General features: G+C 48.3%; 55 protein-coding genes, 1 tRNA gene, 1 pseudogene and 1 riboswitch (2 of these 58 running past the window's edge). Of the genes and pseudogenes, 23 read left to right on the top strand and 34 right to left on the bottom strand.

Annotated elements, in window-relative coordinates:
- Positions 1-122, top strand: the end of a protein-coding gene (locus ACNI29_RS03195; RefSeq protein WP_419780745.1) for a cation:proton antiporter. 1087 nt of this gene lie to the left of the window's left edge; 122 of the gene's 1209 nt are visible here — the last part of the coding sequence; the start codon falls outside the window, past its left edge; it ends in the stop codon at positions 120-122.
- Positions 123-209: 87 nt separating this feature from the next.
- Positions 210-566, top strand: coding sequence for a PilZ domain-containing protein (locus ACNI29_RS03190; protein WP_419780744.1), 357 nt, complete (start codon positions 210-212; stop codon positions 564-566).
- Here the strand turns inward: ACNI29_RS03190 and ACNI29_RS03185 are convergent.
- Positions 541-726: a hypothetical protein gene (locus ACNI29_RS03185; protein WP_419780743.1), complete on the bottom strand. Its 186-nt coding sequence runs from the start codon at positions 724-726 to the stop codon at positions 541-543. The two genes, ACNI29_RS03190 and ACNI29_RS03185, sit on opposite strands and share 26 nt — an antisense overlap.
- A 102-nt stretch (positions 727-828) precedes the next feature.
- Complete coding sequence (locus ACNI29_RS03180; protein ID WP_419780742.1) at positions 829-2004, bottom strand: MFS transporter; 1176 nt, start codon at positions 2002-2004, stop codon at positions 829-831.
- A 142-nt stretch (positions 2005-2146) separates the two neighbouring features.
- Here ACNI29_RS03180 and ACNI29_RS03175 point away from each other — a divergent pair, with 142 nt between their 5' ends.
- Positions 2147-2896, top strand: a complete 750-nt coding sequence (locus ACNI29_RS03175) for a potassium channel family protein (protein ID WP_419780741.1) — start codon at positions 2147-2149, stop codon at positions 2894-2896.
- Between the two features lie 96 nt (positions 2897-2992).
- Here ACNI29_RS03175 and ACNI29_RS03170 read toward each other — a convergent pair whose 3' ends face one another.
- The 14 genes from ACNI29_RS03170 to ACNI29_RS03105 all read right to left on the bottom strand — a co-directional run bounded on the left by ACNI29_RS03170 (position 2993) and on the right by ACNI29_RS03105 (position 14305).
- Positions 2993-3400: a hypothetical protein gene (locus tag ACNI29_RS03170; RefSeq protein ID WP_419780740.1), complete on the bottom strand. Its 408-nt coding sequence runs from the start codon at positions 3398-3400 to the stop codon at positions 2993-2995.
- 50 nt (positions 3401-3450) lie between these two features.
- The gene (locus tag ACNI29_RS03165; protein WP_419780739.1) at positions 3451-3612 is read right to left on the bottom strand and encodes a hypothetical protein; all 162 of its coding nucleotides are present in this window, start codon (positions 3610-3612) and stop codon (positions 3451-3453) included.
- A gap of 214 nt (positions 3613-3826) precedes the next feature.
- Positions 3827-4969, bottom strand: a complete 1143-nt coding sequence (proB, locus tag ACNI29_RS03160) for a glutamate 5-kinase (RefSeq protein WP_419780738.1) — start codon at positions 4967-4969, stop codon at positions 3827-3829.
- On the bottom strand, positions 4935-5993 hold the full coding sequence (obgE, locus tag ACNI29_RS03155) for a GTPase ObgE (protein WP_419780737.1): 1059 nt from the start codon (positions 5991-5993) through the stop codon (positions 4935-4937). The genes proB and obgE overlap by 35 nt, the downstream gene beginning before the upstream one ends.
- A gap of 330 nt (positions 5994-6323) precedes the next feature.
- Complete coding sequence (rpmA, locus tag ACNI29_RS03150; RefSeq protein WP_419780736.1) at positions 6324-6593, bottom strand: 50S ribosomal protein L27; 270 nt, start codon at positions 6591-6593, stop codon at positions 6324-6326.
- Positions 6594-6626: 33 nt separating this feature from the next.
- A complete protein-coding gene (rplU, locus tag ACNI29_RS03145) occupies positions 6627-6938 on the bottom strand; it encodes a 50S ribosomal protein L21 (RefSeq protein WP_419780735.1) in 312 nt (103 codons plus the stop codon).
- A gap of 69 nt (positions 6939-7007) precedes the next feature.
- A complete protein-coding gene (locus tag ACNI29_RS03140; protein WP_419780734.1) occupies positions 7008-10097 on the bottom strand; it encodes a DUF5714 domain-containing protein in 3090 nt (1029 codons plus the stop codon).
- Between the two features lie 74 nt (positions 10098-10171).
- Complete coding sequence (locus tag ACNI29_RS03135; RefSeq protein WP_419780733.1) at positions 10172-10906, bottom strand: ComF family protein; 735 nt, start codon at positions 10904-10906, stop codon at positions 10172-10174.
- Positions 10907-10917: 11 nt separating this feature from the next.
- Complete coding sequence (locus tag ACNI29_RS03130) at positions 10918-11292, bottom strand: response regulator (RefSeq protein WP_419780732.1); 375 nt, start codon at positions 11290-11292, stop codon at positions 10918-10920.
- Positions 11282-11890: a flavodoxin family protein gene (locus tag ACNI29_RS03125; protein WP_419780731.1), complete on the bottom strand. Its 609-nt coding sequence runs from the start codon at positions 11888-11890 to the stop codon at positions 11282-11284. The genes ACNI29_RS03130 and ACNI29_RS03125 overlap by 11 nt, the downstream gene beginning before the upstream one ends.
- Before the next feature lie 257 nt (positions 11891-12147).
- Positions 12148-12774, bottom strand: coding sequence for an MBL fold metallo-hydrolase (locus ACNI29_RS03120; RefSeq protein WP_419780730.1), 627 nt, complete (start codon positions 12772-12774; stop codon positions 12148-12150).
- On the bottom strand, positions 12774-13292 hold the full coding sequence (locus ACNI29_RS03115) for a nitroreductase family protein (protein ID WP_419780729.1): 519 nt from the start codon (positions 13290-13292) through the stop codon (positions 12774-12776). The genes ACNI29_RS03120 and ACNI29_RS03115 overlap by 1 nt, the downstream gene beginning before the upstream one ends.
- An 18-nt stretch (positions 13293-13310) precedes the next feature.
- On the bottom strand, positions 13311-13901 hold the full coding sequence (locus ACNI29_RS03110; protein WP_419780728.1) for an EF-hand domain-containing protein: 591 nt from the start codon (positions 13899-13901) through the stop codon (positions 13311-13313).
- A 131-nt stretch (positions 13902-14032) separates the two neighbouring features.
- On the bottom strand, positions 14033-14305 hold the full coding sequence (locus tag ACNI29_RS03105) for a hypothetical protein (RefSeq protein ID WP_419780727.1): 273 nt from the start codon (positions 14303-14305) through the stop codon (positions 14033-14035).
- 286 nt (positions 14306-14591) lie between these two features.
- Positions 14592-14692, bottom strand: a riboswitch (SAM riboswitch).
- Between the two features lie 358 nt (positions 14693-15050).
- Between ACNI29_RS03105 and ACNI29_RS03100 the strand changes: the two genes are divergently transcribed.
- On the top strand, positions 15051-16148 hold the full coding sequence (locus ACNI29_RS03100; RefSeq protein WP_419780726.1) for a glycosyltransferase family 2 protein: 1098 nt from the start codon (positions 15051-15053) through the stop codon (positions 16146-16148).
- Between the two features lie 28 nt (positions 16149-16176).
- On the opposite strand, the gene ACNI29_RS03095 is transcribed toward ACNI29_RS03100, so the two are convergent.
- From ACNI29_RS03095 to ACNI29_RS03085, 3 genes are read right to left on the bottom strand one after another with little or no spacing between them, the layout of a single operon-like run.
- Positions 16177-17736 (bottom strand): DNA repair protein RecN, encoded by a 1560-nt coding sequence (locus tag ACNI29_RS03095; RefSeq protein ID WP_419780725.1) that lies wholly within the window; start codon positions 17734-17736, stop codon positions 16177-16179.
- A 14-nt stretch (positions 17737-17750) separates the two neighbouring features.
- Entirely contained in the window at positions 17751-18596 is an 846-nt protein-coding gene (locus ACNI29_RS03090) for an ABC transporter permease (protein WP_419780724.1), read from the bottom strand.
- Complete coding sequence (locus ACNI29_RS03085; RefSeq protein WP_419780723.1) at positions 18596-19588, bottom strand: ABC transporter permease; 993 nt, start codon at positions 19586-19588, stop codon at positions 18596-18598. Before ACNI29_RS03085 ends, ACNI29_RS03090 begins: the two co-directional genes overlap by 1 nt.
- 248 nt (positions 19589-19836) lie before the next feature.
- Between ACNI29_RS03085 and ACNI29_RS03080 the strand changes: the two genes are divergently transcribed.
- Positions 19837-19912 (top strand) — tRNA-Ala (locus tag ACNI29_RS03080).
- 76 nt (positions 19913-19988) lie between these two features.
- On the opposite strand, the gene ACNI29_RS03075 is transcribed toward ACNI29_RS03080, so the two are convergent.
- Positions 19989-20651: a YaaA family protein gene (locus ACNI29_RS03075; protein ID WP_419780722.1), complete on the bottom strand. Its 663-nt coding sequence runs from the start codon at positions 20649-20651 to the stop codon at positions 19989-19991.
- 285 nt (positions 20652-20936) lie between these two features.
- Positions 20937-21146, bottom strand: coding sequence for a rubredoxin (locus ACNI29_RS03070; protein WP_419780721.1), 210 nt, complete (start codon positions 21144-21146; stop codon positions 20937-20939).
- A 277-nt stretch (positions 21147-21423) separates the two neighbouring features.
- On the opposite strand from ACNI29_RS03070, the gene ACNI29_RS03065 reads away from it, so the two are divergent.
- Together ACNI29_RS03065 and ACNI29_RS03060 are read left to right on the top strand one after the other, a co-directional pair.
- Positions 21424-23514 (top strand): methyl-accepting chemotaxis protein, encoded by a 2091-nt coding sequence (locus tag ACNI29_RS03065; RefSeq protein WP_419780720.1) that lies wholly within the window; start codon positions 21424-21426, stop codon positions 23512-23514.
- A gap of 257 nt (positions 23515-23771) precedes the next feature.
- On the top strand, positions 23772-24008 hold the full coding sequence (locus tag ACNI29_RS03060; protein WP_419780719.1) for a hypothetical protein: 237 nt from the start codon (positions 23772-23774) through the stop codon (positions 24006-24008).
- Between the two features lie 19 nt (positions 24009-24027).
- Here the strand turns inward: ACNI29_RS03060 and ACNI29_RS03055 are convergent, their stop codons facing one another.
- Positions 24028-25254 (bottom strand): EAL and HDOD domain-containing protein, encoded by a 1227-nt coding sequence (locus tag ACNI29_RS03055; RefSeq protein WP_419780718.1) that lies wholly within the window; start codon positions 25252-25254, stop codon positions 24028-24030.
- A gap of 525 nt (positions 25255-25779) precedes the next feature.
- Between ACNI29_RS03055 and ACNI29_RS03050 the strand changes: the two genes are divergently transcribed.
- The 8 genes and pseudogenes from ACNI29_RS03050 to ACNI29_RS03015 all read left to right on the top strand — a co-directional run bounded on the left by ACNI29_RS03050 (position 25780) and on the right by ACNI29_RS03015 (position 33300).
- On the top strand, positions 25780-26400 hold the full coding sequence (locus ACNI29_RS03050; RefSeq protein WP_419780717.1) for a flavodoxin family protein: 621 nt from the start codon (positions 25780-25782) through the stop codon (positions 26398-26400).
- A gap of 217 nt (positions 26401-26617) precedes the next feature.
- Positions 26618-28633, top strand: a complete 2016-nt coding sequence (locus ACNI29_RS03045) for a methyl-accepting chemotaxis protein (RefSeq protein WP_419780716.1) — start codon at positions 26618-26620, stop codon at positions 28631-28633.
- Between the two features lie 205 nt (positions 28634-28838).
- Positions 28839-29147 (top strand): annotated as a pseudogene (locus ACNI29_RS03040) (Spx/MgsR family RNA polymerase-binding regulatory protein); the annotation flags it as partial.
- Positions 29148-29297: 150 nt separating this feature from the next.
- The gene (locus ACNI29_RS03035; RefSeq protein WP_419780715.1) at positions 29298-29771 is read left to right on the top strand and encodes a methylglyoxal synthase; all 474 of its coding nucleotides are present in this window, start codon (positions 29298-29300) and stop codon (positions 29769-29771) included.
- 67 nt (positions 29772-29838) lie between these two features.
- Positions 29839-30114: a hypothetical protein gene (locus tag ACNI29_RS03030; protein WP_419780714.1), complete on the top strand. Its 276-nt coding sequence runs from the start codon at positions 29839-29841 to the stop codon at positions 30112-30114.
- Positions 30115-30278: 164 nt separating this feature from the next.
- Positions 30279-31001, top strand: coding sequence for a thioredoxin-dependent peroxiredoxin (gene prxU, locus ACNI29_RS03025; protein WP_419780713.1), 723 nt, complete (start codon positions 30279-30281; stop codon positions 30999-31001).
- A 160-nt stretch (positions 31002-31161) separates the two neighbouring features.
- Positions 31162-32379: a putative sulfate/molybdate transporter gene (locus ACNI29_RS03020; protein WP_419780712.1), complete on the top strand. Its 1218-nt coding sequence runs from the start codon at positions 31162-31164 to the stop codon at positions 32377-32379.
- 72 nt (positions 32380-32451) lie between these two features.
- The gene (locus ACNI29_RS03015) at positions 32452-33300 is read left to right on the top strand and encodes an amino acid kinase family protein (RefSeq protein WP_419780711.1); all 849 of its coding nucleotides are present in this window, start codon (positions 32452-32454) and stop codon (positions 33298-33300) included.
- Between the two features lie 45 nt (positions 33301-33345).
- Here the strand turns inward: ACNI29_RS03015 and ACNI29_RS03010 are convergent, their stop codons facing one another.
- The gene (locus ACNI29_RS03010; protein WP_419780710.1) at positions 33346-33552 is read right to left on the bottom strand and encodes a hypothetical protein; all 207 of its coding nucleotides are present in this window, start codon (positions 33550-33552) and stop codon (positions 33346-33348) included.
- A 95-nt stretch (positions 33553-33647) separates the two neighbouring features.
- Here ACNI29_RS03010 and ACNI29_RS03005 point away from each other — a divergent pair, with 95 nt between their 5' ends.
- Positions 33648-33995 carry a PadR family transcriptional regulator gene (locus ACNI29_RS03005; RefSeq protein ID WP_419780709.1) on the top strand — a complete coding sequence of 116 codons (348 nt, stop codon included), beginning with the start codon at positions 33648-33650 and terminating at the stop codon, positions 33993-33995.
- Here the strand turns inward: ACNI29_RS03005 and ACNI29_RS03000 are convergent.
- The 5 genes from ACNI29_RS03000 to ACNI29_RS02980 form a co-directional block, all read right to left on the bottom strand.
- Positions 33967-34740, bottom strand: coding sequence for a hypothetical protein (locus ACNI29_RS03000; protein WP_419780708.1), 774 nt, complete (start codon positions 34738-34740; stop codon positions 33967-33969). The two genes, ACNI29_RS03005 and ACNI29_RS03000, sit on opposite strands and share 29 nt — an antisense overlap.
- 90 nt (positions 34741-34830) lie before the next feature.
- Positions 34831-35595 (bottom strand): substrate-binding periplasmic protein, encoded by a 765-nt coding sequence (locus ACNI29_RS02995; protein WP_419780707.1) that lies wholly within the window; start codon positions 35593-35595, stop codon positions 34831-34833.
- Between the two features lie 70 nt (positions 35596-35665).
- Positions 35666-37024: a TolC family protein gene (locus ACNI29_RS02990; protein ID WP_419780706.1), complete on the bottom strand. Its 1359-nt coding sequence runs from the start codon at positions 37022-37024 to the stop codon at positions 35666-35668.
- A gap of 12 nt (positions 37025-37036) precedes the next feature.
- Positions 37037-37990 carry an HlyD family secretion protein gene (locus tag ACNI29_RS02985; protein WP_419780705.1) on the bottom strand — a complete coding sequence of 318 codons (954 nt, stop codon included), beginning with the start codon at positions 37988-37990 and terminating at the stop codon, positions 37037-37039.
- Positions 37991-37992: 2 nt separating this feature from the next.
- Positions 37993-38325, bottom strand: coding sequence for a DUF3302 domain-containing protein (locus tag ACNI29_RS02980; protein WP_419780704.1), 333 nt, complete (start codon positions 38323-38325; stop codon positions 37993-37995).
- A gap of 214 nt (positions 38326-38539) precedes the next feature.
- On the opposite strand from ACNI29_RS02980, the gene ACNI29_RS02975 reads away from it, so the two are divergent.
- Positions 38540-39196, top strand: coding sequence for a ferredoxin-like domain-containing protein (locus ACNI29_RS02975; RefSeq protein ID WP_419780703.1), 657 nt, complete (start codon positions 38540-38542; stop codon positions 39194-39196).
- Positions 39197-39263: 67 nt separating this feature from the next.
- Here ACNI29_RS02975 and ACNI29_RS02970 read toward each other — a convergent pair whose 3' ends face one another.
- Positions 39264-39617, bottom strand: coding sequence for a winged helix-turn-helix transcriptional regulator (locus tag ACNI29_RS02970; protein ID WP_419780702.1), 354 nt, complete (start codon positions 39615-39617; stop codon positions 39264-39266).
- 422 nt (positions 39618-40039) lie between these two features.
- Between ACNI29_RS02970 and ACNI29_RS02965 the strand changes: the two genes are divergently transcribed.
- Positions 40040-41194 (top strand): iron-containing alcohol dehydrogenase, encoded by a 1155-nt coding sequence (locus ACNI29_RS02965; RefSeq protein WP_419780701.1) that lies wholly within the window; start codon positions 40040-40042, stop codon positions 41192-41194.
- Between the two features lie 193 nt (positions 41195-41387).
- Positions 41388-42611 (top strand): NAD(P)-dependent oxidoreductase, encoded by a 1224-nt coding sequence (locus ACNI29_RS02960; RefSeq protein ID WP_419780700.1) that lies wholly within the window; start codon positions 41388-41390, stop codon positions 42609-42611.
- 222 nt (positions 42612-42833) lie between these two features.
- Here the strand turns inward: ACNI29_RS02960 and ACNI29_RS02955 are convergent, their stop codons facing one another.
- From ACNI29_RS02955 to ACNI29_RS02940, 4 genes are all read right to left on the bottom strand, one after another.
- Complete coding sequence (locus ACNI29_RS02955) at positions 42834-44375, bottom strand: Lcl C-terminal domain-containing protein (RefSeq protein ID WP_419780699.1); 1542 nt, start codon at positions 44373-44375, stop codon at positions 42834-42836.
- 140 nt (positions 44376-44515) lie between these two features.
- On the bottom strand, positions 44516-46948 hold the full coding sequence (locus ACNI29_RS02950; RefSeq protein WP_419780698.1) for a methyl-accepting chemotaxis protein: 2433 nt from the start codon (positions 46946-46948) through the stop codon (positions 44516-44518).
- Positions 46949-47190: 242 nt separating this feature from the next.
- The gene (locus tag ACNI29_RS02945) at positions 47191-47907 is read right to left on the bottom strand and encodes a substrate-binding periplasmic protein (protein ID WP_419780697.1); all 717 of its coding nucleotides are present in this window, start codon (positions 47905-47907) and stop codon (positions 47191-47193) included.
- Between the two features lie 60 nt (positions 47908-47967).
- Positions 47968-49290, bottom strand: a complete 1323-nt coding sequence (locus tag ACNI29_RS02940; RefSeq protein ID WP_419780696.1) for a M48 family metalloprotease — start codon at positions 49288-49290, stop codon at positions 47968-47970.
- Positions 49291-49431: 141 nt separating this feature from the next.
- Here ACNI29_RS02940 and ACNI29_RS02935 point away from each other — a divergent pair, with 141 nt between their 5' ends.
- From ACNI29_RS02935 to ACNI29_RS02920, 4 genes are all read left to right on the top strand, one after another.
- Positions 49432-51729 (top strand): GAF domain-containing protein, encoded by a 2298-nt coding sequence (locus ACNI29_RS02935; RefSeq protein ID WP_419780695.1) that lies wholly within the window; start codon positions 49432-49434, stop codon positions 51727-51729.
- An 88-nt stretch (positions 51730-51817) separates the two neighbouring features.
- Positions 51818-52510, top strand: coding sequence for an ABC transporter ATP-binding protein (locus tag ACNI29_RS02930; RefSeq protein ID WP_419780694.1), 693 nt, complete (start codon positions 51818-51820; stop codon positions 52508-52510).
- Entirely contained in the window at positions 52507-53301 is a 795-nt protein-coding gene (locus ACNI29_RS02925) for an ABC transporter permease (RefSeq protein ID WP_419780693.1), read from the top strand. Before ACNI29_RS02930 ends, ACNI29_RS02925 begins: the two co-directional genes overlap by 4 nt.
- Before the next feature lie 68 nt (positions 53302-53369).
- Positions 53370-55349, top strand: coding sequence for a diguanylate cyclase (locus ACNI29_RS02920; protein ID WP_419780692.1), 1980 nt, complete (start codon positions 53370-53372; stop codon positions 55347-55349).
- A gap of 40 nt (positions 55350-55389) precedes the next feature.
- On the opposite strand, the gene ACNI29_RS02915 is transcribed toward ACNI29_RS02920, so the two are convergent.
- Positions 55390-56202, bottom strand: partial view of a methyl-accepting chemotaxis protein gene (locus tag ACNI29_RS02915; RefSeq protein WP_419780691.1) — the 3' portion only. The gene runs 1215 nt beyond the window's last position; only the last 813 of its 2028 coding nucleotides appear in the window; its start codon lies off the right edge, out of view; the stop codon is at positions 55390-55392.

The raw sequence follows: 56202 nt of genomic DNA, 5'->3' as shown, positions 1-56202 counted from the left end.
CAGCGACTACCGTGTTTTTTGAAGTGCTTGGGCCGATCTGCACCCGTTTTGCACTGCACAGAGTCGGTGACATCACTCCGGGAGAACGGCGTACAATCGACCGTGAAGGGTGTTCCTTTTAAATGGCAAATTCCAGTTGTTATTGAACATGCTAAAATTATTTAGTAAAAGAAAGTTACTAAAGCTGTTTTAAAAGTCAGGGAGTTTCTATGGATCAGAATAAGAGACGCAGAACCCGTGTGAATGCTGGTTTCAGAGTTGTGTTGCATAAAGAGGATTTCGATGCTTTCGTGGATTCGCACAATCTTAGCTTGAAAGGGATTCTTTGTGATCCGGTGCGCGGTTTTTCTGTGGGGGATGAGTGCGAGATTTCTATTCCGCTTTCAGAGGATGCCATCATCAGGGTGAGCGCGAAGATTGTACGCTCTGACGAAACCGGGCTGGCGGCAGATTTTCACCACATGGACGAGATGAGTTTTACCCATTTGCGCCGCCTGATTCAATTCAACTCCGATGATGCCGACACCATCGACAGCGAGCTTACTTCCCCTGCTTTTGATGTCTGATGGCCGGGATGCAGAAAGATGCCGGCTTGAATAGGCAGATTTCATAAGTTCGGGCTACTTTCTTCGCTTTGGAAGAAGGCAGTCCGCAGTCCATGAGTCTGCAATATATGTGGAGCGGATTAAATATATGCTCCAGATAAGCTTTGATTCCTGTTTTCATTTTTCGTCCGGTCAGTCTTTATTTAAGCGGGTAGCTGGGCTGACCGAATGTAAATGGACAATATTTATTTTCAGGTCAATTATTGCAGTCGTCACAACGTCACTAGGCCGCTTCCGCTTCATATCCCCGCAGAAACATGGTCGATACAACGAAAATGGCGGCGGCAACAAAGGCTCCGGCATAAAAAACCGCGTCGAGACTGAATCCGGAATAGAACAAGCCCATCAAGATCGGGGCTATTGTCTGGCCCGCGCGCAACAGCATTCCATTCATGGACATGAAAATTGCCCGCTGTTCCATCGGTGCTATGGCGGTGAGCATGGACATGGAGTTAGGCATATTCAGGCCTTGGCCCAATCCGAACATACAGACCGGGAGAATGCACCAGAGAGCCGAGTCCGCAGCCGGAAGCATGAGCATTGCCGTACCGTAGGCAAAGGCGGAGACGGAGATCATCAGCGGCTGGGAGAAAAAGTGGGCCAGTCTGCCCATCTGTGAAGCGGCTAATGCGGTGATGAAGGAAGCACTGGAGATAACCATACCTATCATCAGCGGCGATGCTTCAAAACGTGAATTGAGCAGCAGGGGCAGGTAGGTGACAATAGGTCCGTAAAGAATAATGAATGTCAGCAGGGAAATGGCAAAAAGGCTTAGAACTTCCTTGCTGCGCATGCCTTCCAAAGCAGCTTTCATATATTTTTTGAAATCCCCATCCGAGGAAGGTTCCGGGTTTTCCAGCTTGAAAGCGACCAGCCAGGCTAGCGGAAGAGCCAGAATGGAAAGCAGAAATGGTGCTTCCCAACTTATCTGGGCAAGAATTCCGCCGATAGCCGGGAAGATCGCCGTGCCCATGCTCAAAACCCCGGCATTAAGCCCCATGGCCTTGATGCGGTCATTTCCGCTGAAAAGATCACCGATGATGGTCAGGTTGATGACCCCGATGGCAGCCGCTCCGATTCCTTGAATAAAACGCAGCAGGAGCAGTGATTCAAAGTCCGGGGCGAAAAAGCAGGCCGTACCGAATATTCCGAAAAGAACCAGTGAGGGAACAAGTATTTTTTTTCTGCCCAGACGGTCGGCAAATATTCCAGCAAGCGGGGCAAAGATAATACCCGGCAGGGTAAAAATGGTGAAGATCAGTCCGATTGTGGAACCGGATATACCGAATTCACGGATCATGTCCGGGAGAGCAGGGATAATGCTTGATACGCCCATGATTGCCATGAGGGTAACAGAAAATACGATCTGCAAATTCTTGTTTTTATATAAAGCTTCCATCAGCGCTTAGTCCTTTGGGGTATTTTTTGAACCACGAAAGCTACTCCCTATTGCTACGCTTAGCAACCTCCGTTTACCTGCAAAATAAGACTGGAACCATAAAAATATGGAATTACGTGTTCTTATAAGTTAATAATGACTCATGTCCGAATCAAATCACGAATATAGATATAATCCGTTTGTGTTTAGGCTTTACCATCTTTTCAAGTACAGCCCGTCCAAATTTACCGTCCTGCTCGGTTTTCTGGTTGTCCAGATTTTCATCAGTCCCATAGCAGGGGATTCCCTGCTTTTGCAGCAGGTGCTTTATTTTTACACTTATCTGGTCCTGCTTTCCGCTGTGGCGGCCATAGTCGTCAATCGCACTAAGCTCTATGCATATTTTATCCTCTACGGAATTTCGCTGGTCAGTTCGATAATGTTTTTCAAAACCCGGTCCCTGCTCTGGCTTGCCGGAAGTGAAGGGGCGGATATGCTTATGTTGATGATTGCGATTTGGGGTATCCAGCACTTTATGTGGCGGCAGAAGAAAGTCACCCGGGATTTGATTTCAGGAGCTATCTGCATCTACATGCTTGCCGGTCTGGTCTGGTCCGACGCATACAGCCTTTGTGAGATATTCAATACTTCTTCTTTCGCGGGGATAGACCCGAATGAGAATGTCTTTGCTGTCCGGGGGGCTTTGACCTATTTCAGCTATGTGACCATGCTTACCGTAGGGTACGGCGATGTGCTGCCTGTATCATTGATGGCCCGTTCGCTGTCTATTTTACAGGGCCTTTTCGGGCAGATGTATCTGGCTGTCTTCATCGCGGGAATTCTGGGGGCATTCCTCTCTCAGCAGAATATGGCTGCCAGTTTGAGCGAAGAGGAATCAGACAAGGAAAGTTAGAAGGCGGTCTTGTCAGATACGCCAGTCTATGGCTGACCTGAGTTTTTCGCCATTTTATTCGCCATATTGCCCGGTTTTGTTCTTGTCGGGGAGCTGCTATGCCGGATCAAGTTTCAGCATGTCATCAATACTTATGGTTTGCATCAGGTTGGGAATATGACTTTTCAGTTGCTGATTTGATGGTTGGATTTCAAGCTTAGCCTGTTCTTCATCAGTAGGCTTTTCTTCAACCACTCTGGGGCTGGCCGAAAGTTTCAGCTTTTCAAAGTGTTCCACAAAAGAATCGGTGCGGGATTCTTCGATTGCCATTTTGGCGAGATCAAAAGTGGTCAGGTCGTCGCGTTTTTTTACGTCGACATGCATGGTCCAGCGTAAACTGTCGTCTTTCAGGAATCCGAGACCGTCTTCAACATTTTTCCAAAAATTATCTTCTGCTGCTTTGGCCAGATTCTGGACTCGGGTGATAATTTTTGAACTGTCATCGCGATAAAACTTGTCTATCAATTGTTCGGCACGGTTAAAATCCTGACCTTGGATGGCTTTGCAAAGTTCATCTATATGTTCTCTGTCTTCTTCTGTGACATTTTCTGCGGGCCCTGTTTTGTAGGGGTAGCTTTGATCTCTTCAGCACCTGAAGGTGTTTCTTTTTTGAATTCTGCAAGCTTGAAGTCACCAACCTGCCCAGCCTGATTTAGTCCGAATGATGATATACGCATGTGATTATCCTGTATGAATGCGATACTTATATTATAGGAATAATGGATGGTCTTGAGAAAAATTTATGTTTACTGACAGTGTTTAGCATGAAAATAATTGATCCGTTAGCCCGGAAAAGACCAAAAAAAGGACAGGCATAAAAGCCTGTCCTTAAATAAATACAGCAGAATTGTGGCACTATAAATCGAAACTCTAATAGGGATTCCAAATTATTTATAACGCAGCATCCAGCAGCAGGTTATCGCGGTGAATTGCTTCCGGGTAATGGCATTTTCCGAGAATTGATTCGATATTGCAGGATTGGCTGCCCATGATCTTAAGCATATCAGAGGAGCTGTAGCAGGTCAGTCCAACAGCGAGGGATTTGCCTGATTTGCTGACCACGCGCACCAGTTCTCCGGCCTTGAATTTACCGTCCACATCAATAACCCCGGCGGGCAGCAGGCTCTTGCCACCTGAAAGTAGAGCTTTTTCAGCCCCGGCATCAACAATCAGATCGCCAGCGGGATCGCAATGATAAGCCAGCCAGTATTTGCGGCGGGAAACGGATTTCTCGTCCGGCACGATCCATGTCCCGCACTCTTCACCGTTAAAGACGCGCTCAATAATCATGCGGTCTTTGCCGGCAAGGATCAGGGTCGGCACACCGAGTTGGGCGGCGCGGTTGGCTGCTCTCATCTTGGAGAACATCCCTCCGGAACCGACTGCGGTCTTGCCGTCGCACATGGCGTCGAGGTCCAGATCATGAATATTCTCAATGCAGGCCAGCGGCTTGGCATTGGGATTTTTGTCCGGGTTTTTATCGAAAACACCGTCAGCGGAAGTAAGGTTGATGAACAGGTCTGCTTCAACAACGTTCAGGATCAGACTGGCGAGGGTGTCATTGTCGCCGAATTCCAGCTCCTGAATAGCCACGGTGTCATTTTCATTGATGATAGGGATAACCCGCCATTCAAGCAGTCTTGAAAGAGTGTTGCGGGCATTTAAAAAGCGGTCCCGGTGCTTGAGATCGTCACGGGTAAGCAGAACCTGTGAGGTAACAAGACCGAAGCGGCGGAAAGTCTCGTCATACTCATGCATGAGTCGTGACTGACCGATAGCGGAAGCAGCCTGGCGTGCAGGCAGGTCGTCCAGTTTAGCTCCGGATGGGATGGAGTTCCTTCCGGCGGCAACAGCACCGGAGGAAACCAGTACTATATCCACCCCGCGTTCATGCAGGGTGGCCAGTTGGTCGGCAAGGCGGCAGATCAGGCCGAGGTTGATACCCTCAGCCGTGGTCAGCACCGCGCTGCCGATTTTTACAACAATGCGTTTAGCTTCCTTAAGAGTCTGAATCCTGTTGTTCATCCTGCTCATTTGCTTCCTCTTGATTCATGGCTTTGAATCTGTCCCACATGTCGTTCAGGAGGTCTTGTACCCCATCACTGTGCAGGGCGGAGATGAAATAGATTTTCTGACCGGCTTCCTCGGCCTTTGATTTGATGGCTTCGAGGTCTTCTTCGGAAAGAAGGTCGATCTTATTGATTACACGCAACTGGGTCTTTTCTGCCATTTCTTCGTCAAAAATGCGCAGTTCTTCATCAAGCATATTGAAGCCGTCCAGCGGATCTTCAAGGCTTAAGTCTTCTGCGCTGAGGATATGGACAAGGAATCTGGTGCGTTCCACGTGTTTGAGGAAACGGTGGCCCAGTCCAAGACCTTCGCTGGCGCCCTCAATAAGCCCTGGAATATCGGCGATGACCAGCTTGCTGCCCATGTCATCATCCACAACTCCAAGGTTGGGTACGAGGGTGGTGAAGGGGTAGGCTGCAATTTTCGGTTTTGCAGCGGAAATTTTGGAAATAAAGGTGGACTTGCCTGCGTTGGGAAGTCCGAGCAGACCTACGTCCGCAATGATCTTAAGTTGCAGGCGGATGCGCTTTTCCTCTCCGGGAAATCCCTCTTCGGCCTGACGCGGGGTCTGGTTGGTGGAGGATTTGAAGTGGATGTTTCCACGTCCACCGTCACCGCCTTTGCAGATGACCATTTCGCGGCCTTCTTCGGTGAGGTCGGCGATGAGCTTTTCGCTGCCGTCTTCGGTGTTCACTTCATAAACAAGTGTACCGAGCGGGAGATCGACGATCATGTCGTCTGCACCCTTACCGTACTTGTCGCGTCCCTGTCCCTGTTCACCGTTCCTGGCTTCGTAGACACGTTTTAGCCTGAAGTCGTAAAGGGTCAAAAGCTTGGAGCTGCCGCGCAGGATGAGGTCTCCACCCTTGCCGCCGTCACCACCGCTGGGACCGCCCTTAGGCATAAAACGCTCACGACGGAAGGCTACACAGCCATTGCCGCCTTTACCGGAACGAACCGTAATTGTTGCTTCATCTATAAATTTCATAATGTAAACTGATGCGCTACGCGCTTTTATAGGTGATTTCGCCTCCGGCGGACAAAGGGACTAAGCCCCTTTGGAATCCCTGATAGCGGGGAGATCTTGTGTGCGTTACAGCGGCGAAGCTCTAATAAAAATTATTGGAAATATTGAATTTGCCCTACGCTGAAAAGCTGTTCTTTGAGCCTTGGCGCTTGGGACAGGGAGTAAGTCCTCTAAAACAGGGGAAATCTCCCGGTTGGTTCCCTCTTAGGGGAGAAAGCAAAATAACACGAAAAGGCAGGGGACGCATAATTTAATGCGACCCCTGCCTGAAAAAGTGCTTTCGCCTGATATCTAGGCTTCTGCAGGAACGATGTTAACTCTGGTTTTTACGCGGTTTTTGCGTACGTACTTTTCGTACTGTACAACACCGTCAACCAGTGCAAACAAGGTCCAGTCTTTACCGGTGCCAACGTTTTTACCTGCGTGGACTTTGCTACCAACCTGGCGAACAAGAATGTTGCCAGCCAGTACTTCCTGACCACCAAAACGTTTTACACCACGTCTTTGGGCATTACTATCGCGACCGTTTTTCGAGCTACCGCCCGCTTTCTTATGAGCCATTATTAGCCTCCTTAGTAGGTTCTGTCGTCAAGCTTAAGCCTGGATGGCTTCTACTTTAATTCTGGTATAGTCCTGACGATGACCCTGTTTGGTCTGAGAGTCTTTCCTGCGTCTTTTTTTGAAAACAACGATCTTTTTATCACGACCGTGTTCTAAGATAGAGCAGGAAACCTTCGCACCTTCAACATAAGGAGCACCGATTTTAACGTCTTCGCCCTGACCAATAAGAAGAATTTTATCCAGATCGACTTTTGTGCCTGCTTCAGCGTCCATTTTCTGGACGTTGAGTTCCAGGCCTTCTTCAACGCGGAACTGCTTGCCGCCAGTCTCAATTATTGCATACATTTTTTACTTACCTCCGTCACGTAAGAGAGGGGAAGATATTCGTATCTAGGTGGAAAAGTCAAGTAGCTTTTAAACTTTTTTTTCAGAATTTGCTATCGACCCCAGAAGTTGCATTACAGGTTGCTGTTTACCCTTGCTGTTTTTGACAACCGGGCAACTGCCTCCCATGCACTCTTTATTAGTTTTCATTTGATCACACAGTATATGCGCATCTGCCTTAAGGCGCAAGCCCAGAACGTCTTCAGATACCTTTGACGCAGCTTTTAGTGCCAGCCAGCAGTCCCGCTGGCAGCAGCGTGCTGCTTCAATATCCGCAATGAGTTCAAGAGCGGCGAGTGTTCCTTTCTGGGCAATGGAGCGCTGTAGCGCTGTTAACGGGGTTGCTTCCAGAATGGCGCTCATGGCTGTGCCTACGCCGATGGCTGCTCCACAGATTCCCATGAACCCGCAGAAGCCTCCGGCGACTTTCGCGCCGCGCGATATTGCCGTATCTATGACCCTGTCGTCAATAGCTCCGCCGGAATTTCTGTAAGCAGTTACGATTACCCCCGGAACAAGTGCATGGTGTTCAGGTCCGTGCATGGGGATCGAAGGGTGGTTCCGTGCCTTAATCATAAGGGTTATCATGTCAGTCTCAGTGCTTGATTTAAGCAGGTGCGGCAGCACTGTCATGCCATCTTCACTGTGACATTTATCACAGACAAAGTGCCCGTTGGTGCAATGGGCATTTGCTTCATTTTTTTCACCGCAGAATGAACAGGCCATTTCGCGGTATTCAGTCAGATATTCCAGTTCCTCCCCGCAGACCATGCAACCTTCCATGTTTTTCAAGGAGATGTTTGCATGTCTGGACGACTTTGCTTCCGGTTCCGTTTTGTCAAAAGCGTCCGGGGTGGGGCAGCAACATGACTCGCCGACGAAAATGTTATCAACCGCACCGTCTTTATTTATAATGAACAGCTGTTCTCCGAGAAGTTCAGCCTCCTGTTTAGGGAGTTCAGCTACTGTTCCGGGAGTCAGAATTTTTCCGCTAGCGGTGATGGCAGTTCCCAAAGGACCTCTGTAGACGGCTTTGACTTTCTCGTCTTCATAGGGTTTGCGGGCAGAGAAGGTCAGCGAAAAGAACTGGTGGCCGCCCACAGTGCGGTAGGGGAACCGTTTCACCATGAGCAGGGATTCGAATCCGGCTTCTTCCAGTAGTCCGCAGAGGTTCTTCTGGGTCTGGGCTCCGGCAATGCATTCCCCGTGCAGGGTGTCATCGTTGCGGATTTCAGGGCCGGGTTCGGTCTCACAAACCACGTCGGAAATAGTCAGTCTTCCTCCGGGCTTGAGTACGCGGAACATTTCGGCAAAAGTGCGTCGCTTATCAGTGGAAAGGTTGAGTACACAGTTTGAAAGCAGCAGGTCGGCAGCGTTTTCATCGAGTGGTAATGTCTCAAGATAGCCCTTGCGGAAATCCATGTTGTCGTAGCCGAGATTTTTTGCCACCGAAGCCTGTCCTTCGCGGGCATGGTCCAGCATGGGATCGAGCATATCAATTCCGGTGACTTTGCCTTCGGTGCCAACCTGCTTTGCAGCGATGAAGCACTCAATGCCGCGTCCGCTGCCAAGATCTACCACATGCTCGCCTTCGACAATACCGGCATCCATTACCGGTGAACCGCACCCGTAACCACGGAAACGGTACTTTTCGGGGATGTGGGCCATTAGAGCGGGATCATAACATGCCGGATTGAGGATATCTTCTTTGGCTGTGTCTGCCGCTTCGGTGTAGAAATCTTTAACTACCGCAAGGCTGTTGTTACCGGCTACTGCCAGCAGACAGTTTGTATGGGTCAGGGCTACTGCACCATGCCCGGAGCAGCGGTCCAGCTTGTCTCCCATTTTTAGGCGCAGCTGCGGCGTTTCATTCGCTTCGGACTCATTCGCTTTCCGGGTGATCAGTTCAAGGGCCAGCTTTTCATATATCGTGCTGTATGGGTCATCTCCAAGGAAGCTTTGCTTGTGCATGTAGCTGTGGTCTGTGTCACCACCTCCAAGGATTAACTTGAAAGGGGTTGCTAGATTTTTACCACTGCTTTTACGCAAGCTCTCCAGTACAGGGCTTTTCTTCCATGCCTGCTTTAAATCACCGTTAATTCCAGTGGCTAACTGGTCGATACCTACTGTCGCAGCAGAAGGGTAGATGTTCCCATCGGGTCCTACAGCCAATGATTCCCACCCGGCGGTAGATCCGTCATGTATTGTGCCGCAGGGGGCGAAGATCATGCTTTTGACAGCTTCGACGTTGTCGATGGTAACTCCGGTTCGTTCGCCTGTCTCCCACGCTTCGAGAAGGTGCGGGTAAATTGATTCAGGCTTTACAAACTGTTGGGATTCGCCCCGTCCACGAACAAAATACCACATGAAATGGACATTTGAGGCTCCGGTGCGGGCTGCGAATTCCACCACTTCTTTCATCTGTGAAACATTATCTTTGGTCACACACATGGAAAGGGTGAACGGAATACCTCTAGCAGAAAGCCAGCCCAGAGATTTTTCAAGGGCTGCGAACATGCCTTTGCCGCGCAGTTTGTCATGCGTATCGCCGATGCCGTCTATACTGATCTGTAAATGCAAGCGGTTGAAATCGTAGCTGTGGGCGGAGAAAAATTTCTTAACAGCCAATCCGTTAGTCAAAACGACAACGTGGCTGAATTCAATCGCCAGCATACGGTTCAAAATTTCAGGCAACCCTTTGTGGACCAGCGGCTCACCCCCGGTAACGGCGAACATTTTACACCCAAGCTGCTCAGCCTGAGCGGTTAGTTTCAATACCCGTTCTGTAGCCATTTCCCGGTTTGCATCGGGAGAGGAGGAGAACAGGCAGTGGGTGCAGGACATGTTGCAGTTGTCCGTGATGTGAAACCAGAGTTCGCGCAGGGTATCCGTGTTAAGCAGTTCGTATCTTCCGGGATAGACAGTCTTGTCAGCATCCGGCAACCGTCTGAGAAACCGCTGCTCTTCTAGAGATAGTTTTGTTGGTTTATCTGCGAACAGGTTACTTAAGATTGTGTCTCCGGCAGGGGTAGGGACAAACCAGTCTGGCGATTCCGGCCTCAGGTATATGGGAATATCGTTATGGATGATTCTGGTCCATTCTGAAATATTGAAGGACAATTCCAGTCTCCTTGGAAGAATATATGTATTAGAAAATCTTTGGGCAAAGAATAAGTTTTACCTATCTATTGGCCTTAGATCAAGGCCCGGGAAAGGGTCAGCACATCTACCCGTATGGCCCCGGCTTCAATGAGGCTTAGAGCACATTCATCGACGGTTGATCCTGTGGTGTACACATCGTCAATAAGCAATATTTTTTTGTCAGCAACATATGAATGGTCTGCTATAAAAGCGCTGAGCAGATTCGTCCGTCTCTCTGAACCGCTTAGTCTGGTCTGTGGAATGGTTTTGCGTACCCTGATCAGGGCCTTCTCCGAGAGGCTTATCCCGGTAGCGGACGATACACCCCGGGCAAGTATTAAAGATTGATTGAAGCCGCGCTCTCGCAGTCGGGAGAAATGCAGGGGGACAGGTATGATCAGGTCGGGGGTATTATCCACTGGTGTCTGTGTGCACAATTCGCCGATGAATTGTTGGAAAAGTGAATTGTATCCGTAATTGTTATTGAATTTCCATCCGATGATCATTTCCCGCAGCAGTCCAGTGTGCATGCCGTAAAAATTAAGGCTGCTTAAATTGCGGGGTGAGGTCTGGCAGGTGATGCAGTCGGCATCGGGGGTGTATAATTCTTTGCCACAGAGACCACAGCTATTTTCAGGCTTCAGGGTGATGGAAGTTTTGCAATTATTGCATAGCCCTTTCCCGGTATGGACTTGCAGGCAGGCCGGGCAGCGGTGTTCCCTGAAACCTGTTCCAAGGCTTTTGAGGGCAGCAACTGGCGAGAAGTATTTGAGGAACCGGGAAAGCATAGCGTAGCGGACTAGCAGTATTCTTCGACCAGTTGGAACAGCTTGTCTTTTTCTATCGGTTTAAGCAGAAAGTTGTTGTAGCCGCAGGCAATGCATTCTTTAAGCCGGGCCGGATTGTCTCCGGTGGTCATGGCAATCACCGGGACAGTGCTTCCGTTTTCTCGTATTTTCGCCACAACTTCCGTACCGTCCATTTCCGGCATATGCACGTCCATGAAGACCAGATCGAATTTCTCATCATTGAATCTCTGTAAAGCTTCTCGACCGTCAACAGCAAATTGTGCTGCAATTCTCAGCTTGCCGAGGTAGGTCTTCATAACCAGCCGCATGGGCGCGGAGTCATCCGCTACCAGCACTTTCAGTTTAGAAATTTTATCAGTATCCATCTTTAAGTGTCCTTTTCCATGCAAGTTCACCGGCCTTGATAATAGTCGCACAACCTTCTTGATTATGCTCCAAATCATGAGGTCCGTCTATGCCCCGGAAAGTAAAGGCCGGTTGCAGCTGCGATTTAAAAAATCTGAGAAAAAACTTGAGCGAAAGCTCCGCGCCTTCGAAAAGCTTTTCACCTTTCGGTCTTCCGGCTACCAGACAGGCGTATGCCGGACGCTCGGCGAGGGCGGACATTAAATCCGACCTGCCTGTTGCCGCTTCGAAAGCCCATTGCCCGCGGTCAATGAAGGCCTTGAGCCTTGAGGGCAGGTGGTAAAAGTATATTGGAGCGGAGAAAAAAGTAAAAGGTGCGTCGATTATTTTCCGGTAAAGCTCCTGTGCATTGTCCTGTTCAGCAAAGATACAGCGGTGCTCCTCGGCAGTACGGCATTTAAGGCAGCCGATACAGTGTTTGAAATCCATGTCGCCGAGGAGAACGGATTCCGCGTCACCTCCGGCAGAACGGATGCCTTTCAGGAACAGATCGGCGGCAAGATCACTGTTGCCTTTACGGTGGTGGCTGCACTTAAATATAACCGGGAGCTGTTCCATTTTAATCCTTGCTTTTGCTTCTGGGTATTTTGCTGTGGAAGACCGCGCGGACGTGGTCTTCCTCTTCAAATAGTTCAAGGTCCCATTCAGGCAAAATCTCTAGTTGATGACGCAACTGATCCTCCGTCCCTTTATCGACAAGGGCGGTGATTATTTCTGTTCGTGCAAAACGGAGATACCAACCTACCTCCAGTCCTACACCTCAGCACTTATTACGCGCATCGACTATTTTTTCTTTGCTCATTTCCTGCTCCGGGCTAAATATGCACGCCGCTGAAGTAAGGGTTATGGTTCATTTCATCCCCAACAGAAGTGGAAGGTCCGTGTCCGGCAAAGAGTTCTGTTTCCGCGGGAAGCGTGAATATTTTTTCCCGGACCGCGCTAAGCAGGTCTTCGGTATTTCCGTAGGGGAAATCAGTCCTGCCGATGGAGCGGCGGAAAATTAAATCGCCGACAAAGGCGGCTTTAAGGGCCGGGAAATGGAAAGTAAGGCTGCCCGGAGTGTGACCGGGGGTGGAGTAGATCTTACATTCGAGGCCGATCAGTTCTGTTTCGCCTTCTCCAATGTGCTCGCTTTCAAATTCAGGCACTTCAGGATAGCCCATCAGACCGCCGCGTCCGACCTGAGTGTCCATGAGCACCAGGTCGTCATTGGAAGCGTAAATCTGTTTTCCGGTAGCATCAGACAGTGCACGGTTACCGAGGATGTGGTCAAAGTGCAGGTGTGTGTTGAGGATGCGCTCCAGCTCTACGCCGGTCTTCTTCAGATAAGAAAGAATCGGGCTGGGATCTCCGCCCGGATCGATAGCGATGGCTTTGTTATCGTTAACAATGATAAAACAGTTGGTCTCAAGGGGGCCGAGGGGAAAAATCTTGATTTCCATTAAAAATCCTCCAGCATATACTCAGAGAGTTCGTTACGTTTTGAGCTGCCCTTCTGGTCCGGGTGGCCGAGGGCAAGGACGACCTGCAGTTCGTAGCGATCCGCAGGGAGTTTTAGTTTTTCCAGTACCTGATCCTGCTGGTTGATGATTTCACCAAGCCATACAGTTCCCAGACCCAGCGAGTGGGCAGCCAGCATCATATTTTGTGTGCAGGCCCCGGCGCCCTGATGGTCTTTCATCTCACTGTACATGGATTGTTTATCCAGAAAAATGCAGATCAGCACCTTTGCTGCTTTTGCGATGTGACCGTATTTGGTGCATTCAGCAAGTGCTTCAACCCGCGCATCGTCATCATAGATAACCAGAAAACGATAAGGCTGGTTATTGAGTCCACTGGGCGCCCAGCGTCCGGCATCAAGAATGGCCTTAAGGTCTTCACGCTCCACAGGATCATCCGTGAACTTTCTGATTGAGCGGCGTTCACGCAGCGCATCAAGTATGGGATTGCTTTTAGTCATATGAATTGCTCCGTATCCCTAAAAGGGTACGCCCCTAAAGATGTTGAGCTTGTTCAGAGCACCGTCAAATTCTTTAGGGTTGAGTTCGTTGTTAAGATCGGTGTCAAAATCTCTGAAATTGCTCTTGAGCTGGATTGCTTCAGCTTCCTGCTCATCAATTTTGCCGTCATTGTTGGTGTCAGCTTCTTCGAAGGAAGGCATGGGCTGCTTGATTTCGTATTTGTCGATAATTTCGCATTTGATGTTTCGGCCATTGGTATCCAGTGTAACATCGATGAAAGTGCCGGGATTAACATAAAGCTTGGTGCAGCTGGCGCCGGAATAAAGCTCTTTGCCGCCGTTGGCTTCAAGAGCGAGTTTGATTTTTGCTTTACCGCCTTTTTTGTCGAAACAATCTTTGTTATACAAGGCGTTGCAGGTGCAATCGGCAATGGTTTTGGGCTTGATACGGCCGAACTTGAAGTCGTTTGATTTGCCCCAGACCCGGATGACGGAATCGGTGTGGTTAATAACAGTGAAGATTTTTTCTTCAGCCGCTGCGGATGTAATTGTCATTGCCAGCAGAGCTGCGGGCAGTATTGTGAATTTTAGAAATTTCTTAAAGAGCATTTAATTTCTCCCGGATTGTGATGTTGAACTTTTTTTAAGCGTTAGCGGAGTTAATTGCAAGGATATAGAAAAAGCCCTCTCGAATGAAATCGGGAGGGCTTTTGGATTTTGATCTGACTTTGGTATTTAAATTAGACCAGCTTGCCGAAAGAAAGGATAATGTTCTTACGGAAGGTACGGTTTTGCCAAACAGATTCAGCTCCGTCTTTTTCAATATCGCGGCTCAGGATTTTACGCATTTCTTCTTTTTGGTTTTTGCCTAGATGAAGTTCGCTGATATCTCCCAGCAGTGCCAGCGGGTCGCTGTAGTCTGCGGGGAAGGGTTCGTTCTCATTGTCTCTGCAGAAGAAACAGATGGTTCCTGAGTGGAAATTGCCGGTAGCTTTTTTTACGATGTCGGTCATTGGGTTGATCTCCGTTTTTGCGTCCTGCTTCCATTGAATGCCCTGAAGCTATGGGACGCCTGGTATTTTGCTTTTGCATTTGTTGTGCCGAGCAAAATTTTCCATATCCGGGCATTTTAGCGGCATCTGTTTTAGGTGGGAGCGCAAGTATCCATAAATCCTCCCACCGGAATTCCCGCTTGAGCTGATGGTTTGATTCAAACGCATTAGCTTTTCCGGGTTTCCAGAAACGAAAAAAGGCATCCCCAATCGGAAATGCCTTTAAGAAATTCAAATTATTAAATCCCTCTCATGGACCCCAGTAGGGCAGGCATTGGCACCTTGCCGAACAGGGCAGGTTGCCGGATGGTCAACGGGCCTAAATCCCTCGCATCCTCTTCATGAGTCTGAAGACTGATAAAGCAGCATCTGCAGAGTTGCTGCGAAAAAAATGAAACCCACGTATCTCTATATACGATTAATTTCAGATTTTCCCTTCTGCCTTACAACGAGAACTTTCCAAGCCCTGTGCAAGATGTGCTGGTATCAATCATTTTTCGATTCAAAGAACTAAATGTAAGATATTCCCGGTCTGGTCGCACGTCAATAGTTTTTTTGACTTATGCGTTGGTTTGGATATGTTTGTATTTCTATTATGCAATATATTTGTATTATAGATAAAAAATATTTAAAGATAATGAGACCTGATCTTTAAGGTCCGTGTTGATGAAATAGTTTATAGTGTTTTTCAAAATAATGGATGTTTATGAAGGTTAGTCTGATTACATATACTTATAACGACAAAGGCAAAACTCTTGAAATCATAAAACACTGCCGCAAATGCGGAGTTGATTTTCATGAGATTGTCGTCGTGGATGATTGTTCATGCACACCGTTTATGACTGACGATGTTGATGTGAAAGTGATAAGGAACAGCACCAATGTTGGTCCAGGGCAGGCTAAGCGTTTTGGGCTATCATCACTTGAGGGAAATGTCTTTTTTTCTTTGGATGCAGATATAAGGCCTTCTCCGAAATGGTTACTCCACAGTTTAAAATATTTATCTGATCCACATGTCGGGATTGTTGGCTCACAAATTATACCAGGCCAAACAGGAACACTGCTTTCAAGGGCACTGCATAGATCTCACCAGCGCAATAGGCAGGACAGTCAGGTCGCATTTTTGCAGGGAGGCATATGGTTGATAAGACGGGAAGCATGGGAGCGCGTAGGTGGGTTGGATGATTACAGCCAGACTACGCACGAAGATATTTATCTGTGCCGTAAAATGCAAAAATCAGGGTTCGGTTTGATTTCTGCCAATGCATATCCGGTCTATGAAAAAAGGAAAATTGATTATCTTACCTATGTAAAGAGAGAGGCCGGCTACGGAGCGCCTGTTTACACATATATTATACAGACATCAGGCCTGGAAAAAGCTGCCCGCAAAATACGGGATAATTCGTCACCGCTTATTGATTATTGTTTAAGCTCAGGTGAATTGGCGGGAATATATTATGATATGTTGAAGACTGCTGTTCTGGTTTTGAATATGGCGAAATATTATGGTGAAATATTAGGCAGTGCCCCTGCTGGCCAACTGATGGGAGAAGTTTTTGCAGCGCTGGATGATCTTCTTGCTGCTGATGAAAATTTGAAGGCCGCTATCTACTCCGATATGGAAACATTGGGTTATCAAAAAACCGCAAATTATTATCAAGCACCGGGCCGGCTTGCGATTTTCTTTGAGCCTTTTTTTGTATTGAAGCAACAAGGTTTTCTTAGCGAACTGGAGAAAAACTGGTTAAATGCTATACTGGCTGAAAATGAAGAAGGTGGGTTCGATTTCCATTACCTCAGTTAAGTGAATGAGATCAAGATGATGCTGGAATTTATTCCTTCCCGGCCATCCGGGCCAATTCAGCCTCAACTTCTATGTCGTTCAACTGACGGCAGGTAGTAAAAGTTTCTTTGTTGACCACTCCCTTGTGGATCAGGAAATGACGTTCGGCAAGTTTGGCAAGCTGAGGCCAGTGGGTGATGACAATAAGCTGCTGGCGGTCGGCGAGATCCTGCATTTTTTCGCCAACACGGTTCAGGGTATGACCGCCGATGCCGGAGTCTACTTCGTCAAAAATCAGGGTCGGTTTCTCGGATTCGCCCTGCAGCCCGGTGATAGCCAGCAGGAAGCGGGAAAGTTCACCGCCGGATGCTATCTTATCAAGAGGCTGTGCGGATTGTCCGGGGTTGGGAATCCACATCAAACGCCCGCGCATCTCGGAGAGTCCCGGATAAAGTTCGTGCGGCTGAAACTCAAATTGAACCTGCACATGCTCAGAGAAACCCAAACCTTTAAGCTCAGCGACAACGCGATTAGTAAGTTTTTTTGCAGCTTTTTCGCGGGCCGTGGTCAGCTTGCCAAGTGCTTTTGTCAGCTGTTCTACCAATTCTTTTTCTTTTTTTTCAATCTGGGCAAGTTCAAGGGCACAGGAGTCGAGGAAGTCTAGGTTTTCCTTAATTTCATTTTGCAGATCTACAATCTGGTCCAGAGTACGGCCGAGTTTGCGTTTTAGCTTGGAAAGGTCATAGAGGCGGGATTCAATATCATCTATGGAGTCCTCGGAATCAAAATCAAGCGGCTGGGCGCGCAGTTTACCGGCCAGTTCATCAAGAAAATGCCTGAACTCAATGACTGTCTCCCGGTCCTGTCCGTATTCCGGGAAAAGTTCGCAGATACGTTCCATTTCTGAAGCCAGTGCGGAAACACCGCCGCAGACATCCAGCGGTCCACGCATGATATCCATGGCATTCTGAATGCATTTTCCTGCATTTTCCTGAGCCTGCAAAGCATTTTTCTTTTCCAATAATTCTTCTTCTTCACCGGGATAAGGTGCGACTTTATCAATCTCGGTGCGCTGGAATTCAAGGAAATCTTTTTTCTCAAGAAGAGATGCCGAACGCTCTCTCAGCTCCTCTTTCTTTGCCAGCAGGGTCCGCAGGGCAGTCAGAATTTTATCTTTCTTTTCAGGAAGCGTGAGATCATCAAGAAAAGTATCCAGCATGCGGCATTGGTAGGCGGGCTGGAGCAGCTTCTGCTGGGCGTGCTGGCTGGTGTGCAGGATCATGGATGCGCCCATATCGCGGATTGTACTCTGGGAACTGAGCTTGTCATTCACATAGACACGGCTGCGCCCGGTAGCAGCAGAAAGCACGCGCCGCACTATGGATTCCGAACCGTCAGGATGAATGAATAAGGCTTCCACAAAAGCCTGTTCTTTGCCGGGGCGAACCATGTCCGGACGCATTTTCTGTCCGGTCAGGAAATCAATGGCCCGCAGGATGAAAGACTTACCGGCTCCGGTTTCACCGGTGAGCACGTTCATGCCTGAGGAAAATTCAATTTCAGCATCTTCAATGAGAGCAAGGTCGCGAATTCTGAGCAGTTCCAGCATTTTTATTTTACCGCTTACTGTTTGAGTCTGGGGTCGAGGATGTCACGCAGTGCTTCACCGAGCAGGTTGTAGCCTAGCACGGTTAACAGAATAGCCATTCCGGGAAAGATTGAAAGCCATGGGGCGATTTCCAAAACCTCTTTGCCATCCATGAGCAGGTTGCCCCATGACGGGTCCGGGGGCTGAACGCCGAGGCCGAGGAAGCTGAGTGATGATTCCACAAGGATGGCTCCGGCCACGCCCAAGGTTGCTGAAACCAGCACCGGGGTGATTGCGTTGGGCAGTATGTGAGTCAGCATGATGCGGACCGGGCCTGCCCCGGCCAGCCGGGATGCCTGAACAAAGTCACGCTTGCGCAGGGAGAGCGTTTCCGCACGGACCAGCCTTGCCACCCCCATCCATGAGGTGAAGCCGATGACAATCATGATGTTAGTCAGCCCCGGTTCAAGAAATGCGATCACCGCAAGGATTAGAAAGAACGAGGGAAAGCAGAGCATTACGTCTACGCCGCGCATGATGATTTCATCCACCAGTCCACCGAAATATCCGGCGGCAAGCCCAAGGGCCAGTCCTATGGTAGTGGAAATTCCCACAGCCACAAATCCGACCCATAGGGATACCCGTCCACCATAAAGCATACGTGCGAATACGTCGCGGCCCAATGCGTCGGTTCCGAAAAGGTGTGCAGAACTCGGGCCCTGCAGCAGGTGATCCACGTTTAAGGCGTTGGGGTCGTAAGGTGTCAGTAGTGGGGCGAAAACTGCCGCCAGCGAAACAGTGCCTACAAGAAAAATACCGAGGTAGAACAGCCCGTATTTCTGTAACTTTGAAGGCGGGGTGAGCGGTTTTTTGTTACCCATTAGTCCTGTCTCCCTGCACGAATACGCGGATCTGCCAGTCCGTAAGCAAGATCGGCCAGCAGGTTCCCGGCCAGAGTCAGCATCGCTCCAAGCACCAGAGAACCCATGATCAGAGAATAGTCACGGGCCATGACTGCTCCGTAAAAGAGCTGCCCCAGTCCGGGCAGGGCGAAAATTGATTCAATGATTACACTCCCGCCGATCAGCCCCGGAATGGAAAGTCCAAGGATGGTGATCACCGGGAGCAAGCCGTTGCGCAGGGCGTGTTTGAAAAGCACCTTGCGCATGGGTAATCCTTTGGCCTTGGCGGTGGTAATGTAATCCTGCCGCAGTACTTCGAGCATGGACGAGCGCATGAAACGGGACATCCCGGCCAGACTGCCGAATGTGTATATAAAGATGGGAAGGGTCAGATGCCGTGCCAGATCTACCATTTTTCCCCAAGGGGAAAGGAGTTCGTAGTCAAGTGAAGTCAACCCGGATATGGGAAAGACGGGGTAGTAGATACCGAGCCAGAGCATGAGCAGCAAGGCCAGCCAGAATCCCGGTACTGCGAATCCAATAAAGACCAGCACCGTCATTCCCCGGTCAAACCAGCCGCCCTGTTTCCATGCCGAATACATGCCGATTGGTACTGCAATCATTAGGGTCAGGAAAAGCGAGGCCAGATTCATTCCGAAAGTCAGCGGCAACCGTTCTTTTATGCGGTCCCAGACAGGACGCCTGTCCCCGGACATGGACATGCCGAAGTCAAATTTTGCAAGTCGTGTGACCCAGTTTATATATTGTTCGTGGAGCGGTTTATCCAATCCGTAGAGCTTTTCCAGTTTCTGGCGGGTCTCAATGGTGGCGGTGGGATTCAGGGTGGTTTCCATGTCGGTGGGGGAGCCGGGGGCGAGGTGAATCACCCAGAAGCTGATTACCGTGATGCCGATGAAGACCACGGAAACCCACGCAAATTTGGAAAGAATTTTTAAGGCAATGTCCAGCATAGTACCTCGTTTAAATATAGCGGTTTAGACTCAGTTAATGAAAAGCAGATTACTGCAATTTGATTTTTGAGGCAATAGTATTTGTTTATGAAAAGTAAACTTATGTTGTGTTTTGTATACGATGCTATCAGGAAATCCAGCTTAACCGAAGCGGCGGGGGAGGGAAATTGATTTATGTTAAAATAATTGAAAAAGAGTGTTGACAGCTGAGGCTGGTTTTTATAAACACTTCTTCACCCAACACGAGTGGGGCTGTAGCTCAGTTGGGAGAGCGCTTGAATGGCATTCAAGAGGCCGTGGGTTCAATTCCCTCCAGCTCCACCAGATATTTCAAGGACTTACAACAAAAGTTGTAAGTCCTTTTTTCGTGCCTTTCTTTGAGGTAGAGCCGGTAGATCCCCTAAACTTCCTTTAAGAACACCTCACCAGTCCACTTGTAGTCTTCTTCCGTAAAATTTATAAAATGCTTTGGATTGGTCACATTGTTTTCAATAAGCCACCTGACAAATCTTCCTTTAATGTACTTTCCTTGGTGACCTGCAGGCATCTTTTTTCCAGTTTTTTTTAGGACAAATTCTACTTCAATTCCATTCTCGTATTTCGCAGCTTTCTTGTGTGCCTGTGGTAATAAATCAATGACAAATTTATTCTTCAAATACTCTGAATTCGAATCTATCCATAGCTTGGCAGCCTTTAATTTATCAATTTTAAGACGATAATTAGGAATCAGGTCCGTAGGGCTGACAAGCCCAAATAGCCCTGATATGATGAGAACTTTTTTATTAAAATCAGATTTGTTTTTCAAAGTTTGATAATCAATAGCGTCGTAAACAACTCCTGTGTACCGGTCAATTGCAGGCATTGTTTTTGAAATTAAAATTTCCTTATTTACAGCAATTGCTTTTTCGAGAGCTTTTTCCTTAAGCCCGTATAATTTTTTGGGGTCAGCTTCTTTAATCGCTTCAATTAAGTCAGCTGTAATTCCTGATACAGAACTTAGGGGCTTATTCTTCCCTCCGTCGGCTTTACCCTCGGAAGGCGGGATTAAAATGATTGTTTTCATAAAAATGTCAATATTTTATATTGTTTAAGGTGTGTCCTTTTTTTACGAAATAAATGGCTGGTCAGTCAAATACAATTTGGTTGCACTAAAATTTAGCTACCAGATACTGGTAAAATAGCGGATAGAATTTTCATTTACTCCAAGCGTTAAAAAAGGTTCTTTAGTACAGCATTTGCGGGGCCGGAATTCAATTTATCTCAGCTTCACAGAAGACTTCAAGAGGTTGCATCGACAGATGCAACCTCTTTTTTTAGTCTCGGTAGGGTTTAAATTGTCGGTTTAAACTTAAGTTCCTTCAGCAAGAGTAGAACCCGGACCAGCCAGTGGCCGGAAAGTTTTTTTAGAAGACCCGCAATGTGGACATTTCCAGTCGGTAGGGAGATCTGCGAAGGTTGTTCCCGGAGCGGTGTCTGTTTTCGGTTCGCCTTTGTCGGGATCGTAAATGTAACCGCAGTTGCTCACCTGACATTGATACATATCTTTGGGTTCAGCCATGTTTTCCTCCTGTAAAGCTCTCTTTTTATGGGTTTTGGTTGTTTGTGGTTTTTTTAAATTAACATAGATCGCACTTAGTGGGTATTTTTTTTCTTTTCATCTACCTCCCTTTTCGAGAGGTAAGAGTCCATTGACTTTCCTCTTCTTACAAAGTAAATAATTTGAAATTTGTGTCGAATGTCGACATTGAACATTTGAGCACAGTTTATCCATTGGATTGTACCAAATAAATAGAGTGTTGAATTAACGCTATCTATAGGACAGAGGAGATCAATATATGACTTTAAGATCAAGAATGATAATAGCCTTTGGGTTTATCTCAATACTGATTGCCGTGCTGGGCATGTTTGCAGCGACAAAGCTTGAATCTGTTGGTGCACTTACTGATTCCTTATACAAGCGGCCTTATGCAGTCAGTACTGCAATGTTGCGCATTGATGTGAATTTGATGCGTATTCAGAATGAAATGTCACAGATTATTACGTCCTATGATAAATTAAGAATCGCCAAGCATAGAGAGAACATCGACAACTTCAACACAGAAATTATGAAGGATTTTGAACTGGTTGCCGAACGTTCTTCTGAAGAAACCGGCAGGCTCTCTGGATTGACCGATGTATACAGCCGCATGAGTTCCCTGCAACAAAATCTGATTGATACCCACGAAAAAGGAGCCTTGCGCAGTGTAATCAGAGCTGAGCGCGATAAAGAGGCTAAGCTGCATCAGGAATTGGAAGCAGGTATGGAGAAATTTATCGTTTCCGCAGAGAGAAGAGCAGCAGCCTTCAACGATAATGCATCCGCCAGTGTTTCGCAGGCAGGTAATATCCTGAAGGGTGCTGTGGGGCTGGTATTTGTTATCTCTATTCTCATTGCGTTTTTGATTTTACGTTCAGTTCATCGCGCTCTGGGTAAGGACCCGGCGGAGCTTAAGCAGGTTGTTTCCAAAGTGGCTAAGGGCCATTTTGAGTTTGAGGCTGCTGACAAGGCTTGTGGGGTTTACCGTGAAGTGATCTCTCTCGTTGAGTCCCTCAAAGGTTTCCAACGTGATACTGATGAGATAATTGTTGCCATTGAAAAAGGTGAACTTGAGCGTAAAGGTGATTCCTCCGGTTACTCCGGCGGTTTTGCAACAATGATTGAGGGAGTGAATACCCTCGTTGGTCTGTACTGCGAGTTGCTGAATTCCCTGCCCGTAGGAGTATTGACCAGAGGGAAGGACCGCAAGATTCTTTTCCTTAACAAAGCCGGATTGGATATTTCAGGCAGCAGTTCATTTGCAGGTAAACATTGCGATCAGGTTCTTGGGACCGAGGCCTGCCGGGAAGGGCGTTGCCTCCCGGAAAAATGCATGGAGAATGGCGGTAAACAGAATTTTGAAACTTCAGCAAAGACTGCATCCGGTGACTATGAAATCAGCAGTTCCGCTTCTGCAATAGTGGATCGTGCAGGTAAGGTGGTCGGCGCGCTTGAGATTCTTATCGATCAGACTGAAATTAAGGCTGTACAGAACCGCATAGTAGAGGTTGCCAGCGCCGCGGATCGTATCTCCACCAGTTTGGCTACTTCTTCAGAAGAACTCGCTGCCCAGATTGAGCAGGTCAGCAGGGGCGCGGATATTCAGCAGCAGCGTGTGGGCGAGACTGCCACTGCAATTGAGGAAATGAACGCGACAGTTCTTGAGGTCGCCCGTAACGCCGCTGATGCCACTTTGCAGTCTGAACAGGCTGCAGGGAAGGCGCAGGATGGTGCCGGACTGGTCGGCGAGGTTGTTACCTCTATCAATCAGGTCAATAATATTGCCGGGGAATTACAAGGAAATATGCTTGAGTTGGGCAAACAGGCGGATTCCATCGGCGGCATTATGACCGTCATCCTTGATATTGCGGACCAGACCAATCTGTTGGCTCTTAACGCTGCTATTGAAGCGGCCCGTGCAGGTGAAGCCGGCCGAGGGTTTGCAGTAGTTGCCGATGAGGTGCGCAAGCTGGCAGAGAAAACCATGACTGCCACCAGTGAAGTCGGAGAGAGTATCAAGGCGATTCAAAAATCATCAGAACGCAATATCAGGCAGGTGGAATCGGCTGTGGATCAAATAGCTGCTGCAACTTCGCAAGCGAATGATTCCGGGGCCGTTCTGACAGATATCGTGACCGTTTCAGGTGAAAGTTCGGCTTTGATCAGCAGTATTGCGGCTGCTGCGGAAGAGCAGTCCGCTACATCAGAGCAGATTAATTCCGCAGTGGAAGAGGTTCACCGGATTGTGAATGAAACTTCTGCAGGAATGACTGAATCTTCGCGGGCAGTGCAGGAGCTTAACGCCCTAGCTCAAGATTTGCGGGGCATGCTTGAAAGATTGAATTCTTAACTGAAAGATATAATTTCTAAATGGGTTAGGGACGGTGTTCATATGATACCGTCCCTTTTTTATTAAGCTACTGGGGCAAACTCTGTTTCTCTAAGGTGCTGCTGTTATGTATTTCCGGTTTGCGGGTCATATTAGCGGAAGAATGGTTTATGTTGATTTAGGCATAATTTATCGTGGATTGTTGGTATGTTTTGGATTATGAATGTGTCAGCAGATAAATCTATTACAGATCAACCGTAAACCGGAGAGGACTTGATATGAATCGCGCACAGGACAAACTCGATCTCATCTACATCGGCTATCACCCCCGAACTCTAGACGGTAGTTCACCTAAATCACGTTCCCTTAGTGAATCCATGGCGTTAATGGAAGACTACAATAAAACTCATGACGAGGAGAGGTTTCGGGCCGAGGTAGTTCAGGTTGCCTATACCGATCTTTGCGCTGTCGCCGTTATGGAAACGAATATGGATAGAGTCTGGCAGTACCTTTAAGGCAGGCTGACTGACACTTTTATTCTGCCGAGAGTGTTTTATGCGCCCAGTGTCCGGCTTCGGTGTAGCCCTGCGCTGCATCGGTTTCAGGAATTGAGTATTGTTCCAGCGCAGTTGCCACTGTATCCCAGTCCGCTGCTTCTACAGCTTTGAGCATGTTCAACAGACCACTGAGGGGTGTTTCTTCTCCGCAGAGGGTCTTTGTCAGTGTGTCGTCCAGTGGAAGGTGTCCGGTGATTTCGTCCATGGGCAGGCCAAGCAGCGCATCAAGGTTTGAGAACAGCCCCAGCAGGAAAAGGGAATCACGGTCAAATTTATTTCCGTCAATGGAATCCGCGATCTTTTCCATAAATTTACCCCTGCACGCAGATTGATAAACCAGTTCCTTGCTACGCTCCTCGCGCGAGGTGTCAGACAACATGGTGATCATCAGCCATTGTTTCAGCGGCCAGAGTCCAAGCAGGGCTACTGCATGGCTGAGAGACCGTATCTTTGCGTAATTCGAAACAGCAGAGACATAGCGGAGCAATCTGTGGCTTAGCCCGACATCATGTGAGATTGTTTTGGCTACATCGTCTACACAATAATCAGGTGAGGAAAGATCCTTCAAAAGCTGGAATCTGGTAAGCACACAGCTGCTTATCTTACGTCCTTCGATCAGTTCCGGTTTGGCAAAATAAAAGCCCTGAAAATAAGAATAGTCCAGGGATACGGCCAGATCGAACATCCCTCTATTCTCGACTTTCTCAGCCAGAAGCTTGCAATTGTATTTTGTAAGTTCTCGGCTGAGTTTTTCGACTGCACTTAGCTTCATGCCCAGAAAGTCGACCTTTACAATATCAGCCAGTCTTAGCAGGGGGGCCATTCCGGGCTGCCCCACGTAATCGTCAAGTGCAATTAAGTAGCCTGATTTTTTGAGTTTTTTTACTGCTGATATTATTTCAGGGGTAATGCCTACATCTTCAAGTATTTCGGGGATGCAGATTTCTGGTGGGAGGACCGTAGCGGATTCCACAAGAAGCATATGCCGGGAAAAATTGATGAGAATTTTCTTGGAGTCAGAGACTGAGTCCAGGGCAAGCGACAGGCCGTCTGAGATAACCCGTGAGGTTGCTGTACTGGGTGAACTGCCGTCCATGCCGATGGTGTTACTTGCCCTGTAGAGCAACTCGTAACCCCAGATGTCCCCCCTGCGGTCAAAGATGGGTTGCCGGGCTACAAAAATGGGGCGGTAGGCGGTTTTCATTGTAATGGACCCATAGTTGTCTTGAAGTTTGCAGAAGAAACCAACCGTTATTCTTAAATGGTTTTCTGGTTCCTTTCTGGATCAGCTGCAATTAGCATATAGATCAATTATGTTCTAGCATATTATTTTAGGGTCTAGCTGGTGGGTGTCTCTTAATGATTTGATTTTATAAACTAAATGTTTGTTTTGTCTCTTTTGGCTTGGGCCTGTATTTGCGTGCCGGATGATTATCCATACATTCCTCTGATTCATTCAAAATAAAATATGGATATTGATGTGTAGTCCACGCAAGCCTCGGAAGGCAAAATTATTTTAAGATAGCGCGATAGTGCATCAAGATAATAAGCTGGGCCGAGGTCGGCATGGGGCATTAGGTCTGGGGTGTTTTTCTAGATGCCGGGAAGATCATCGGTATGTTCTGCTGATGAATAATTTGCACAGTTTTAACTTCCCATATTATAGTGCACGGGATTCCCATTCCTTGGGGATTCCATCGTTTTGAATAAATAAACACGGGAGAGATAAATGTACGTACTTGCTATCAACGGCAGTCCACGTAAGGGTGGCAACACTGAAGTTATGTTGAATAAAGTTCTTGAGCCTCTTGAAAAAGAAGGTTGGGAAACAGAACTCTATCAGCTTGGCGGCAAGAAGATCCGCGGCTGCATAGCCTGTATGAAATGTTTTGAAAACAAGAATGAAAAATGTGCCGTGGACAACGATAAGCTTAATGAAGTTTATGAAAAAATGGTTCGTGCTGACGCTATTGTGATCGGTTCCCCTACATATTTTACTGATGTTACCGCAGAGATAAAAGCTTTGATCGACCGTGCCGGCCTGGTGGCCATTGCCAACGACCGCCAGTTTGCGGGTAAGATCGGTGGCGCAGTCGTGGCTGTTCGCCGTGGCGGTGCAACCCATGTTTTCGATACTATCAACCATCTTTACCAGATCAGCGGCATGATTATCCCCGGTTCCACTTACTGGAATATGGGGTACGGCCTGAATAAAGGTGAAGTCAGTGATGATGGTGAAGGCATGGTCAATATGCAGAACCTCGGTGAATGTATTGCATGGTTAGGCAAGGCCATTAAGCCGCATTTAGAAAGTTTTCCCAAGGTGGATAATCCTTCTGGCGAGGGGTAATTCGCATAAATAATGTCTGAGTGTAAATGGGGTGGCTGATTGTTCAGTCACCTCATTTTTTTATGGTGCAATCTAATTATTGGCAGCTTTGCCGTATTTCTTTCTCTCGATGTTTTTTTTACTTTAAGTAAAGTGCCAGAATAGTGTAAGGTAGAACACCTATGCCATACTCAGCTGTGACTGATGGCTGACGGAAAACTGCTTACCGGGAGATGACATGAAATTATCGGCTAAATTGATGCTCGGCTTCGGTTCTGTGCTCGGCTTATTGCTAGTGCTGGCAGCAATATCTTTTTGGGCACTTGAAAATTCCAGTGAGGGCTTCAGCCAATACCGGGGATTGGCACGAGATACCAACTTGAGCGGAAGGTTGCAGGCTAACATGCTCATGGTGCGGATGAATGTTAAGGATTTCATCATTACTGGAAGTGATCTCGATCTTAAACAATACGACGGTTACTACGCCAAGATGCGCGAATTTATTGATGAAGCTGTTTCTGAAATCAAGAAGCCGGAACGTGCCAGTCTAATCGCGAAAGTGGATAATGAAGTAAAAGAGTATGGTGAGTATTTTGAAAAGGTTAAAAAGTTTCGGGTAGAGCGGAATCATTATGTCAATGATGTTTTAAATGTTGCCGGACCTCAGATGGAGCAGAAACTGACCCGGATTCTGGAAACAGCTGAACGTGATAATGATATGACCGCCGCGGTGAAAGCTGGGCATGCCATGCGCAACCTGTTGTTGGCCCGTTTGTATGTAGTTAAGTTTCTAGATGATAATGCCCAATCGTCTGTTGATAGAGAGGGAGAGGAAATGGCAGCGTTTGATAAGCTGCTTTATGAGCTGGACCGCAACCTGCAAGATCCCGAAAGGCGTAGGCTGCTCGCGGAAATACTAGATTTAAAGGAGAAGTATTCCGCAGCATTCGGCGCACTTACTAAAATTATTTTCAACCGCAATGAGATTATCAGCAAGAACCTGGACGTTATCGGACCGGAAATCGCTAAGAATGTCGAGGATGTTAAGCTCTCAGTAATGGCAGATCAGGATGTGCTCGGACCCAAGCTTCAGGCGGCCAACAGTCAGGCCATTATGCTGGCGGTTGTGATCAGTATTATCGCCATTGCAGTAGGCATCATTACTGCCGCTCTGATCATCAGGACTATCAGCAGGCAGCTTGGAAGCGATCCCGCAGATATTGCGAATGTTGCCCAGAATATTGCGGGCGGTGATCTCGACCTCAAATTTGCTGAACCGGCTATTGGTGTTTATGGAAATATGCGCGACATGGCGACTCAGCTTACGAGGGTTGTCTCGGACGTGCGTGCCGGAGCCAGCAATGTAGCTTCCGGAAGTACCGAACTTTCAGCTTCCGCAGAAGGACTTTCTCAGGGAGCCACCGAGCAGGCTGCTTCTATTGAAGAAGTGTCAGCTTCTATTGAAGAAATGGCCAGTAATATTAAGCAGAATACCCTTAATGCCCAGACCACAGAGGATATTGCACTTAAGTCCGCCGCTGATGCACAGGAAAGCGGTTCCGCTGTTTCGGAAGCAGTGGCGGCTATGAAAAATATAGCGGAAAAAATTTCCATCATTGAAGAAATTGCCCGCCAGACCAACCTGCTGGCTTTGAATGCCGCAATTGAAGCTGCCCGCGCCGGGGAACACGGTAAGGGTTTTGCCGTTGTCGCTGCCGAGGTTCGCAAGTTGGCCGAACGCAGTGGTAACGCCGCCGGGGAAATCAGCGAGCTTTCTTCTTCAACTGTAACAGTTGCTGAGAAGGCCGGGGACATGCTTGAAAACCTCGTCCCCAATATTCAGAAAACCGCCGAGCTGGTTCAGGAAATATCTTCAGCAAGTGCGGAACAGAATTCTGGGGCAGAGCAGATCAGCAAGGCTATTACCCAGCTGGATTCAGTTATTCAGCAAAATGCTTCCGCATCTGAGGAAATGGCTTCGACCAGTGAGGAGCTTTCCTCCCAGAGTGCCATGCTTGAAAATACCATGTCTTTCTTCAGGGTGGGCGGCTATGGAAGTTCCTCCTACTCACAGCCAAGGGCGTTGCCGGTAAGCAGTCCAAGGCAGGAGAAACCTGTTGCTGCAGCTCCAGCCGCCCCTGTGGCCCCGGTTGCAGCATCGCAGCCTGTAGCAAGTGCGGCAAAATCAGACGCCGGTTTTGGTGGTCTTTCTCTGGATATGGAAGCTGATGACAGTGACTTTGAAAAGTTCTAAAAAATAAACTCCCGTTTAAAGATCAGACAGGTCTTCATGAGTGTTCATGAAGACCTGTTTTTCATTCTTCTGTATTTGTCTATAATTGTAGGTGTTATTCATTTGTGTTACCTATAGGGTCGGTAGTAGAAATTGTCCGTAACCTTAAGACGGAGAAAAAATAAGTATGATTTTAGTACATTACCCCAGTTGAACCAGCTCCCGTAAAGCCAAGGCTTGGCTTGAGGAAAAGGGAGTGGATTTCACTATCCGGCACATCGTAAAAGAGACCCCGACCAGAGATGAATTTCTCAGCTGGCAGAAGATTGCCGGGGTGGATAAGAAGAAGTTCGTGAATACAAATGGTAAAAAATATAAGGAAATGGGGCTGAAAGATACTATCGACTCCATGTCTGATGCTGATCTTTTTGAGCTTATTTCCGGTGACGGCATGCTTTGCAAGCGTCCCGTTCTTGTTGCTGATGATTTTGTGCTTATCGGCTTCAAACTTAAGGAGTGGGAAGAACGGTTTTAACGTTCTGCCCATACGATACATCGGGGCTGCTTGATTATGAGCAGCCCTTTTTGTTTTTCACTCTTTTAACACTGTAGAAGTGACATTCATTTTAGCTCATGTCATAGTACTGCCTATTGATTACCTTTTAACTTCAAGAGGATGACTGCCATGAGCATAGTTAAAAATATAGCCGTAGTTGCTCACGATAATTGCAAAAAAGAACTGCTGGATTTTGTGGACTGCAACCACAACATTCTTTCCCGGCATAACCTCGTGGCTACCGGAACCACTGGTGGGCTGGTCGAAAAAATGATCAAGGAAAGGGCCGTACAGAAGAATGATGAAGGGTATGATTTCAAACCAGTGGATAGAATGAAGTCCGGTCCCTTGGGTGGTGACCAGCAGTTAGGGGCCATGATTTCCGAAGGCAAAATCGATGTGCTCATCTTTTTTTGGGACCCTATGCAGCCGCAACCCCATGATGTTGACGTGAAAGCACTGCTGCGTCTGGCCGTACTCTATAATATTCCAACCGCCAGTAACCGTTCCACTGCCGAATTCCTGATCTCTTCCCCGTTTTTCGAAGGGGAGTTCCAGCGCAAGGAAACTGATTTCAGTGACTATACCCAACGGAAGATTTAAGCTGTTGAACACTGTATCCATTTGATTTATGACCAGCTGAATTTAAAGAATCAAGTGAGAGGTGTTTATGAGCAAAACGGTTGTAAAAAAAGTTACTTATAAAAAGCACGACATTCGTTACTATGTGGTCGGCAATGTTGCTTACGTTTGTCCTGAAGATCTGGTGCCTATCATGGCTCTTGATTCCAAAACAATTGATGTCAGCGGAGAGCAGGCGTTGGATAAAGTTGAAGCAGGGCGGAAGATTTTCCCTTTTTTTGAATTTTTTGACTGGTTTTCAGAGCAGTTCGACCAGTATGATTACTCTGATGACGTGATTCTGCCTGACCCGATGCCGTGGTAGACTGAGAAAGCGATATAATTTTAAAAAAGCCACCCTGATCAGGGTGGCTTTTTTGATTTCTGGGGTGGACTCAATTTTTGACTATCAGCTTTTTTGATAAAAAGACTTCCTACTGATAGCGCTGAGTGATATAAGTGTGGTTAATGAAAATGGAGGAAGAAAATATGAGTGATTCAAAACCAGTTGGCTGCTCAAAACCTGTCGGCAAAGCAGTCGAAGAGGTTCAGCAGGACGTCAAAACTGAAACCTCCGAAACCCCCAAAGGAGCAGAAATCATGATTAAAGCTGGACAGAAAGCTCCTGATTTCACTGCAGGTGCTTATCAGGATGGCGCATTTAAGGAAATTACTCTCTCCGATTATCTCGGAAAATGGGTAGTGCTTTGCTTTTATCCCGGTGATTTTACTTTTGTCTGAGCTACGGAAATTTCGGCGGTCGCCGAAAAACATTCTGAGTTTGAAGCCCTTGATGTTCAGGTTCTTTCAATGAGTACCGACAGCATGTTCGTCCACAAAATGTGGGAACAGGATGAACTTTCCAAAATGATTTCCGCAGGCAGGGTTCCATTTCCTATGCTTTCTGACGGTGGCGGAAAAGTAGGGCAGATGTACGGCGTTTACGATGAAGATGGCGGCGTTGATATACGTGGCCGTTTTCTCATTGATCCAGACGGTGTTATCGTGGGTTACGAAGTGCTGACTCCGCCCGTGGGCCGCAATGTAGCTGAGACCCTGCGCCAGATTCAGGCATATCAGCATGTAAGAAAAACCGGTGCTTCCGAGGTTTGCCCCTCCGGCTGGAGACCCGGTAAGAAAGTTCTTAATCCCGGCCCCGATCTGGTGGGTAAGGTTTGGGAAGAATGGGAAGTGACCATGGCTTTTGAATAAGTCCATGATCTGATTTAGTTTGTATTGCTCCCGGTCGGTTAAACCTTCCGGGAGTTTTTATATGTGGGTTAAAATATTTCCGAATATAATTATGTCCGCACTGTCAGCTTTAAAAAACGTTGTGAATTTATAGCATTATGAAGTATTGCTGTAATTACGGATGACAGAAGATGGAGGAGTTGCAGTGCGTATCAGTTTCAATAGGATGGAATGGGCCGGCTCTGTGGGAGATCTCGGAGCCATGTTGCCCCTGGCTTTTGCCATGATCATGGTCAACGGTCTTTCCGCTACAGGCTTATTCCTCACGGTAGGGTTGTTTTATCTCATCGGCGGTATGTACTACCGGGTTCCCATTGCGGTGCAGCCCATGAAAGTTGTTTCCGCGTATGCCATTGCCCAGTCTCTCAGCCCGGGGGTTATCAGTGCTTCCGGGATGATCATTGCCGCATTGATGCTTTTCCTCGGCGCAAGCGGGTTGGTCAGCAAGGCTGCCCGGTTAATCCCGTTGCCTGTGATCCGAGGCGTGCAGGTCTCTACCGGAATACTGCTCCTGCTTAAGGGGGTTCACCTTGCGGCAGGCACCAGCAGTTTGCAGGAGACATTGGGCAAGGTTGAACCCTTCCTGTCCTATCAGGCTCTGGGGCCGATTCCGCTAAGCGTTGTTTTCGGTATTATTTTCGGTATTGTCACCCTGAAACTGATCAACAGTAAGCGTGTGCCCGCCGGATTGGTGGTTGTCGGTTTCGGTGCGATTCTTGGCGGGGTGCTTGGAGCATGGCGCGGGCTGGCTGACCTCAGTTTAGGGTTCCATCTGCCGCAGTTGCTTCCATTCGGTTTTCCCAGTGGGGATGAATTTTCCTTTGCCCTGCTGGCTCTTGTCCTGCCGCAGATTCCCATGACACTCGGGAATGCGGTCATCGCCAACCGTGATTTGAGTTATGAATATTTCGGCGATGAAGGGCGCAGGGTTACTGACCGCGCTTTATGCATAAGCATGGGTATTGCCAATGCTTTCGCTGCTCTGGTGGGTGGTATGCCTGTCTGCCACGGGGCCGGGGGACTTGCGGCGCATTACCGTTTCGGGGCACGCACCTGCGGTTCCAACCTTATTATCGGTGTGATTTTTGTACTGCTGGCGATTGGCTTCGGTGCGCAATCTGTAAAAGTCCTGCAGCTCATTCCTATGGGCGTGCTCGGCGTGCTGCTCGTTTTTGCCGGGGTGCAGTTGATACTTGCTGTGCGTGACCAGACAGCAAGGGCTGCTCAGGCAGTGATTCTCCTCATGCTGGTGATCACATTGGTCAGCAATCTGGCCTGGGCTTTTGGAGCCGGAATTTTGCTGAGCATGCTTTTGGTGAAGTTTAAGGTGTTACAATAGTTGTTAATGGTCTATGATAATGCATCCCCAGCAAATCAACGGGGTTGTCAATCGATAAAAACGGAGGGTCTTATGGGTAAGTTAGTTAAAGAAGATGGTGAAAAGGGCCGTTTGCACATAGAAACCAAGCTGCTGGGTGAGTCTCTTGTAGGTAAAGATTGTCTGCGTAAAACAGAAGCAGATGAGTACTTCCACATGCAGCCGGAAGTAAATGTGTTGAAAATTGGCGGACAGTCCATCATGGACCGTGGTGCAAATGCGCTGCTGCCCATCCTTGATGAACTGGTCAAAGCCAAGGAAGAGCACAAAATCCTGCTCATGACCGGGGGCGGAACCCGTGCCCGTCACGTCTATAATATCGGTGTTGATCTTGGTATGCCCACCGGGGTTCTTTCAAAGTTGGGTGATAAGGTTTCCTGGCAGAATGCGGAAATGCTTTCCGTTCTGTTGGCTAAGCATGGTGGTGTAAAAATCGGGCACGGCGACCACCTTGAGCAGCTGAACATGTACTGCCAGCTCGGCTACCTGCCCATCACCACCGGTATTCCGCCTTACGGATTCTTTGAGCATCCCGCTGAAGTAGGTTCCATCCCGCCGCACCGCACTGATTCCGGTGCATTTCTGCTGGCGGAGAACATCGGCGCGAAGTCCGTTATCTATCTTAAAGATGAAAAGGGGCTTTATGAGGACGATCCTAAAAAGGCCAAGGACCGCGAAACCCTCAAGTTCTATGACCGCATCCACGTTGATGAGTTGATTGAAATGGATCTTGATGACCTGATAGTGGAAAGAGCAGTCTTGACCTTCCTCAAGAATGCCAAGACCCTCAAGCAGTTCCAGATTATTGATGTGCTGCGGGACCCTGAGTCCGTACACGCCGCATTGCGCGGAGAACATGTCGGAACTATCGTCTACAAATAAACATATTAAAAAACGGGGACCTTGCTGAGCATGGTCCCCGTTTTTTTAGTCCTGCTTTCCTTCGCTTCCCTTACCGTCGCGCTCCAGATAAACAATCTCTGCTCCGGTGTGCTCAGCAAGCTGCTTAAGTTCACACTTGCGGATACGCTTAACCTTGAGGGTCAGTCCTTCGCCTTGTACACCTACAACGCGGTAACGGGGACGTTTGGTTCCTTCATCTGCTCTTACTCTTTCTCTTACGAAGATTTTCATAAAGCTCTCCTCTGGTTTGTTGTGTCTTTATGGATATTAGTCTATATTAGATATATATCCTCTAAGAACATATAGTCAAGAAGAACAGGTGGGAAATGTCAAAAAAGGCAGGCGGGGGTAAGCCCCAGCGATATATTCAGCCATCACTTTTGATGGCACTAAAGTCAGGGTCTTCATATGGTTATGAGCTTATTCAGACCATCAGCGGGTATGGTTTTTTGCGTGGAGAAGCCCCTCCGGGCATGATCTACCGTCATTTGCGGCAGATGGACGAGGAGGGATTGGTGGAGTCAAGGTGGGACGCTGAGGGTGACGGCCCGGCAAAGCGGGTCTATTCCATCACCCCTGAAGGGTTGGAAATTCTGGAAGCATGGATAATTCACATGGAACGTCAGCGTGACGCTCTGGAAGGCTTTATTGTCCGCTACAGGGAAAGTGTGTAGTTCGGTTTTTGGAGTCCGGCTGCATCTTGTGCCCTTTTTTGCGCTTGCCGTGGGCGGGTTCCCAGACTCCGTACTCTATCCGTTTGACCTGTAAAACTGGACGACCGCCCCAAAGTGAGGGCCTGATCCATGTTGTATTGCGTATTTCATCACCGGGCAGCGGCACGAGAGGGTCGCGGTCCGTTGAAATTACGTCGATTCCGGCTTCGAAGAGATCCTGCACGTGAAGATCACGGCCCAGTTCCCGCAGCCGTCCATACTCGATGAAACGTCCACACCATCCGTAAACAGTCAGTCCGACTGCTGCGGTTGCACCGATGATGCCGTCGTTTGTTCCGCCCAGGCCGTATAACTCAATATCGCGGGCGGCGTGCATGGCGTCTTTCTGGGTGTGTCTGCGTCCGGTTACGGATTTGGAGAAACCTATAATTTCACTGGACACTTCGTCTTCGCGGGCAAGGCATAAGCCGGGATCGCTGCCGGGGGCGCAGAATTCATTTAGGTGTCCAGTTGCCTGTTCGCGCAGATAGTCAAGGTTACTGCCATCGGGAATTTCAATAATGGCACAGGCCGAGCTGTTATTGGATGTGTATGGGATGTTGTCCAGCCGGGGAAGCTGGTGTCTGACTACGCCGATGACATGGCAGTCATTATTCAGGCCGTATACAAATTCGCGGACCAGCCGACCTGTCCCCATAGGGGCATTCTTGTCATCAGTATCGTCAAATCCCATGTAAATGCGCATGTTATTTCTCCTTGTGAATACATGCATCCATCCCACCCTCAGAGGAACAAGTCAACTGGGATTTCTCTGATGCTGAAACGGCACTACGGATCAGTTCGGTGGATATCTGCCGGTGATGAATCGGTCGATTATTCTTTGTACCTCGCCGGATTCCACCATTTCTTTCAATGCAGCATTTAATTCCGGTACTCTCTCGGCTAATGGTGATTTTTTGGAAACCGCAAAGTAGACGGCGAGTGGTGCAGTGTATTTGTATTCTGCTTTTTTTATAATGTCCTGATATCCTAATTTATTATGTAGATAGTCTCCAACCGTTTCAGTTGTTATGAAGGTGTCAATTCTATTGAACCTTAATTTTGTAAAGTTATTCTGTGCGTCTTTGCCTGTGTCCTTTTTCAACTTGGTGTCATTGTCGAATCTGGGGAAAAATTTTGCCCCGAGAGATATTCCGATTTTGTATTTATACAAGTCTTCGTAGGATGTAATATTTGTGGTACTGTCTTTTAATACGTAGAATGCCTTTGAACTTTTTGTTTTATATGGCGGATCAAGGTAGGTCATAAATTTTTCGCGTTCATGATGTTTGAGCAGCCCGTTCATTATATCTGCTGTTCCTTCTTTCATCATGCGCTGCCCTCTTTTCCACGGGCGGATAATATAGGTGGCTCTCAAACCAACCTTTTGGAGCAGGGTGTCCATCAGCATAATATTGATACCGCCGATTTCTTCGTTACTCTCTACAATTCGCCACGGTGGGTAATGATTGACCGGAACGATAACTTCTTGTGCGAGGCATGAGGTAGTCTTAATTGTCAGGAAAAGTATGATGAGAATGAAATGGGATAAGTGCTTCATTATTTCTTACTACGAAATTTGCTGATAAAAATAAAGCAGGGCCTTTGTTAAGTAAGACCCTGCACTGGATTTACTGTTCGAAGCTGCCCCCAAGGGCAAGGTGCAGGTCAATTCGGTTATCCAAACGCACCCGCCGTATATTCAGCAAGGATATTTCTGAACCGATCCATGCTGTCTGATGGCTGAGCAGTTCAAATAGATCAATTTTGCCGACATTGTACTGGATTTGAGCCAGTTCATAGGTCTTTTTCTTGTCTGTCCTGGCTTGAGTCAGATATTCTTCGCGTTTTTGAAGCAGGTTTTCCCCGGAAAGTCCGTTTTCAACTTCCTTGAATGCATTTAGGGCCACAGAAGCATAATTTGCGACGGTTTCTTTTTGTTTTGCTGTGGCCTGTTCAATTTCGGCCTCAATTTTGCCGCCAGTATAGAGGGGGGCAAAGATTCCTGCGGTCAGTCCGGCAATGGCATCGCCCAGTGCGCTTATTCCTGCTCCGGCTCCGAAAGTGAAGCGCGGAAGGTGCAGCAGTTCTGCTCCTTTTTCAGCATAAAAAGCTGCCGCCACGCGATCTTCTGCCGCGATGAGATCCGGTCTTCTTTCAAGAATTGCCGAAGGCTGTCCTGCCGGTATGGGCGGAAGTTTTACAGGGAGTTGGCCTGTTCCTTTTAATTCATCGGCGGGGTAGCGGCCAATCAAAGCTTCAAGGCTGCGGGAGGCCTGCTGGCGGGCCATCTCAGCCTGACTTACAGCATCCTTTGCCGTAGCCAGTTGGGCATGGACCTGAGAAACTTCAAGCATAGAAACTTTGCCTACCTTTTCTTTACGCTTTTCAATCTCATTCATTTTTCCCAGAATTTCGACAATGGATTTCAAGAATTCCTGCTGCTGTTCAATTTCATTAAGCAGGAACCAGTTGCGGGCCGTGGCTGCAGCCAGTGATTGGCGGGCGAATTCATAGTCGGCCTGAACCGCCTTGGCTGATTCTTCGGATGAGCGTTTACCCTGTTCAAGCCTGCCCCAGACATCAGCTTCCCATGAAATACCCAGTCCGGCTTTTTGCGCTCCGGCTGCTTCGTTAGAGGAAGTGCCGGATAACCTGCCGCCCAATCCGATTGAAGGCTGCAAAGCTGCTCCGGCCTGTTTTGCCAGTGCCGTGGCCTGATCAACTCTCGCAGCAGAAGCCTGCAGGTCCGGATTGTTTTTCATGGCTTCGGTCACCAGCGCATTAAGATTCGTGTCTTTGAATTCATGAATCCACCCGTCTTTGACCATGCCGCTATCTGAATCCGTGGCGGACCATTCAGCGGGTGCAGAATTCTGTGTCTTTTCGGCACTCGAAGCGGCCTCGGAATGGGAATAATTGCGTTTGCAGCCGCAGATGGCGAGCAGCAGGATCAAGATCAGTATTGCCGGTCTGAGTTTATGTGACATATTTATCTCCACTTAAATGGCCTCAAAGCATATGATGTTCCGCCAGCTGACCATGCGCAGCAGGATCTGCCTGATCAGGGCCAGCGGTTCCATGCTTTCACTGTAGACGCTGACAGCGGCAGCACTCCCAAGGGGCAGGTTGTACTGCGACATGTCATCGGTAATATGAATGAAGACCGGAACCCTACCCTCTGGAATATGGGTGGAAACACTGAGCAGGTCGCCGGAAGGCTGGAGCTGCCCTTCAGCCAGTGCTTCCTGAATCTTGGTCACTTTGCCTTTGAAGGCATGTCCCGGAATAGCCGGGAAAATAATTTCAGCATTAAAGTCCGGCTTGATGTTCTGGAGCGGATTCTGCTTGAACGCCGCAACCAGCATGGGGTCTTCGGAGTGAACGAAGGTCATCACCGGGCGCAGGGGCAGCGGAACAGCCATCATTCCCGGGCGAAGCCGGACCATTGTTACCCAGCCGTCCGTGGGTGCAACAACTGTCGTGCTGTTTAAATTGAATTTTGCCTTTTCCAGTTCGGCCTGAAGCTGATTCACTTCTTCCTGATATTGTTCAACATCGTAGCGGCTTCCGGCGGATTGTCTAGCAAGCTCCTGAGATTCCTTGAGCCGCTTGTCGGAGAACTTAAGCTGGGCTTCAATCTCATCCACTCTTGCCTGATAGGGAGTAGGGTCGATGGCAAATAGTTTGTCCCCGGCTTTGAGTTGGGTATTGGGTTTGGCATAGACTTCAATGGTTTTGCCGCGCACCTGCGGAACGATTGGTGTGGTCTGGAAATAGATGCGGGCATTGGGCGTGTAGGGGTGGTAAAATGCCATGCAGAGGAATATTCCACCGACAACGAAGATTCCGCCTACCACAGCAGTAGTTACGGTCCATTTGGTTACCGGGATTTTCAGGACTTTGAAGGCAAAGAAAACAATAGCCGCATAGGTCAATTCAATAAGTATATCCACGGTTAGACCTCACTTGCGTCCGTAACTGTATTCAGGTCATCTGGTTCGTCTGCGGGAGTTATTTCATTCTCATTGCTTACGAAATCCTGATCGCTTTTCAGGTCCGGTTTATGAACCATGGCCCATATCCACAGGAACGGCCATATGGCATGCAGGGTGAAAAGGCTGACCCACCCGGCGGCGTGGATTGCATCCTGATGGGGATGGTTGCGTTTTTTGGCGATGTTGTAAGGAATGTCGTGAATGAAGATAATGCCGTATACCAGCACCAGAAAGACAAATATCAACATCCCGGCACCAATGTAATCAAGTATGCGGGAATCCGTTAGAATCATGGATTTCTCCTTGCTGTCCTGCGTTAGGGAAAATCTGTAAGTAATTAACTGCCCTTATAAGAGGTTTAGGTCTAATTCTATGTACCATAGAAAAAGTGGCCGAACTACAAAAAACTGATTCTTCTGTAGGGGAATTATAGACTGAAATCCCTGTTTGCAGAACATTGCGCTCTGTTGTAAATGAACAATCACTAAACAGAGCAAGGAGTTTTTTATGGATAATATTGTTGCTGAACCAGTTGTTGTGATGCCCGTTGAGCGTAAGAATGACACTTACGCACTGCGCATCTGTCTTTCTCAGGGGGAATTCACTCCCGGCATGATGAAGACCGTCATTGAAACAATGGCGAAATTTGATCTGACTTCCCTGCGCGTGACTACCGGCCAGCGGTTGAATCTGGAGGGTATCCCCAAGGATAAACTGGATGAAGTTGTAGACAGCATCGGTTCCTCAGTTAAGAAGGCACCGCCGACTGTCGGAGTCTGTACCGGCGTTGGCGTTTGTAAGTTCGGTGTTCAGGACAGCCGTGGTATGGGCAAAAAACTGCTCGAAGTTATCAAGCAGAATGCTCCCTATCCCTTCAAGATCAAGAGCGGTGTTTCCGGCTGTAAGATCGGTTGCGGATTCAGTAATGTGCGTGATATCGGTCTCGTAGGAACTCCCAAAGGCTGGGACGTTCTTTTCGGCGGCGGTGCTGTGCGCAACGTGCGCGGCGGTGTAAAAATCGGCTCCAAGCTGGGTGCTGACGAAGCTCTTGCACTGGTTGAAAAGGCACTTGCTTTCTACAAAGAAAACGGCCGTAAGCGTGAACGTACCAGCGGTTTTGTCAACCGCATCGGTGAAGAAGCTCTGCTCGAAGCGCTGAAATAGTTCTGTCGTAAAACACAATTTAAAAGGCGGGTTCCCAATCGGGAATCCGCCTTTTTTCGTGTTTTTTTTATTTATCCTTCCGTTTCTCCAGATATTCCTCGGCCCATCCGTTTACGTTTTCGAAGATGGGGATCAGCTTAAGCCCCATTTCGGTGAGCGAATATTCTACTGCCGGGGGAACTTCCTGATAAACTTTGCGGTTTACCAGCCCGGATTTTTCCAGACTGCGTAATTGCTGGGTCAGCATTTTTTGGGTGACTTTAGGCATCAGTCTGCGCATTTCCCCGAATCTTTTCGGTTCTCCGTCCGCAAGGTGCCAGATGATCAGCGGCACCCATTTGCCGGATAATATTTCAAAAGCCACTTCCAACTCATATGTGAAGCTGTTGCAGCTGACTTTGTGGGTTCTGTCTTCAGGCATTATCTCTCCATTCATTGCGCCGAAATCCGGTCGGCTTCAAAAAAATAAAAAAATTTCAGATAATTTTTAGAGCTTATTTTGTGCTTTCTGAAAATTGCGTTCAATTAAGCGAAGTTTCCAACTTACCAGATTTAAAGCTTTTTGTGTAGTTTTCTACTTAATCTAATAGGTAGTTACCAAATGGGAACTACTAACCAGTTGTAAACTACGATACCGAAAGGTGCGTACTTTACAGGAAAAAAAAATTTGTGTTTATAGCTTCTCACCCAACCTGAGGGAAACGTTTGCGGTTTTTAAAAAGTGATATTTTGGTCTGAATTTAATTTTATGAATTAATATTCAGGCTATGAATGTTTTATTTTAAAGTAAAATAATTTTCCTAAGCTGAAATTTGCTTTGGAATATAAATGGAGAAAATTATAATGGCAAGATTTACTATTCCACGTGAAGTGTATTTTGGTGCAGGCAGCATCGAGGAACTCAAAAACATCAAAGGCACCAAAGCTGTTATTGTTATCAGTGGCGGTTCTGTAAAGAGAAATGGTGCGCTCGATAAAATAGAAGGCTTTCTGAAAGAAGCCGGAATCGAAACCACCCTCTTCGAAGGCGTTGAGGCAGACCCCTCTGTTGCCACTGTTCGCCGTGGCGTTGAGTTGATGAACGATTTTCAGCCGGATTGGATTCTCGGTGTGGGCGGCGGTTCCCCCATTGATGCGGCAAAGGCCATGTGGATTTTTTTCGAAAACCCTGATTTTACCTTTGAAGAAGCTGCAAAGCCCTTCAACCTGCCGGAACTGCGTAAGAAAGCGCATTTCGCAGCTGTTCCCACAACCAGTGGAACCGGAACCGAGGTAACTGCGTTCTCCATCATCACCGACAATGATACTGAGCTGAAGTTCCCCATTGCCGACTTTAACATCACTCCTGATCTGGCAATCGTGGACAGTGATCTGGCCCAGTCCATGCCCGCAAGCCTTGTAGCGCACACCGGTATGGATGCATTGACCCATGCTCTGGAAGCTTATGTTTCCATCATGTCCAATGAGCTTACCGACTGCCTCGCCATGAAATCAATGGAAATGATTCAGGATGAACTGGTCGAATCCTACAAGGGAAACAAGGAAGCGCGTGACAAAATGCATATCTCCCAGTGTCTGGCTGGTATGTCTTTTTCCAACGCAATCCTCGGCATTGTCCACAGCATGGCGCACAAGACCGGACACCTTTTCGGTATTCCCCACGGCTGCGCCAATGCAATCTACCTCCCGGCTGCTATCCGTTTCAACGCTGAGAAAGCCGGCGAAAAGTACGCTGACGCTGCAAAGAGGCTCGGTCTTTCCGGTTCCTCCACTGAAGAGCTGGTCGAATCCCTGATCAACTTTGTGAAGAAGCTCAACGTGGACATGCAGATTCCTGCGACCCTCAAAGAGTTCGGTGTGAATGAAGATGAATTCCTTGCCAACCTCGACAAGATTTCCGAGGGCGCATGCGGAGACCCCTGCACCAGCACCAACCCGCGTGAGATCTCCATTGAGCAGATGAAAGAGCTGTTCAAGGAATCCTACTACGGTAAATAGCCCACTGGCTGTGAATTGTTGAAGCAGCCTGATTACATATTGGCGGGAAAGTCTTCGAGAGGGCTTTCCCGCCAATCAAATTACTGGACCTATCTGAAAACCCCTGCTATTACCCGCTTTCCACGCACTACTTTCCAATCCTCTCTTAAAATAAGGTCCGTATCACTCAAGGACCAAACCACACATCATTCATATGGGAAAACATATCATTGAAGAGGCGACCCGTTGCCTGCAATGCAAAAAACCGCTTTGCAGCAAGGGCTGTCCGCTCGGCACACCTATTAATAAAATGATCGAACTCCTGCTGGACGGTAAAATGCAGGAGGCCGGGGCCATGCTGTTCGAGAACAACCCGCTTTCGGTGGTCTGTTCGCTTATCTGTCCCCATGAAAATTTCTGTGAAGGGCATTGTATTCTGGGCCGCAAGAGTTCCCCGGTGCAGTGCAGCGATATTGAAAACTATATTTCCCGCTACTATCTGGCCCAGTTTCAACCCCAGAAAGCCGAGAAACGCAAAGCCCGTATCGCGGTTGTCGGTTCCGGTCCAGCCGGGATCACCGTCGCTTTCATCCTTGCCCTGAGAGGGTATGAGGTGACCATCTTCGAATCCGAAGACAAGATCGGCGGGGTCCTTCAGTACGGTATCCCCGAATTCCGCCTTCCCAAGGATATCCTTGAAAAGCTGCGTGAAGTGCTCATCCAACTTGGAGTTAAAATCCGTCCTAACATGCTTATCGGTCCGGTTATCTCTCTCGATGATTTGCTGCGTGACGGCTACAAGGCGATCTTTATCGGAACCGGGGTCTGGAATCCGCGTCCGCTTCGACTCAAAGGCGAGACTCTCGGCCATGTGCATTACGCCATCAACTACCTGAAGAATCCTGATGTCTATGAGCTCGGTAAGAAAGTTGCGGTTATCGGAGCCGGGAACGTGGCTATGGATGTGGCCCGTACCGCTCTGCGCAAAGGAGCGCAGGAAGTTACCGTGCTTTACCGCCGGGGTCAGGAAGATATGTCCGCCACCAAGTACGAGTACGATTACGCCAAGCTTGACGGGGTTCGCTTCAAGTTTTTTCATTCTCCGTTGGAGTTGAACGAAGAGGGCGTGGTCTGCGTGCGCACGGAAAAAGAGACCGGGGAAGACGGCAAGGTCAAGCTGGTCACCGTGGAAGGTTCTGAAAAGCTTGAACAGGCTGATTCCATCTTTATCGCCGTAAGTCAGGCCCCGCGCAACAACCTGACCGGGATTGAGATCGGCAGGACCGGACTGGTTATTACCGATGAAGAAGGGCGCACCACCCGTGAAGGCATCTTCGCATCCGGCGATGTTGTCACCGGAGCCAGAACCGTAGCCGAAGCCGTGCGTTGTTCCAAGAATTCCGCACAGGCGATTATGGATTACGTGGAAGGTTTGTAGGAGTTAGTTGAGACGCTTTCGCGTTTTGATGAAAAGAGTTTGCCTCCGGCGGCTTAAACCCTTTTGCAAAAGGGTTTGTTACACTGTCGCTATCTCTAAGACTCGCGGAAGACCGCTCGCCTAAGAGCTAGTGCAAGAATCCCAAAAACTTTTATTGGCCTGCGTCGCTGTGTTTTATAAATAGAAAAAATCCCGGAATGGTTTTGCCATTCCGGGATTATTTTATTGCTGCGGTCTTCTGCCCATTCCACCTTGTCCGTGTCCTTCGGGGACGCAGAAGGTCTGCTCATTGCGGCTCATGCATGTGCCGGAAAGTTTTCCACGCGGAGTCTGTACTGCGCATTCATCCCCTTGTGATTTGCCGTTGCAGGCTGTGAAGGCTTCCGGTGGCGGGCCTTGGCGGTTGCGGCCTTGCCCACGGCCCATTGATTGTCCGGTGGATTGCCCCATCTGCTGTCCCGTGCCATCTTGGTTCATGCCGTAGCCCATGCCTTTGTTTCTTTTACCGCCCTGCCGGTTGCCACCCATGCTGCCCATGCCGAAACCGGTTTTACCCATGTCCAGCGTTTTGATTTTTACGTAGGGCGGGTTGTACGGTTCGGCAGTTCCTCCGGCTACGCAACGCACATAGTTGTAGATGCGGATGTCATCTCCCTGCGGGCCGCGCCCGTTTGGGAAGGCTTCGGGATTACCGGATTTGGGATCACTGCGCTGTGCCCCGGCTCCGTGTACGTCCATCCATTTTTTGGTGTTGCTGCGCGGGGGAGCGAAATAGCCCATGCTGCGCCCGAAGGCTACGTAGGAAGCGTGGTCTGCCCCCTTGGGGCCGTCCATGTGGGTGGTGGAGGACCAGTAGTAGGATTCCTTGTCCGTGACTTTAAAAACCGGATCAATTGCTGCGGTCCCGCTGGTTTTCGGGCTGCGGGTGTAATCCACAATGGATTGCAGTTCCTTGACGCCCGGAAGACGCCAGTCGTTACGTCCTGCATAATTCAGGTTTTCGCAATAGCTCAGGGCTTCCTGCCAGTTGAGTTTCTTTACGCTGTCTTCCTGCTGCCAGACCAATCCGGTGGCTTTGTCTTCAACAATACCGTTTTTCAGGTCTACGAAAATATTTTCACCGTAGTCGGGGTTGCCGCGTACATAACGCATATATTTTTTGCCCCGGTTGCCGTGTCCGCTTTTGCCGTAGCCTTTGATGCGTCCGTCCGCGAAGTTTACCCCGAAGGCTGTGGGATTGCTGCCCATAGTCTTGCTCACATAAGTGGTTGCCGACCAATCCTGACAGTCGATCAAACGTTCGCCCTTTGAACTGTCGCCGAGTTTGAAATCAAAGTAGTTCGTATCAATAAACGGTGTTGAAACTGAATCAGATCCCATTACCCGGCCATTGAAATCAATCAGCGAGTATACTTCCTTGATGCTCGGGGCGCGCCAGTCGTTGTATCCTCCGACACGGCAGTCTTCCGCGCCGTTCATTGCCGTCTGCCATGACTGCTTGTCTCCACGGGCTTTAACCCACATCAATCCGGTAACGAGATCGGAAATTGTGCCGTCGCCGTTATCTTTGTAGCGGGGCTGGTTGCCTTTGTATTGGGCGTCCTGTCCGTAGAACGCATCGTCTTTGGCAGGACATTGAATCTGTTGGGAATTGTCGAAGCAGGCTTCCTGTCCACTGTCCACAATGGGATAGTTACCGGCCCATGCGTGGGTTGCGCAGATGAGGGTTGCCGCGAATATAAACATCAGGGTGATTTTTTTCATATCTGCTCCTGTTTTTGTATATCAGTTAAGCATGAACATGAGTTTTCTTCCAGTGGAAAGGGGGCTTCTTGATTTTAATTAACAAAAAACCCCGTCTGCATATGCAAACGGGGTTTGGATGGTAGAGATATATGTTTTGCTTAGGATTGAAGTTCCTTGATCAGATCGCTCAATTCACTGGACATGGATGCCAGTTCCTGAACAGCTTTTGCTGATTGCTGGATACCTTCTGTTGTTTCCCGGGTGATGTTGTTGATTTCAGTTATGGCGATGTTGATCTGCTCGGAGGCACTGGACTGTTCTTCGGAAGCTGTGGCGATAGCTTCAACCAGTCCCGCGCTATCATCCACGGTACTGACGATTTTTCCTAAAGACTCGCCGGAACGGGAGGCCAGTTCGGTGGTTTTTTCCACCGCTCCAACAGCATTTTCCACCGCACGCATGTTGGTACGCATGGCCTGCTGGATGTTTTCCACGTTGCTTCCGACTTCATGTGTGGCGGACATTGTTTTTTCCGCCAGTTTGCGGACTTCATCGGCAACCACGGCAAATCCGCGTCCCGCTTCCCCGGCCCTTGCAGCCTCAATGGCGGCATTCAGGGCCAGCAGGTTGGTCTGGTCGGCGATGTCGGAAATCACTTCCATGACTGTGCTGATTGATTCTGTCTGTTTGCTCAGGTTTGCCATGTTGGAGCGCAGGTCATTTGCAATATTGCTGACTTCAGTGATCGAGTTCACAGAGTCGGATACAATTTGCGCGCCTTCTTCAGCCTGTTGCCTTGCTTCCATGCTTTTGCCGGAAGCATTGGAGGCACTCCGGGCAACTTCCATGATGGTGCTGTTCATCTGCTCCATTGCGGTGGCGGTTTCAGTTATACGTCCATGCTGGATTTCGGAACCGTTGCTGATCTGTTCCACCTGTGCAGCCAGCTCTTCACTGGCTGATGAAAGCTGTTCGGCAACGGCATGAGTGCGTGACGCCACATCCTGCATTGTGCGTTGTGCTTCGCGGATTTCTGTCTGGTCGAGGATGACTTCCATCGCTCCTACTACTTTTCCATCTTTCTCGATGGGAACGCCGATGTAATCAATATCGATCTTCCCATTGGGAGTTTGGGCTACAGTCGCTCCGTTTTCTGGTTTGCGGGAAATAAAGGACTTGGCGCAGGCGCAGTTTTCAGTTCCGCAGTCCGGTGTGCTGATGGAAGTTGAACATTTGCCTTTCTTCAGTTCTGCAAGGGGTTTATCCAGTAATTTGATTCCTGTTTTGTTCATGAATAGAATTTTCATATCCCGGTCCATAGTCATAATCGGGACCGGAACAGCATCAATAAATGACCTCATAACTTTCATTGCCAGATTTGTGCGGTCAATGAGTTCGGCGTAACTTCCTTTGAAAGAGGAGCTGTCTGCCTGACTGTCGATTCTGCCTACTTCAATTCCGGTAATGGCGTTATCTATTTCAGTCATTGCGTTTTTCAGGGTTTTTTCAACCTGGGCCATGTCTTTACAGATCATTCCCACCTCATCATTCTGGTCGACTTCCATCTTGCAGTTCAGATTGCCGTTGGCCAGTTCCTGAACAAATGTCCGGGCTTTTGCAAGGGGAACAGTTATGCTGCGTGAGATGAAGTATGCGAGGATGATGGCGATTAAGATGGTGATGCCAGAAGTCACGGTCATGTTTTTTGCCGCTGAGGAAATAGCACTCTGCATGCGCGGTCCCAGTTCATCCTGCTGTCTCATGATGGATAATTTGAGATTTTCAATGTGTTCCGCCAGAACAGGTCCAAGGGAATCAAGCTTTTCTTCTGAAGCAATCTGGACGGAATTTGCAGTGATGATTGAATCGGTGTGACTTACGTAAAGTTTGGTGTTTTCGGTGAGTTCATTGATCAGCCCGAGGTCGGCTGGGGAGTAGAGGACGTTCTGGATTTCACCGATGCTTTTCTTGAAATTTTCAAGCAGGGTAATTGCTTTTTTGCCGTCTTCCGGATTGTGGGTGTTGAAAATAAATACGGAGTTGGCCAGCCTTGCTTCGAACAGTGCGGCCCTGCTTTTTTCAATCATGGCCATGAGGAAGCTGTCTTCCCGTTCTGTTGCGCTTTGCAGCAGGGTGTTGAGACCACCAATCAGGATTTTCCCATTTTCAGCAGCCAGTCCGATAGAGCCTTGTTCTTTTTCCTTGGCGGCTTGGAATTTTTTGAATGTGTTTTTATAAGTCTCAATTTCATTCCTTAATTTGGAAACCAGAGAAGACCGTTCCGGGTCGGTTATTTTTATCTCGGCGTCGTTCAGTAATTCCTCCAGCTTTTTGAGTCTTTCATTGTACTGCATCAGGGAGTCTTGTGTGCCGGAGTTCGTGTATGAAACTGCCCCCATGCTGGTCAGCAGGAGGTTGGCTTGAATGCGTCCGGCAAGGTTTGTCTGGCGTGCCAGTTCACGGTATTCTCCAAAGCCTTGTGAACTGTCTGTGAGTTTGAAAATCCCTTGTCCTGCTGTCGCTGCCAGCAGAATCATGATTAAGCCGAATCCTGCTGCAATTTTTGTAGTGACATTCAAATTCTTGAGCATTGCCTATACCTCTTTAGGGGGAAATTATTGAATATTCCTGATGACTTTATATATTATGAATTAACTTTAGGACTTTTCTAATTGTCGGACTTTCTATTGTCAATAAAGCGATGGTGTTTTTTGTATGGCTGTTTTTTCGAAGAAGACTATTTCGTTGTCGTGTTATTTTTATGTTAAACAATGTCAAAGCCCGGATTTGTAATCCGGGCTTTAGATGTTAAAACAGGGTTTATTGTTTGAGACTATTGTTTCAGCAAGTGTTTTATGAAGTGTTGATTGATTTTTGCAATCTGTCCTGATTTATTCATTTGACTTAAAGTCGAAATTAACTTTGGAACAATGTCGGCATGCTCTTTGTTAAGGTAGTGGTACATAGGTGTTACTTCGATTGTCGGTTCTAATATCTTGATAGTATTTGATTGTGAATGTTTAAGAGCCTTCATTGCGCCTAATCTTGAAATGATTCCTATATCGATGCGGTCTGCTTCAAGCATCTTGACTATGTGATCGGGGTCAATACTGGTGACAAAATTTTTGCATCCGCCTTTCTTCAATCCCTTTTGGATAATGCGCACCCCACGAACAAGGCCCAGTCTGTAGGGAGCAAGAGATTCCCAGCCTGATATCTTGATATCAGGATTCTTGCTAATGGCTACCAGTTCGGTGTGGAAGATAGGAACCGGAATCTGGATGAGGTTTGGGAATTGTTTTTCAAGTCCGCCGATCTTTACGATTTCTCCGTCTACAAGACCTGCATTCGCGCTGTGCAATGCTCTTTCAATGGGGTAGTATCTGGTCGCGATTTCTATTCCCATTTGGGAATATGCATATTTCAGGACCTGTGCTGATGAATTGACTACTGCGGCATCCATCCCGGAAAAAAACAGCTTGTTTGATGCGCTAGCGGCTGAAGAGAAGAAGAATATAACGAGAAATAGTACTGATGCCAGACGGTGCATTGCGGCTCCATATATTGGTTCGTATTTATGCAGTTGCGCTGTATAGTTTAGCACAGTTGATTATTGCAGGTAACCCCAATCTGTCAGGCGACCATAAGCATGCTTCGCATAGTTACCCTGATTGGTGGACTTGAGGAAACGGTAGTATTCGTTGGCGGCCATGTCACGGTTGCCGAGAGCTTCGTATGAAACACCTTTGAAGAATGTGGTCATGGGGTTGCCGGGCAGACGCTTTTCATAAGCATTGAAGTTGGAAAGAGCCTGACGGAAATCTTTATTTTCCATGCTCAGCATTCCGGTCATGTGCAGGGCCTGTGCTTCCTGCGGATAGCGGTGCTTGGCCTGCTGGGCGTATTGCAGACCTTCTGCGGACTTACCCTGCGCCATCTGGCATTTGGACATGAGCAGTAGTCCGGCGTAGTCGTTGGGTGCAATGCGCAGGGCCTTTGCAAAGTGTTCCTCTGCTTCATGATAGCTCTTCTTGCCCATTGCGCCTTCACCTTTCTGCATTTCGATGATTGCCGGTTTGATGCGGCGCACGGAAGCGATGTTGTCCATATATCTTTCACGCAGAAGCTTACCTTTGCTGTCGGCGTATACGGTATCTCGTTTTTCTACGGCGGTGGTGTAGCGTTCCGAGCTCATGGGGTGGGAAGCGAACATCTGCTGCACGAATGAGGGTTTGCTCTTGTGCAGTTTGTTAAGCTCATCCATCAGCCCGACCATGCCTTCAGGATCGTAGCCTACGTTGTCCATGTATTCCATGCCGAGGCTGTCAGCCTGCCGCTCGTCGGAGCGGGAATAGCTGGCCAGCAGCATTCCTGCACCGATGCCGCCCAATCCCGCAGCTAGCGGGACCAGTCTGCTGTCCTGTGTTGCGGCAACTCCCACACCGAGGGCCACGACGCCTTGAACGGCAATGGCGGAACTCATGCGCGATGCCGTGTGCCGTGCGTTTACGTGTCCGATTTCATGGCCCATCAGCGCGGCCAGTTCGGCTTCATTTTCAAGGGTGACTAAAATTCCACGGGTGCAGGCTATGCTGCCGCCGGGGAAAGCATAGGCATTGATATAGTTGGCATTCACACAGCGGTAGGAGTAGGGCATGTCGGGCCTGTGGCTGCTGGAAGAAAGTGATATCCCGACTTTGGTTACGTAGTCGTTTACCTGTTTATCCTGCACGGCTCCGTAGTCGGCGGAGAATTGGTGCGGGGAATTCTGGTGGTCCATCTGGATTTCCTGCTGCTCGGATACCAGCATCAATTGTTGCTGTCCGGTCACCGGGTTGATTGCACACCCGCTTAATATACCGAGAGTTCCACCGGCGGCCAGTTTCATGGCCTGTCTTCTGGAAATCAATACTGTCTTATTGCTTTTGCCCATAGTTCCTCCAAATGGATATATCCTTTAATAATATATCTGCTCGGTATGCTTGGCAACTGTTTCCATTTTAATGCGCCGAGGCTTCACCCGTATGCCTTATTAATGTATACTCATGCTGATTTATAAAAATTGGAGATTACCATGCGTGAAGAAGCCATGAAAGCATACGCGGCAATGCCTTTTACTGCGGAATTAAGTTTTGAACCTTTATTCCGTAAAGCACGGTCAATGATGTCCGGGGCCGGGAATTCATACGGCAGGGAGATCTGTAGAATTTTGGATTCTATGGAAGGAAAAGGCGTTACCCGAGGAGTTGCTTCAGCGGATGATCTACAGGAGTATTCAGAGGAAATTAATTTCCTGATGCGACTGGTCTTCCCTGATCTGGAAGATATGGAATGCATCTGCAAGGCTCAGGCTCCCTTTACCCATGACCATTTTTTCGCCACTACCCGCTACAAGGAAATGTTCGAGGAACCGGGCATAGAGCTGGAACTTAGCGAAAGTCTGCTCATGCGTTTAAGCGATTTGTACAGCGAGAACCTGCTTTTCGCTTACACGATGCTTTTCGATATTTACTACCAGCTTGATCATGAAATGGTGGAAGTGATCATGAAAATGCCGGACCCTCAGCAGAAGGTAGACCGTTATTTTCTGGCTGATTATTCTTTTCGTTTTGTGGATGTTGATGCCGGGGGGCTTGAAATTCTGGAGCGGGAGCAGTTTTCCCGGCTGTTGATCATGCGTGACCGGGAAACTCTGGAGCGGCTCATGCCTCTGGATGGGGTCTGCTTTAAGGGGGTGATTACGGTAAGTTTTTCCGAGGTAACCGAAAAGGAAAACATATCGCAGTTAAAGTCGGATCTCGTGGAAAACGGTTCCCTGCGTAAGCAGGAAAGTCTTGCGGCGATAAACCACCGTTTGCGTTCAATCTTAAAAGTAGAAGATCTGCGTGTGGGGCTTGTTTTTCGCTACCGTGTCACACAGGGGAACCGGGAAACCATCGAGCGTAGCGTGCTCCGGAATTATCCGGGCAGGTCCGCCGGGTTGTTCGAAGAGATTTATGATCAGGTTTTTAAGGAAGGTGAACCGTACTTCATCCCCGAAATTCTGCAATGCGAAGGTGATGAAGGTGTAGTCGATTATCTGTATCGAGAAGGGGTACGCAGTCTGGGCCTTGTTCCGCTCAAGGAGGAAGGCAGGGTTATCGCTGTGCTGGAGCTGCTCTCTAACACAAAGGATATGATAAGCACCCATTCAGTGCGCAAGCTTGCCGAGCTGTTTCCTATTCTAAGCGTTGCCGTGCGCCGGGAAATGAATAGGCTTGAGTCTCGCATGGACCGGGTCATAAAGGAATACTGCACAGCTATCCATCCCAGTGTCTCATGGCGTTTTGAGGAGGCTGCCTACGGCTTTTTAAGTCGTGAGGGCGAAGACGGCGAGGCCCGTTTTGAAGATATCATTTTTTCGGATGTCTACCCCCTGTACGGGAGTATGGATATCCGCAGTTCATCTGTTGAACGTAATCAGGCCATTCAGGAGGACCTGCTTAAGCAGCTTGACCTTGCGTCCCAGACCTTGGGCGAAATATACCGCAACCGCACCATTCCTATAGCCGACTATTATTTTGCCACACTTGTCCGTTATGCTGCGGCAGTGCAGGAAGGGCTTAATTCGGGTGACGAAATTAATATAATTGAATTTTTACAGCAGCGGGTGGAGCCGTTCTTTAATTACCTGCGTGAAACATCGGAAAAATACACCGGTAAAATCGATGAGTATTTCAAGGAAATGAACCCCGGCATGGGGGTTATATATCAACGCCGCCGGGATTATGAAGAGTCTGTTTCGCTGCTCAACCGCTCGTTGACTTCTTTTCTGGATCAGGAGGAAGTCCGGGCGCAGAAGATTTTTCCCCACTATTTTGAAAAGTACCGCACCGACGGAGTGGAGTATAATATCTACGTGGGCGAATCTATGGTCAGGGATTTTAAGTTTGATGATGTCCAGCTCAAAAATCTGCGGGTCTGGCAGTTGATAAAGATGTGTGAAATGGTCAGACTGACAGAGTCTCTGCTGCCGGAGTTGAAGGTTCAGTTGGGCTGTTCGCCGCTTATTCTGGTTCATTCCGCTCCGTTGACGATTCTTTTCCGGGTCGACGAAAAGAGATTTGAAGTCGAGGGTACTTACAACATCCGCTATGAAATCATTAAGAAACGTATCGATAAATCCACAATTCTGGGCAGCGGGGAGCGGCTAACCCGGCCGGGTATGCTTTCCGTTATCTACACTCAGGATAAAGAGTGGCGGGAATACAGCAGCTATTTTGAATATCTGGCAGATAAAGGGTTGATCGAAGGGGAAATTGAAAATCTCGTTCTGGAAGACCTGCAGGGTGTGCACGGTTTGCGGGCCTTGCGGGCAAAAGTTGTGCTTTAACATGCCGAACATACGCAAGAGTTGTATTCGATAATATTGTCCATGCCTGATACTGTGTCCTTTACCAATTGAAAAACGGAGAGTTGAATTGAATATTCCCCTTAGCGAGGAGTCTGCCGGAGAGGTCCCTGTTCTTGAGTTTAAAAATGTATCGTTCCGTTGGCCGGGCGGTAAGGGCTTGAGTGATGTTTCATTCGCTGTGCCTGCTGGTCAGTTTGTTCTTATTTCCGGCCCGTCGGGAGCCGGAAAATCAACCCTGCTGCGATTGGCTGTGCGTCTTGAAGAGCCTGTGCAGGGTGAAATCTTTATTCAGGGCGACTCTTTTCAATCTATCTTTCCGCCTGAGCTGCGGACCAGAATAGGGTTTGTGCAGCAGACTCCCACGGTACTTGCGGGGACAGTGCGTGACAACCTGCTGCTGCCTTTTACTTTTGATATCAGGAAGGGCGGTCGTTTCCCCGGTGATGAAGAACTCAAGTACTGGCTGGGACGGCTGGCACTTGATGATGTGGACCTTGATGGCGAGGCTTCCGAGCTTTCCGTAGGGCAGCGTCAAAGGCTGTGCCTGATTCGTTCTGTGCTGCCTAAGCCGGTGGCGATCTGTTTTGACGAACCAACCAGTTCTCTGGATATTGAAAGCAGAAAACGGGTTGAGGAAGTCGCCGAGGAACTGGCCGCTGACGGAGTAAGTATCCTGATGGTCAACCATACCAGCTACCATCCCGGCTGTCCGCATATGCACCTGACGGTTTCAAACGGCAGGGTGGAGGTCCTTTCATGAGCAGTCCATTTATTTCCATAAGCTGGATTCAGTTGTTGATTGCCGTGAGTCTTGTCTCGGTTTCAGGCGTTTTGTCCATCTACTACAAGCTCAAGATGGAAAAGGATCTGGCCGTCGGGGTGTTGCGTGCTTTTGTGCAGCTTATGACCATGGGCTACCTGCTCAAAATACTGTTCGGGCTGGACAGTGCAGTTCTGGTGCTGGGACTCTATCTGGTCATGACCCTGTTTTCGGTCAACATTATTCATGGACGGGTCAAGGAAAAGAATATTCCTTACCTGATGCCGACCGGGCTGGCGGTAATGTTCAGCTATTCGCTGGTTACAATTCTGGTCACAAAGGTGGTCATCGGTGCTCAGCCGTGGTGGGACCCGCAGTATTTTATTCCCATTGGCGGAATGATCGCAGGTAATTCCATGAACTCGCTGGCTTTGTCATTGGAACGTTTTTTCTCGGAGCTTAAGAATCGCCGGGACGAAGTTGAGATGATGCTTTGCCACGGGGCAGACTACAAAGAAGCCACTGCGGACATTTTTCGCGAAGCCTTACGTGCCGGGATGATCCCGGCCATCAACTCCCTCATGGGGGTAGGGCTGGTTTTTCTCCCCGGGATGATGACTGGGCAGATTCTTGCGGGAGCAGATCCAGAAGAAGCCGTTCGTTATCAGATAGTTGTGATGTTTATGTTAGTCGCTTCAACAGCACTTTCGTCTATTCTTGTTTTGCTTATGGTGCGTAAGCGTTGTTTCTCGTCGGCAATGATCTTGCTTGTAGGGAGGAAGAACGGATGATGTTATGATCGATTATCTGTATTAATAATTTAATTATGCGATAGGAAAGTTAATCATAGAATGCATTGATGGGGTTTTTGAGTGGAGACTTTCAAGTTAGGAGGGGTTCTTTGTTTTATTTCAATGAATTGTTTGAAAGTTTATTTGTCACGAATACGTTGTGCAAGAAATTTGTTGAAGCCTCACCTGACGCTATTGTTATTACAAATGAGCAAGGAGATGTTCTGGCAGGAAATACATTGGCAGCCAGATTGTTCGGGTATGAGGATGAAAAGCTCATTCCGAAAAATGTTACAGACAGTTATAGGTATCTGGAAGATCGGGAAAAGCTGTTTGAGCATTTACACAAAGGTCTTCCGGTGCATGACTTCGAGACAGAACTGCTGGATAGTTTTGGCAATTCCTTTTTTGCCAGTATCAGCGTCTCCAGCATGGGAATCAATGGGCGCATGGTTTATATTTCAATTTTGAGGGATATTTCGGAAAGAAAGAAAACCGAGGCCCAGTTGCGGGAAGGAAATAAGAAATGCAGCCTTAATGAAATAAGGTTCGATGCACTGTCGACTATTGCCGGCATGGCAGATGCGTCTCTTGAAAAGCTGTATGATTTTGCCCTTGAGGCTGCTGTCAGGATTACCGGCAGTGATATCGGGTATCTTTATTTTCTCAATGAAGATGAGTCCGAGCTCAGGCTTTATGCCTGGTCGCAGAATGTTATGCCTCAGTGTACCGTGGATGCCGTCCCGGCTTTTTATCATGTTGAGGATACCGGAATATGGGGAGATGCAATTAGGCAGCGTAAGCCTATTATCCTGAATGATTATGCTGGCATTAAGAATAAGCATGGGCTGCCGGAAGGGCATGTTCCCATATCACGGCATATGAACGTTCCCCTTTTTGATGATGGTAAAATTGTTTTGCTCGCTGGGGTGGCAAACAAGAAAGATGATTATAATGACGAGGATGTCCGCCAGTTGACCCTGCTGATGGAGGGGATGTGGAGTATTGTGCGACGTAAGGAATCTGCCGAAGCTCTTCGCCATGCATATGAAGAAATGGAGTTTATGGTTGAGAAGAGAACCGAGGAATTAAGCAGTGCTCTGGCTGATTTGCGTCATGTGAATCGCTCTATGGTGAAAGAGGTCAGCCAGCGCAGGATCGCTGAAAAAAGATTGCGTCAGTTTGAAAGGCTGGTTGAGGTCAGCCCGGATTTGGTTTCGCTGATTGACCGAAATTACAGGTACATGATGGTTAATGAATCATATGTTCGCCTGTTCAATAAAACGAAAGATTTTTTCCTTGGTAAACCGGTGTACGATATTGTTGGAAAGAGCGTTTTTGACACCCGCTCAAAATCATTGATTGATTCTGCTTTTGCCGGAGAGACAGCAGGATTTGAATCCTGGATCGATCTGCCTCTTCTTGGCAAGCGTTATTTTTCGGTAACATACCATCCGGTAGACTCGGTAGTGGATGAAGAGCGTTTGGTCAGCATTACTGCCCATGATATAACCGAACAGAAAAAGATGCTTGAGAAGGTAAAACTTCTGGCCAGCACTGATCCGCTGACAGGGGCCCACAACAGGCGTTCATTTATAGACCGAGCAGTAACTGAGATGGATAGGCTGCAACGCTATGGCGGTGAACTATATCTGATGATGCTGGACCTTGATCATTTCAAGAACATTAATGATACCTACGGTCACGGTGTCGGCGATATTGTCCTGAAGGAGTTCGTTAGCTGCTGCCATGCCGCCCTGCGGACATCCGATGTTTTCGGGCGTCTCGGAGGTGAGGAATTTGCAGCTTTGCTTGTACACGGCGGAGTGGATGATGCGCGTTTGGTGGCGGAGCGTTTACGAAAAGCTGTCGAGCAGATGGAAGTCCGTTCCGGAGATGAGGTGGTAAAATTTACAGTCAGCATCGGGCTGACCGCGGTCTGCGGGAATACCGATGTGGAAACCATCCTGAAGCAGGCGGACAAGTGTCTGTATCAGGCTAAGGATGAAGGTCGGAATAGAGTTGTTTCTTATTGTCCGGAGGATTGATTGAGAAAAGCCGGTGCACCTCAGGTGCACCGGCTTTTTTTTAGGCTGATTTCATCTGATCGATAATTGATTTTAGCTGGTGGGCCTGAGCTGCGAGGTCTGAAACTGCTTCGGCCGACTGGCGCATTGCGCTGTTGGTCTCTGTGGATATGTTGTTGATTTCATCAACAGCGCGATTAATCTGCTCCGAAGTTGCGGACTGTTCTTCACATGCGGCTGCAATTCCCTGAATTTGCTCGGAAACAGCATCTGTAAGGGAAAGGATTTCGCTAAGCGATCTGCCTGCATCTTCCGCTTTTGCAGAAACGTTGCCGATTTCCTGCACAGTGTTTGAACACTGGCCTATGCTCTGTTCTGCGCCGCGCTGAATTTCACCGATGGCAGATTCGACTTCGTTGGTCGCAGTCATGGTCTTTTCTGCGAGTTTGCGGACTTCGTCGGCAACAACTGCGAATCCCCGTCCTGCCTCACCTGCGCGAGCAGCTTCAATTGCGGCGTTCAGGGCCAGCAGGTTGGTCTGGTCAGCAATGTCGGAAATCACGTCAATGATCTGCCCGATCTTTCCAGCACTTTCGCCCAGTTCTTCCATCTCTCTTTCAAGGGCTTCGGAATAGTTCTGAACTGTTCCAATGCCTTCAACCATTTCTTTAACGACTTTCGCTCCAGTTGTGGCTGTTTCGCTGGCATCGCCTGCTGTGGAAGAAGCCTCTCCGGAGTTGCGTGCAACTTCAAGAACGGATGCGTTCATCTCTTCCATTGCGGTGGCGGTTTCGCCGGTACGTTCACTCTGCATATCAGAACCGGTGGCGGATTGTTCTATCTGGGCGGAAAGCTCTTCAGATGCGGTGGAGAT

Origin of the sequence: Maridesulfovibrio spiralis (SeqCode) (assembly GCF_048571135.1) — a bacterium.
GTDB classification, from domain to species: Bacteria; Desulfobacterota; Desulfovibrionia; order Desulfovibrionales; family Desulfovibrionaceae; genus Maridesulfovibrio; species Maridesulfovibrio spiralis.
This window is presented reverse-complemented; position numbering and strand designations above follow the sequence as displayed.

Bases quoted from the DNA above. Each gene is read 5' to 3' on its own strand.
- ACNI29_RS02975 (WP_419780703.1), top strand. From the start codon at position 38,540: ATGGATAATATTGTTGCTGAACCAGTTGTTGTGATGCCCGTTGAGCGT.
- ACNI29_RS02940 (WP_419780696.1), bottom strand. From the start codon at position 49,290: ATGGGCAAAAGCAATAAGACAGTATTGATTTCCAGAAGACAGGCCATG.
- ACNI29_RS02935 (WP_419780695.1), top strand. From the start codon at position 49,432: ATGCGTGAAGAAGCCATGAAAGCATACGCGGCAATGCCTTTTACTGCG.
- ACNI29_RS02920 (WP_419780692.1), top strand. From the start codon at position 53,370: ATGGGGTTTTTGAGTGGAGACTTTCAAGTTAGGAGGGGTTCTTTGTTT.
- ACNI29_RS03030 (WP_419780714.1), top strand. From the start codon at position 29,839: ATGAGCAAAACGGTTGTAAAAAAAGTTACTTATAAAAAGCACGACATT.
- ACNI29_RS03045 (WP_419780716.1), top strand. From the start codon at position 26,618: ATGAAATTATCGGCTAAATTGATGCTCGGCTTCGGTTCTGTGCTCGGC.
- ACNI29_RS03190 (WP_419780744.1), top strand. From the start codon at position 210: ATGGATCAGAATAAGAGACGCAGAACCCGTGTGAATGCTGGTTTCAGA.
- obgE (WP_419780737.1), bottom strand. From the start codon at position 5,993: ATGAAATTTATAGATGAAGCAACAATTACGGTTCGTTCCGGTAAAGGC.
- ACNI29_RS03135 (WP_419780733.1), bottom strand. From the start codon at position 10,906: ATGCTTTCCCGGTTCCTCAAATACTTCTCGCCAGTTGCTGCCCTCAAA.
- ACNI29_RS03090 (WP_419780724.1), bottom strand. From the start codon at position 18,596: ATGGGTAACAAAAAACCGCTCACCCCGCCTTCAAAGTTACAGAAATAC.
- ACNI29_RS03115 (WP_419780729.1), bottom strand. From the start codon at position 13,292: ATGACTAAAAGCAATCCCATACTTGATGCGCTGCGTGAACGCCGCTCA.
- ACNI29_RS03075 (WP_419780722.1), bottom strand. From the start codon at position 20,651: ATGAAAACAATCATTTTAATCCCGCCTTCCGAGGGTAAAGCCGACGGA.
- ACNI29_RS03005 (WP_419780709.1), top strand. From the start codon at position 33,648: ATGTCAAAAAAGGCAGGCGGGGGTAAGCCCCAGCGATATATTCAGCCA.
- ACNI29_RS03065 (WP_419780720.1), top strand. From the start codon at position 21,424: ATGACTTTAAGATCAAGAATGATAATAGCCTTTGGGTTTATCTCAATA.
- ACNI29_RS02980 (WP_419780704.1), bottom strand. From the start codon at position 38,325: ATGATTCTAACGGATTCCCGCATACTTGATTACATTGGTGCCGGGATG.
- ACNI29_RS03020 (WP_419780712.1), top strand. From the start codon at position 31,162: ATGACAGAAGATGGAGGAGTTGCAGTGCGTATCAGTTTCAATAGGATG.
- ACNI29_RS03110 (WP_419780728.1), bottom strand. From the start codon at position 13,901: ATGCTCTTTAAGAAATTTCTAAAATTCACAATACTGCCCGCAGCTCTG.
- ACNI29_RS03185 (WP_419780743.1), bottom strand. From the start codon at position 726: ATGAAAACAGGAATCAAAGCTTATCTGGAGCATATATTTAATCCGCTC.
- ACNI29_RS02960 (WP_419780700.1), top strand. From the start codon at position 41,388: ATGGGAAAACATATCATTGAAGAGGCGACCCGTTGCCTGCAATGCAAA.
- ACNI29_RS03130 (WP_419780732.1), bottom strand. From the start codon at position 11,292: ATGGATACTGATAAAATTTCTAAACTGAAAGTGCTGGTAGCGGATGAC.
- ACNI29_RS03085 (WP_419780723.1), bottom strand. From the start codon at position 19,588: ATGCTGGACATTGCCTTAAAAATTCTTTCCAAATTTGCGTGGGTTTCC.
- ACNI29_RS03070 (WP_419780721.1), bottom strand. From the start codon at position 21,146: ATGGCTGAACCCAAAGATATGTATCAATGTCAGGTGAGCAACTGCGGT.
- ACNI29_RS02965 (WP_419780701.1), top strand. From the start codon at position 40,040: ATGGCAAGATTTACTATTCCACGTGAAGTGTATTTTGGTGCAGGCAGC.
- ACNI29_RS03050 (WP_419780717.1), top strand. From the start codon at position 25,780: ATGTACGTACTTGCTATCAACGGCAGTCCACGTAAGGGTGGCAACACT.
- ACNI29_RS02925 (WP_419780693.1), top strand. From the start codon at position 52,507: ATGAGCAGTCCATTTATTTCCATAAGCTGGATTCAGTTGTTGATTGCC.
- ACNI29_RS03015 (WP_419780711.1), top strand. From the start codon at position 32,452: ATGGGTAAGTTAGTTAAAGAAGATGGTGAAAAGGGCCGTTTGCACATA.
- ACNI29_RS02955 (WP_419780699.1), bottom strand. From the start codon at position 44,375: ATGAAAAAAATCACCCTGATGTTTATATTCGCGGCAACCCTCATCTGC.
- ACNI29_RS03120 (WP_419780730.1), bottom strand. From the start codon at position 12,774: ATGGAAATCAAGATTTTTCCCCTCGGCCCCCTTGAGACCAACTGTTTT.
- ACNI29_RS03010 (WP_419780710.1), bottom strand. From the start codon at position 33,552: ATGAAAATCTTCGTAAGAGAAAGAGTAAGAGCAGATGAAGGAACCAAA.
- ACNI29_RS02950 (WP_419780698.1), bottom strand. From the start codon at position 46,948: ATGCTCAAGAATTTGAATGTCACTACAAAAATTGCAGCAGGATTCGGC.
- ACNI29_RS03175 (WP_419780741.1), top strand. From the start codon at position 2,147: ATGTCCGAATCAAATCACGAATATAGATATAATCCGTTTGTGTTTAGG.
- ACNI29_RS02945 (WP_419780697.1), bottom strand. From the start codon at position 47,907: ATGCACCGTCTGGCATCAGTACTATTTCTCGTTATATTCTTCTTCTCT.
- ACNI29_RS03100 (WP_419780726.1), top strand. From the start codon at position 15,051: ATGAAGGTTAGTCTGATTACATATACTTATAACGACAAAGGCAAAACT.
- ACNI29_RS03055 (WP_419780718.1), bottom strand. From the start codon at position 25,254: ATGAAAACCGCCTACCGCCCCATTTTTGTAGCCCGGCAACCCATCTTT.
- rplU (WP_419780735.1), bottom strand. From the start codon at position 6,938: ATGTATGCAATAATTGAGACTGGCGGCAAGCAGTTCCGCGTTGAAGAA.
- ACNI29_RS03105 (WP_419780727.1), bottom strand. From the start codon at position 14,305: ATGACCGACATCGTAAAAAAAGCTACCGGCAATTTCCACTCAGGAACC.
- ACNI29_RS03000 (WP_419780708.1), bottom strand. From the start codon at position 34,740: ATGCGCATTTACATGGGATTTGACGATACTGATGACAAGAATGCCCCT.
- ACNI29_RS03180 (WP_419780742.1), bottom strand. From the start codon at position 2,004: ATGGAAGCTTTATATAAAAACAAGAATTTGCAGATCGTATTTTCTGTT.
- ACNI29_RS03035 (WP_419780715.1), top strand. From the start codon at position 29,298: ATGAGCATAGTTAAAAATATAGCCGTAGTTGCTCACGATAATTGCAAA.
- ACNI29_RS02970 (WP_419780702.1), bottom strand. From the start codon at position 39,617: ATGCCTGAAGACAGAACCCACAAAGTCAGCTGCAACAGCTTCACATAT.
- ACNI29_RS02995 (WP_419780707.1), bottom strand. From the start codon at position 35,595: ATGAAGCACTTATCCCATTTCATTCTCATCATACTTTTCCTGACAATT.
- ACNI29_RS03125 (WP_419780731.1), bottom strand. From the start codon at position 11,890: ATGGAACAGCTCCCGGTTATATTTAAGTGCAGCCACCACCGTAAAGGC.
- ACNI29_RS03165 (WP_419780739.1), bottom strand. From the start codon at position 3,612: ATGCGTATATCATCATTCGGACTAAATCAGGCTGGGCAGGTTGGTGAC.
- proB (WP_419780738.1), bottom strand. From the start codon at position 4,969: ATGAGCAGGATGAACAACAGGATTCAGACTCTTAAGGAAGCTAAACGC.
- ACNI29_RS03060 (WP_419780719.1), top strand. From the start codon at position 23,772: ATGAATCGCGCACAGGACAAACTCGATCTCATCTACATCGGCTATCAC.
- rpmA (WP_419780736.1), bottom strand. From the start codon at position 6,593: ATGGCTCATAAGAAAGCGGGCGGTAGCTCGAAAAACGGTCGCGATAGT.
- ACNI29_RS02990 (WP_419780706.1), bottom strand. From the start codon at position 37,024: ATGTCACATAAACTCAGACCGGCAATACTGATCTTGATCCTGCTGCTC.
- ACNI29_RS03095 (WP_419780725.1), bottom strand. From the start codon at position 17,736: ATGCTGGAACTGCTCAGAATTCGCGACCTTGCTCTCATTGAAGATGCT.